The following is a 57671-nucleotide window of genomic DNA, read 5'->3' as shown; positions in this document are numbered from 1 at the left end:
TGCTTGCAGGCGAGGACGTCCCGGTGCGGGTGCTCGGTAATTCTGTCTATGGCACCGGCGCCGCACGCGCTGCCCTTGATAATGCCGGTCACGCTACGATCATCAAGCCGCTGCCGTTGCAGACCCCGGTGCCCGGCGGTTTCACCAGCGATGACACCATCGATTTCGATGCCCGCACCGTGACTTGCCCAGCGGGGCACACCGTCCACATCGCGCCCAGTGGCGGAGCGAAATTCGAAAAACACTGCCGCACATGCCCTTTGCGGGCAAAGTGCACCACCGCAGCGCGGGTGCGCAAACTCACCATCGGTGAACATGAACACCACCTGCGCGCAGCCAGAGCTGCGGCCCGAACACCCCGGTGGCAGGCCGAATGCCGCCGGACCCACTCCGACGGGCTGAACTCATTCAATCGGTAGATCTGTTCAGTCCCACGCACGATCAACGGGGCATTCACGTATCCACTTTCTCTCAGGAACGTGACGGAATCACCAGGTAGCCGTCAGGGATCTCTGGACTGTCGGCGGCGGAAAATTGACCTCCGGCGAACCGCGCCGGCGTCAGAATGCCGTTAGTCGGTGGATTGGTTGCGAGCGGATTCGATGTAGGCAGCGAAGTCCATGGCCGGCACCGTGGCCATCGCTTGGAGACGTTTAAGCAGCCGCAGGGCGAAGAAGATCAGACTGGTCGTGGGGTCACTGCTCGTCCACATGTCGTCGCGGCCACTGGGGTCTGGCACTTCGAAAGTTCCTGCGCGCAAAGCACATCCGAAATCTAGAGCTTGTTCTGAGTTGCGGGACGCTAGCGCCTTGCGCAGGGGCTTTCCCAACGCTGGGGTCCACTCGCTATCGAGCGCTAAGAGACCCCCGAGGATCCGTTTAGGTTCTTGGGCTGGTGCCACACCGGTCGCGGTGGTGAATCCGACACTGGTTCGGTGCAGGCGCCGCACCGAGGCGATCTTGTCTCCGGCGTATTTGATGTGTTTCCTGCTGAGGGACTGTTTGATTTCGAAGACCGCGTACACGCTCTCCGCGGGAATGAAGTGAGCGCCGCCGACTTCGAAGAGCACCGGTGAGTAATGCCGATCGTGGATGACGATGTCGAGTTGGTGGCTCATGGCGCCGCCGATGTCGATCACGAAGGCTTTGGCGACGCCGTATCGGCGCGGCAGGAAGTCAGCGAGCATTCCGCGCCAGTCAAGTTCGGTGGCGTCGCCAAGGGTTCCAGGATGTGCGAGTACGGTGCGGCCAAATCCCAGGTCGGCCTCCAGCTGCTGCTGTCGGGCGCGGAATGCTTCCCTGAGGTCGAAACTGTTCCGCGGTCCGTCGGAGGTCACACGATCGTCGTCAGCGGTCACTGCTGGTGGGATCCTTCTCTGCCTGGGTGATGGTGTGACGGACCCGGACGACAGGTTGGACAGTCTGGTTGCGGTGGTGCGGGGTCGAGCCACTTCGTCTCTCCGCAGCGCCGGACGTCATACGGAGAAGGCCACATCGGAGCTGGACGTAGCGCGATGATCAGGTGCTCACTAGGTAGGCGTTGCTCGTTGAATCCGCTGGCCTGCAACAGTGTTGCGACCGCCATCTTGGCTGCGTGAGCGCCCACGAGGTGCAGATCGGCTCCGACCGCCGTCATCGGACGGTGGTGCGTGCCCTCGCCGTAGGGGCGATTGATGCCGGGTTCGGGATCGAACGCGCCCGCGAGCTGCAGATGCGTTCGGCAGCACGTAATGCAGCCGCGGTCGGGCCAGGGTCTCAGGCGGATGATTTCGCCCAGTGCACCGTCTTCCAAGACGCAAGCGAGGATGGCGTCCTTGCAGGCCCGACGCGCCAGGTGTCCGGCCACGCGACGGGACGCGATTCCGTCGGTCGCGCAGACGACAAGGTCGGCCTCTTCGAACAGCTTGCGAATCGCGTTGGCATCAACCACAACATTTAGCGGATGGGCGTTGACGTGAGTGTCGGGTCGTTGAGCTTCCAGCTCCTCTTTCAACGCGTTCACTTTGAGCTTGCCTACCTGCCGGGCCGAACTGGTGTGCCGGATCAGGTTGTGCCGCAACAGTCGGTCGGGATCGACAAGATCGAGCGTGCCGACGCCGTAGGCTGCCAGAAAATGCGCGGCGGCCGAGCCGATGCTGCCGGCTCCGATGACACACACCCGTTGGCGTTGCAGGTCTTCGATGGGCCATCGATCGGCCAACTGTTTCCCGATGGTGAGGGGCTCATCGAGGTCGACGACAACCGGCTGGACTCCCGAGGCGCTGACAGCCCAGCCGGTGAGTCTGGGGATGCCGGCGGCGACATGCTCCGGCGGCATGTCTGTTGCGTAGGTGAGCACAATGTAAATGTGCTCGCCAGGATCTGGTACTCGCACGGGCATCAAGTCGCGGAATCCCTGGAGGGTGATGCCCGCAGCCCGGTATCGCGTCTGCGCCCAAATCACTTGCGTGTCGGCGTCCACTTTGACCCATCGGCCGATACGTCTGGTGTCGGTCGCGCTCATGAAGTGGGAACGGTTGAGGCCCTCCACTGGCAGTAGGGCGGCGTCGCCCTCCGCGGAAACGGCTGCGACTCTTGCTAGTTGCTCGGGTTCGGATATCTGCGCAGATATCGCGCCCCAAGAGCCGCCCTGCTCGATCGTGGTCAAGACTCCTGGCGATACAAGCACAAAGAATTCGGTCACCGCACCCTGCCTGTCGCCCCGTAAATGGCAATTGTCGCGTCGAGAGTGTCATCGGTGACGATGCCATTGATCGTCATGGTGTCGATCAGGCCGGTTTTCATGAGGGCGTACTCGATGCGCCAGCCGGCCGCCTTGAGCAGGACGTCAACCAACATCGCACGGGGGGTCCAGACTCCTTCGCTCTGGAACAGGCACAATGTTCCGTCGCCGTTGACGTGCCAGCGTTGCTGGGTCCGTTCGGCGATGTTTGGTTGAGGATCGACTGGAACGATGCGCGGCTCCGCAGCCGGGTAGGCCTGCCCACACCACACCAGGACCTGTAGCCCATGACCACCAAGGAGCTCGCCGAGTCCGTCGGGTAGGTCCCGATCGAATGGCCACATTGGGAGTTCACCGGCCCATTGCCCGTTTTCGTGAGCGCTCCAGGTCAAGCCCGGGAAACGCTCGTTCAGTTGACGGCGGTCGGCATCGAGTCGGCCAGGCTCATGATGCCACCACTCGAAACGGTCATCGCCGGATACGGACTGCACGAGCTCACCCCTCAGCCCTGCGGTGAGTCCGTGATCAGAGGAATCGGAGCAAAAGGAACCTTGGGAACTGTCTTCTTCGGCGGAGCTGGGAAGTTGGGACCGAAAAGTTCCTGCCAGGTGCGTTGGGCGCCGTCGACGTCGTTGCGTGCGGCTTGGTCACATGCGCGGTCGGCGAGATCGGCGGCTTCCAGGAGCGCGCCGCGCAACGCAACGATGTCGAGGTCGGGTTGGATCGCACCGCAGCGGCCGGCCGGATCGTCAACGCCCAGATTCACCTGCACTGCGGCGGCAGTGAAGAACTCGCGCAGCGCCTCGGGCCGGTTCCCGGAATGCGGAAGACATTGCAGTGCAAGAACTTCCATGACCAACGACTTAATGCGCGTCTCACCGTTGACGCTCTTGCGCCAATTCTTGAGGACACGCACCATCGGGCGGAAAAATGACCAGTCCTCGTGATGCCGACGAACCTGGTCGATCAGGTACTCCGGGTCTGCGGTTGACCACTCCTGAGCTTTGGTGCTCGGGATGAGCAGCGTGTTGTCCGCTTGGCGGACAACCGGCATGACGTCGACGGTGAAGGGATGTTCATCGTCGGGGGGATCAACAAAGCACTTCACCGCGTGGTCGCGCGTATCGGCGCGGCGGACGAGCTTGCTATCGGTTCCCCGCGACAGCCCCAGCCGCGCCACTACCTCGTCGTGAGCCCGCTCCAGGGCCTCGTTCGAGGATGATCCCGGGCTGCCCCATTCTGGAACTGCGGAGCCGTCGAAGACCATGATCAGGTCGACGTCGTGGATGGGCTCGAGCTGGGTCCGCCTCTCAAGGGAACCGGACTTGACGATCTCCTTGACACCATCGGCCTTCACCAGTGCGCCGACGAAGATGTCGCGGCGTTCCCGCGCGAGCGTCACATGCGCTGGGTCAGCGTCGACCGTCTTCTGATACTCATCGAACGCTTCATAAACTCCCACGTTGCAGACTCCCCTGCCGAACGTCGGGCCCGTGATGATCGGGCGATAGCAGGACGGCTGACACAAAGCGAGTGCGGACCGCAGCCGGGCCGAGCAGACGACCTGCGGATACCCGCCCCTCCTTGCTGGAACCCGTCCGGCGAGCCTCCAGCATCCTGTGGATGACAATGCCGCCACCCTGGACCGACGATACTCTTGTGGTCCGACAAGTGGTCAGAGCGCACGTGCGCGAACTACCAGAATGGGATTCGCAGCGGTCTTCCCAGTGGACGGGTCAGGCGATGCGAATACCCGGGAGTTAGCTGACCAGCGTTCCACTGGAACTCGGAGCACTCCTCAGGCCGCCATCATCTCCACATAAGCGTGTACCAGCGGAGGTAGTCGGAATCGGTGTTGATTCTTCGCGTCGCGTACGACGATGACGACGAGTGCATCCGGGTTGCTGATGGGATCGGCAGTCGCGCCCTGGACGACTTCAGCGTAATCGGCACTTAGCTCCCCGCCGCGGTGGTCGGTGATGTAGCGGCGTTGTTCCTCTGTGAGGCGTTCCCACCAGTCGTCGAGTTGGCTGTTCACCGCGAGCAACCGGCGCGCCGCAATTGCATCGAGCGTCCAATGGGTTGGGTCGCTGCTGCCCACCCAGTAGGTCATCGAGATACCCGGGCGGTGCATTAGCCGCTCAGCTAGAGAGGTCGGCAGAGGTCCACACGGATTGGAAAGGACCGCGGTGCGCTCATCGAGCGTCAGCTGCTGATGAAACCAGCTTAGTGAGCTCTCGTTGAGCGCCTGGTCGATCTCGTTGAGACCGAGGCCGTAACCGCGTCGAGTACCGCACTTCGCGATCGTGTTCGTCTCGACGTCAACGAGCTGATACGTTCCGTAGTCGCTCGCTTGGGGGTCACGCGTGCGGGACTTCTCAAGCCGAAGGCCCTGACGGGCGGCCGCCCGACGGAGCCGATTCTCCATCACTTTGATGCCTTGGTCATCCACGGCTTCCACGGCCTTCCCATTATCAAGATATGCCAGCGATGCTACCAGAAGTGATGCTGGAACCGATTCTGAAAACGATGCTAGGGTGTCTGGGTGCTGCATGCCCTGGCAAACGAGCCGATTTGACGCCGAAGTTCGCCGACCGGCGGATGGTGCTCGACGCCTATGCAAGGACCAAAGGCCCCGTCGCTTTTCTCGACGAGTCCTACCAGGCACCAAAAGACACCGCTCATGGCGAGAAGACTTTCTACATCTTCACCGCAGTCCTGGTGGCCACCAAGGACTTTGATGCACTTCGAGACGGGCTCGTTGAGATCGCTGGGGAGCGCTATTGGCATACGACCGATGCGCTCCGTGATGGCCGGCTCGAAGACATCCGCGACATGCTGGAGTTCTTAGGTGACGGTGGCGAGCCGTGCGTAATTGCCCACAAAGTGGCGGTGGCCAACGAAGACGCTGAAGCTGAGCTGGCACGCAAGATATGTTATCAAGCATTGGCGGTCGAGTTGGCGAGCGGCCGGCCCGGAGCTTGGGATCCTGTTGATCTGCTGTTGATGGAGGAGCGCAATCAAAGCCATCTCAAAAACAACGACGCTGCAACTCACAAAGCACTGGTGACCGATAAGCGGATTCCTCGACAAACCAGGCTCCTGCAGGTTTCGCCAGCCGCTGAGCTGCTGTTGTGGCTTCCAGACGTTGTGTCGTCGGTATTCCGCCGCACTCTGACCCACAGCGACGAGACCAGCCAGCTGTTCGATGTGGTGAAAGACCAAGTCCACTTCGTGCGGCCTGGATAAGAAAACTGGCCCAGAAAAGCAGCAACCCCTGGCTGCTGTCGCTACACCAGGGGCCAGGTTGGCTGTCGAGGTCTTAACAAACCCGGAGGACCAACGCCTTGCTACGAACACTCTAACATCAACTGACCATAGTTTCATCCCGTGCTACCAGGGATACTTCACGATCCCGCGCGGTCGGGACCTTCGCCGAATCCGCCTACCGTCCGCATCATAACGAACAGCCCGTCCAGGTCTCCGTTCCTCGTCCTCGGTCGATGTTGATCGGCCCGATCGGCGCCAATTATCCGTGAGCATCCGTTCGGGGTGACCCCACTCCAGCGCCAAGCCAGCCAGCCAGCCAGCCAGCCAGCCAGGACTAGATTGATGGAATTCTCCCGGCGGCCACCGGCAAGCCGATTGCTCCACGATTCGCTCCTCTCCGTGAACTCACTGTTCAGGAGCTCAGGTGGAAGATCTCAACCCGCGTCGCAGGTGGACAAGTCCCCCCTCGGACACACGACTGAGCCGAACGGAAAGGCGCTTGCGCCTTTCCTGAGGCGACGGAGTGTGGTGAGCGGCGCAGCCGCGATCACACAGGTAACAGAAACCCCGGCCTTTGGGCCGGGGTTTTTTGTTGGGTCAGTAATGGCGGCCGGGTTCGATGGTGGTGCGGCTGTTGAGCCGCTCAGCGACCGCGCGTTGGTTGAGCCGCGGCCGATGCCGACGACGACGGCAGCGTGGACGGACGATCGATGATCGTCGATGACGGCCCACCGACCCGGTATCGCGCGCCGCGGTGCTCCTGCGGTAGCCGGTCGCCATTGCCGAAAAGTTTGTGCCGCAACGACCCTGGCAGGTATTCCGCCTGATAGACACCACGTTCGGTGAGCACCGGAACCACATGCTCGATCACGTCGGCGAACGAACCGGGGGTGATGGCATATGCGAGGTTGAAACCGTCGACATCGGTCTCGGCGACCCACTCCTGCAACGTGTCGGCCACCGTGGTGCCCGACCCGACGATCCGTGGACCCATGCCGCCGATCTCGCCCCACTCGGCGATGTCCCGGACCGTCCACTCCCGGCCATCGGGATCGGCCGACTGAAACGCCTTGACCGCGGACAGGATCGCATTCGAGTCGACGTTGCCAATCGGCTCGTCCAACCCGTAACGGGCCAGGTCCACACCCATCCACCCGGACATGAACACCAGCGCGCCTTCCGGGTCGCCATAGGACTGCAACTCGCGGTGCTTGGCGTGCGCCTCGGCGTCGGTGGCCGCGGTGATCACCGTCAACAGATTGAAGATCTTGGCCGAGTACGGATCCCGGCCGGCCAGTTCCAGCTCCCGGCGAATTGTCGAAACAGTCTCTGCCAGAATGGCTTTGGTCGGCGCCGCCGTGAAGATCGCCTCGGCGTTCTCGGCGGCGAACCGTACCCCGCGCGGGGATGAGCCGGCCTGGTAGATCACCGGGGTTCGCTGCGGCGAGGGCTCGGCGAGGTGTACTCCCGGCACACTGAAATGCGTTCCGGAGTGTCCGATGTGGTGCACCTTGTCCGGGTCGGTGAACACTCCGCGCTCACGGTCGCGGACCACCGCGTCGTCCTCCCAGGAGCCCTCCCACAACTTGTAGAGCACCTCGAGATATTCGTCAGCGTGGTCGTACCGGGCATCGTGGGCCGGCTGGTCGGTCTGCCCCATATTGCGCGCCGCCGCGGGCAGATAACCGGTGACCACATTCCAGCCGATCCGCCCCTTGGTCAGGTGATCCAGGGTCGATATCCGGCGAGCGAACGGATACGGGTGCTCGAACCCGGTGCCGGTGGTGATGCCGAAGCCCAGATGCTCGGTCACCAGCGCCATCGCCGATACCAACAACAGCGGGTCACCCACCGGGATCTGCGCAGCCTGCCGGATGGCGGCCTCGTCGCTGGCTCCGTAGACGTCGTAGGTACCGAGCACATCGGCAATGAAGAGGCCGTCGAACCTGCCACGTTCCAGCAGCTTCGCCAATTCGGTCCAGTACGCCAGGTCCTTGTAACGCCATGACTGATCCTCTGGATGCCGCCACAATCCGGGCGACTGATGAGCGACACAGTTCATGTCGAAGGCATTGAGGCGAATCTGTCGGGTCACTCCTCCATCGTGTTCACATCTAACCCATCAGACACCGATTGCACTCAGCACGAACATTTTTCACGCCCTCAGGGCTCGATCACCGGCTCCGGATGACTCAGGTCCGATTGGCCGAACCGCCCAGCCGGTTCACCACATAGTCGGCGGCCTGGTCGGTCAACCCGCGCGCCGGGTACGCGCCGTGGGCACCCTGATCGTTGCCGGTCGGTGAGCACACCGGGTCCTCGGCGATGCACACATCATCGGTCTTGCCGACGTAGCGCGGGCCGACGGTGATGGGTGGCGCGCCCGTGAAGATCATCTGCAGGAATCCGCTGGACGGTTTTCCGAACAGTACGACCGCGGCCACGTGATCGGCCGCCGACGTCGGCATCGGGCCCGTCAGCCCTGGCGGCAGAGCGAAGCCTTGCGGCACGTGGTCCTCGGTGATGTACGCGGCCACTGCCGCCCCCTGCGAGTAGCCGCCGAGCACCACCTTGGTGTTCGGGCAGGAGTTCACTGTCGCCATCACCTTGTTCCTCGCGTCGATCACGCCGTCGGCCGCGGTCGCGAAATCAAGGGACGCAGGGTAATTGACGGCGTAGACATCCACCGACTTGCCCGGTGTCTTGGCACGGAGCGAGTCCGCGAACGCCTGCCCGACGCCGCCGACGCCTGCGGGCTCAAAGGTGCCTCGGGCGAACACCAATTGCACGTCTGGGCACGCCTCCGCTGCCGCGTGCCCGGCAGCGGCGACGCCCGCTGCCGTAAGGAACACCGCCGCAGCGGCAGCACCCAACCATCGATCATTTCGCTTCATCTGGACCGCCCCAACTCGGTAGAAACTCGCAGCGACCATTCCCACCGCCGCCGCCTCTTAGCCTGTCTACCCAATCTGCGTCCGATAAACCACCCAACCTCGGTGATTCGCATCACGCCAGTGGACCCGCAACGAAAGTCATTGTTTGCTAACGGTTCTCCTCGGACATCCGGATCAACGCGCGTCACCGCAAGCTGTACCCGCCGTCGGGATAGAGCGTAGAACCCGTGGTCGCGCCGTTGAGGAAGAGATGAATGACGGCAGCCGCGATTTCGTCCTCCCGCACCAGTCTCCCGCTGGTCGAGGCTTCGACAAAGTGGTCGAATGCCGCCTGCCGGACGGCTTGGGGCCGTTGATGCCAAAGGTTGCCGTCGACGGTTCCAGGCGAGATCGCGTTCACCCGTACCGGCGCGAGTTCAACAGCCAACCCGCGTGCCAGGCCCTCGATCGCGGCATTGGCAGCGACGTAGGCGGGCGCGGCGCCGGCCGGCCGGACACTGGCCGCCCCGGCCATCAGTACGACTGACGCGTCAGCCGCCAGCACCGGCAACGCGGCCTTGACGACGCGGTACTGACCCCAGAACTTCGAGTCGAACGGCGACGCCGCGTCGCTGATCGAGAGTTCGCGCAGTGATCCGGTGATGTAGGTGGCCGCCGTGGTGAAGACCGCATCGACCGAGTCGAGCCGGGCAAACACGGCCTCGACGGCGCGCTCGTCCGCGGTATCGACAACCTGCCATGTCGCCGACGGGCCCAGCTCGGCGGCGGCCGTTTCGAGCGCACCGGCGCGGCGCCCGCCCAGTACCACCGCACCCCCACCGGACACCACCAATTTGGCGACCGCGAATCCGATTCCGGACCCGCCGCCGATGAGGACGACAGTCCGATCAGCGAATGCGTCGTCGGCAAGGAAACTCTTCATGCCTTCGACACAATCGTCACCGCCCTGATGCCGCAATCCATTTGATCAGCTTGAATCACCCGGAATGGTTGCGTGAAGCAGCGGAACCTGTTGCCGCTCAGGGCTATACAGCGCTCTGATCAGATACCGTTGACGTAATCGCCCGTACAAATGTTGTAGTGCCCGGCTGGGTTGAACGTCTCTCCGTTGCCGGGGAAATACCATTTCGCCGCTTGATACATCAGCTGGCCATTGCAGGTGCCGAGGTTGTAGGCCACGATCGTCGCCGGTTCCTTGATCGACTGAGCGACGCTGACGGCGCCCGGCGGTATCGCGTAGGAAAGGCCCCTCCCGATGGCCTGCTCTCCGCCCCAGGAGGACCAGGTGATGTCCCAGATGTCGCCCGTCGGGTCGCCAGCGTTGAACACTCTCGTCGGCTGCACCGTTCCGTAGCCCAGCACGCTCGGGTTCCAGGCACCACCGAGCGTCGGTTGCGGGTCGGCCGACGCCGAGGGCGCGCCGGTCGTCGAGCAGGCGGCCAGGGCGACGGTGGTCGTGATGGCCGCTGCAATCCGTGTGGCGACCTTCTTCGTTTTCATTTGCTTCATTGCGGTCAGCCCAACTGGTAGGAATCGCGTGACACCCGGAAGAAGTGTCCGGTGCTGGAGTCGGTGCACGTCATGCCCACGAATTCGCTGTCGCAGGTGATGGAGCCCACCGTCCGCGTTTGTCCGTAGGCGAGAGTCGGTGCGCCGTCGGGAAATTCGTGATCCGAGTGCCAGTCACCCCCGATGGGTGCGCCGCCCTGGCCGAGCAGGAATCTGTTGCCTTTCCCGCCCATGGTGTAGTCCGCCGGGCGCGGGATGAACCACGTGTAGTCCTTGATCTCGCACATGGCACCGCCCGTGCCCATCTTGCAGCCGACGTTCCCCGATGGGGACCGAAAGGCGTAGGCATCATCGGCGTGCGCGGTTGCGGCCAGGCCAATCGTTGCCGCGACCGCCGTCGTCGCGATCAGCGCCAGCTTCATCATCTTCGTGGACTGCCTCTTCTCGAAATGGTGCTTCACGGTGGGTGCCGCTCGTTGACGGCCGTCGTGGCCGGTCACCCACAAGGCTTCGGCAGGAGCCTTGGCGGTTTCTTGCGACGCAGGTCAACGTGGGTAAAACCGGGCGCACTGCGCGACTACGCGGGGCCTGCCGAACTGGCGCTGTGATCAGCATCTCCATCTCGGACGTAGGCCTTGCGGTACCTGCGTACCAATTTAGGCTTGCCTTACCTAATCTAGTGGAGGTGTTGAATGCGCGACATCCGTGTGGCGGTGATCGGGGCAGGGCCGGCCGGAATCTATGCGTCCGACATCCTGACCGAGGAATACCCGCAGGCCAGGGTCGATCTGTTCGATCGACTGCCGGCCCCCTACGGGCTGGTTCGGTACGGGGTGGCACCCGATCACCCGCGGATCAAGGAGATCATCAAGGCACTACGCCGTGTGCTGTCGCGCGATGAGATCCGCTTCATCGGCAACGTGCACTACGGCACCGACCTGAAGCTGTCCGATCTGCGGCGCTACTACGACGCGGTCATCTTCTCGACCGGTGCGCGCGCCGACCGCCCGCTGGACATCCCCGGCATCGATCTGCCCGGCAGCTACGGCGCCGCCGACTTCGTGTCCTGGTATGACGGCCATCCCGACGCGCCACGAACCTGGCCGCTGGAGGCCAAGAGCGTCGCGGTCCTGGGTGCCGGCAATGTGGCCCTCGACGTCGCCAGGATGCTGGCCAAGCCGGCCGATGAGCAACTGAGCACCGAGATCGCCGGCAATGTCTACCAAGGGCTTTCGCTGAATCAGGCCACCGACGTACATGTGTTCGCCCGACGGGGCCCCGCGCAGATCAAGTTCTCGCCGATGGAATTCCGCGAGTTGTCCCACTCCCCCAGCGTCGACGTGATCGTGCACCCAGACGGGTTCGAGATCGACGAGGCCAGCCAGCAAGCCATCAACTCAAGCAAATCCACCAAGCTCGTCGTCAACACCATGATGCGGTACCTGGACGTCGAGCCCACCGGCGCCCCGCACCGCATCCACCTCCATCTGTGCCAATCACCGGTCGCCGTGCTCGGCGCGGAACGGGTCGAAGGGCTGCGGACCGAGCGCACCGAACTGATCGGGAACGGAACCGCCCGGGGCACCGGCGAATTCACCGATTGGCCGGTGCAGGCCGTCTACCGCGCCGTCGGCTACCTGTCCTCACACCTGGCCGATCTGCCGTTCGACCACCACGCCGGCGTGGTCCCGCACGACGCCGGCCGGGTACTGGACCTCGACGGCGAGCTGATCGAAGGAACCTACGTCACCGGCTGGATCAAACGCGGGCCGATCGGACTCATCGGGCACACCAAATCCGATGCGTCCGAGACGATCACCAGCCTGCTGGCCGATCTACCCGGACTTCGCGCACCCGAGATAGCCGGCCCTGACGCCATCCTGGAGCACCTGTCCGGCAGCGGCATCGACTACACCACGTGGGAGGAATGGGAACGCCTCGACGCCCATGAGACGGCCCTCGGCGCGCAGCAGGGCCGAGAGCGGGTCAAGGTGGTGCCCCGCACCGACATGATCAGAGCCGGCCGGAGCTAGAGAGTCGCAGCTGTAGTTATCGACGACTCCCGGCCCTGGTTGTCGCTAGCCTCACGTCATGCCAACTGTGGGGCGGTACGCCAAAGGTGAGGCCAAGCGCGCGCAGATCAAGGACGTCGCGCTCGCGGTCCTGGAACGCGACGGCGAGGCCGGCGCGTCGATGCGGGTGATCGCCAATGAGGCCGGCATCAGCCTCGCGGGCCTGATGCACTACTTCCCCACGCGCGATGTCCTGCTGACCGAGTTGCATCGCGACGCCGATGCGAAATTCGAAGAGTGGTATCGCAATTCGGAAGTCGACATCGATCCGGGCGAGGTCATGGCGCGAGCGATGGTGGACAAGGCCGCGAAGCCGGGATCGGGCACGGTCTATCTGTCGCTGGCGGCTGCCGCCGCGGTCGATCCGTCGCATCCGGCCGCGGAATACCTGCGCCGGCGATACGAGAGAATGCGCGCGACCATCGCCGAGTATGTCGGCCGCCAACAGGCGGCCGGTGCGCTCCCCGCACACGTCGACGCCGAGTTCGCCGCCACCGCACTGATCGCCGCGGCCGACGGAATTCAGATCCAATGGATGTCCGATCGGTCGATCGACATGGGCGCTCATGTGCGCGCCGTGTGGCACCGCATCCTCGCCTGACCAAAACAGTGCACTGTATGGTTTTGGGTATGAAGTGGAACCGGGTTTTCCTGGCATCAGCCGTGGCCCTCGCCTTCGGACTCTCCGCGTGCGGCGCGAAGCAGGAGCGGACGGACAACAGCTCGTCCTGGAGCCGCAACTTCTACTGGGGTACCGCGACGGCGGGGTACCAGGTGGAAGGCGACGCCCCCGACAGCAATTGGCGCCGATACGTCGACCGGACAGCCGGCAAGCCCATATCACCCGGAGCGGGCCTGCTGGAGGCGAGTCCGGTGGAGCCCTACAAACAGGCCGATGACTTCCGGCACCGCTACAAGGAAGACATCGCCAACGCGCATGCCATGGGCGTCAACACTTTTCGCTTCGGCCTCGAATGGTCGCGGGTGATGCCGCAGCCCGGCAAGTGGGACGAGAAGGAGCTGGCCTACTACGACGACGTGGTCGCGACACTGCTCGCCAACGGCATGACGCCGATGATCACGCTGATGCACTGGGTCTACCCCGGCTGGATCGCCGACCGCGGCGGCTTCCTCAACAATGTCCCCGCGTTCGAAGACTTCGCCAAGGCGATCACCAAACGCTACGCGGGACAGGGCGTGCTGTGGGTGAGCGTCAACGAGCCACTGGCCTTCGGCGCGATGGAAGTGCGCACCGGCGCCATCAAGCCCGACCAGTTCGGCACCTTCCTCGACCGGGTCGCCGACGCCCACCGCGCGGTGTATCGCGCCGCCCATGACGCCGATCCCAAGGCCAAGGTCACCACGAACGAGGCCTACATTCCGCCAGAAGTCTTGGCGCAGTTCGCCGGATTCGGCGTCAAGGGAATCGAAGGCTCGTTCTTCGACAGGGTCAGGGACAGCCTCGACTACCTCGGGTTCGACTACTACACGGGTACGGCGCAGGACAATCCGGCTTCGGCGCAGAGCATGACCGCCCGGTGGAACACCAAGCTGCAGGCCGAGGACATCTACTACGTGGCACGCCACTACGCCCAGCGGTACCCCGGCTTGCCCATCTATATCGTCGAGAACGGCATGGTGACCGACAATGCCAAACCGCGGACCGACGGCGTGACGCGGTCGCAGTACCTCAGCGACACCGTCTTCTGGCTGCAGCGAGCCAAGGCTGACGGCATCCCGATCATCGGCTACAACTACTGGTCCCTGGTCGACAACTACGAGTGGGGCAGCTACCGACCTCGCTTCGGCCTGTATTCAGTTGACGCCGTGGGTGATCCAGCGTTGCGGCGAGTGCCGACCGACGCCGTCCAGACCTACACCCAGATCACCCGCGACGGCGGGACCCCGCCGGGGTACCGCCCCGTGCTCCCGGCGGCGCATTGCTCGACGACTGTCGGCCAGGACAGCTGCGCGCCGCTGGATGCGAACGGGCCGACGGTCGTGCTGCACTGACCAGTCCTGTCACCGACACGAGCACCAATTCCACGCAACGCGCCCGAGATCGCCGGGTTTCCAGCAGGATCACCGGTATGAAGCTGACTGCCATGCTCGCGCTCGCCGGGTTCGCCTCACTTACGATCGCCATCCCGAACGCCACCGCCGCTCCGTGTTCCGCGAGCGGACTGGCCAGCACCGCGGGCGGAGTCCTGGCCCAGGCCGGCGCCTACCTCGATGCGCACCCGGGTGCCAACGACGCCCTGACCAACGCGGGCTCGTCGGGCGACGCGGAAGGCGCCGTCCGTGCATACTTCACCGCGCACCCCGGCGAGTTCTTCGACCTGAAGAACATCGCGCGGCCCCTGACCACGCTGCGGGGTCAGTGCGGTGGCATGTCGGTCTCGCCCGCGCAGATGTCTGCGCTGTTCGACGCGCTGTCGTCCTGAGCGGACGGTGCTGACATGTTTCGCGACGACTACTTGGTTCCGAAGATCCGGTCGCCGGCGTCACCCAGGCCGGGCACGATGTAACCGTGCTCGTCGAGCTGGCGGTCCAGCGCCGCGGCGTAGATCGGTACCTCGGGGTGGGCCGCCTGCATCGCGGCGACTCCTTCCGGACAGGTCAGCAGACAGACGAACTTGATGGAGCGCGGCCGGTACTCCTTGAGGCGGTCGATCGCGGCCACCGCCGAGTTGCCGGTGGCGAGCAGTGGATCGCACACCACCACGTCGCGCTCGTGCAACTCGCTGGGCATCTTGAAGTAATACTCCACGGCGACATGGGTTTTCGGGTCGCGGTACAGACCGATATGGCCGATGCGCGCGCCGGGAACGACGCTGAGCATGCCGTCCAGAATGCCGCTGCCCGCCCGCAGGATGGACGCGAAGACGAGCTTCTTGCCGTCGATGACCATGCCGGTGGTGGATTCCAGCGGAGTATCGATCTCGATCTCGTGCACGGGGATGTCGCGCAGCACCTCGTAGGTCATCAGCATGGAAATCTCGTTGAGCAGCTGACGAAAACCCTTGGTGGATACGTCCTTCTGCCGCATCAGCGTGAGCTTGTGCTGGACCAGCGGGTGGTCGACGAGATGCAGGTTACCCATGGCGCCTCCTAGAAAACCGTGCCGTCACTGCTGATGGACAGCGGCGGGCTGCCGGCCCGCAGCTGCTGCGCCAGGGTGCGCCCGGCGGCCCAGGTGCCGCCCTCGAGGACACACGCCAGCGGCAGGGCCGCAGCGTCGAGCCCGAGCCGGGTACGCACGAGCGGCGCGAGCGCGTCGAGCAGCGCGACGGTCAAGGCTCGCCATTCGACCACCAATTCGTCGGCCACCGACCAGGTTCGGGCCGCGGCCGACGGATCCCGCAAGCGCAGAACCCCGGTATCGAGCAGCAGACCACCGTTGCGGTACTCGGGCAGGCCGGTCAGGGCGTCCAAGCCGGTGACCGCAACACCGGCCCACTCGAACGGCTCCAGCAGCGAATAGGTCAGCCACTGCGACAGCTTGTGGAACGGCATCCACCCGTGCGACAACCCCACCCCCGGCACCGCCGGGTGGGGCCAGCAGTCGCCGAGCGGGATACCGCCAATGTCGTTGTCGGCCAACCACACCCCGGACAGCGTGTCCAGCAGCTGCGCCAGGATGTCGTGGGCCCCGACGGTCGGGCCGGTCAGCACGTCGAACAAGCCGCCGGGACGCCCCTGCGGCCCGAAGACCTCGGGTTGGGCGGCCAGGGCGGCACCAAGGCGCCGCAGCAGCTGCACCCGCCCGGAGAGCCCCACCAACGGATTGTCCGGCCGCACCTGAAATGCCCGGCCGAGGGCGGCGGCGTCGACGCCGCGTAGTCCCGCGGCGTCGACCTGCCACGGCCGGCTCGGGTCGCTGGAGAACGCCCCGTCGACAAAGGCGTGCCAGCTGGCCACCCCGAGGCCCTCCGACCGGGTAAAGCGTTGTCCGGTAACGGGTTCCACGTAGCCCCAGTCCGGCCCGGCACCGGCGTCGAGCAGCACACTGACCACAGCCAGGTCGATCATCGCGCGGGCCTGCGAGCGCGTGTCCAGCGCGGCCAGCCGGGCGCGCAGGTCGGCGTTGCGGTCGATGCCGCCGGCCTCGAAATGGCGCCAACGGCTGTGATACGGGATCGCCAGGTCCGGGTAGCGCGTCCGGGTGACGGCGGCGACGAGGTCAGCGGCCTGCGGCATCAAGTCGTCGTCGACCACGAACCAGCGGGACTCCCCCGCACGTGCCCGGCGCAGCAGGAAATCGGCACGTTCGCGGATGGTGTCGGTGCGGCGCAGGATGCCGACGGCGACGGCGCTGTCGGCATCCGTGTCGGGGCCGGCGCTGGTTGTCATGGCGTGAGTCCGCGGCCCTTGGCGACCTTGAGTTCGTCGGCGCCGGGCACCGGGCCGGGGGTGAAATAGCCGGCGGCCGTCTTGGCGTCGATCTCGACGCGGGCATCGGCCGGGATCAGATCGTCGGGGATGTTCACGCGCTCGACGACCTCGATACCCGAGCCGGTGATGGCGTCGTACTTCATGTTGCTCATCGACACCAGGCGGTGAATCCTGCGGACACCCAGCCAGTGCAACACATCGGGCATGAGTTCCTGGAACCGCATATCCTGCACTCCGGCAACGCATTCCGTGCGAGCGAAGTACTGGTCGGCGGTGTCGCCACCAACCTGACGCTTACGCGCGTTGTACACCAGGAATTTGGTGACCTCGCCCAGCGCGCGGCCCTCCTTGCGGGAGTAGGCCACCAGCCCGACGCCGCCGCGCTGCGCACCCAGGATGCACTCCTCGATGGCATGGGTGAGATACGGCCGGCAGGTACAGATGTCGGAGCCGAACACGTCGGATCCGTTGCATTCGTCGTGCACCCGTGCGGTCAACTCCACGTCGGGGTCGGCAAGATCGCGCGGCTGGCCGAAGATGTAGACGGTCTGCCCGCCGATCGGTGGCAGAAAGACCTCGAGATCACCGCGCGTGACGAGTTCGGGGTACATGCCGCCGGTCTCCTCGAACAGCACGCGGCGCAGTTCGTTTTCGCTGCAACCGAATCGCGCGGCGACGCCGGGGAGAAACCAGACGGGCTCGATGGCCGCCTTGGTCACCAGCGCGGCGCCGTTGTCCAGCAGCACCCGACCGTCCGGGCGGAGCCGGCCCTTGCCGATCGCTTCGGCAACCTCGGGCAGGATCACATGGGCTTTGGTGATGGCGATGGTCGGCCGGATGTCGTGGCCGGCCGCCAATTCGGCACTGAACGCATCCGCGACCATGGCACCCCACGGGTCCAGACTCACGATCGCCCCGGGTTCGGCCCACTGCGGGTACGGGCCGATCACGTCGGTGGGCGCGGTGTTGGTCAGGTCGGCGCGGTGCGCGGGCGAGAGCGCCCCAGCCGCGACCGCCAGTGCCCGGTAGACGCTGTAGGAGCCGCTGTGCGTGCCGATCACATTGCGGTGCGCTCGCGTGGTCGTGGTCCCGAGCACCGGGCCGCGCTCGGCGGCCGTCGCCGCGCCCCAGCGGATCGGCAGGGCATCGGCGGCGCCGCTGTGCGACGTCAACCTGATGTGGCGGCCAGAGCCGCGCGGCGGGACCGCGGACGCGGCGGGACCGGATGCAGCATCAGAACCCAAGACCATCGGCAGCGCTCCTTCCCGGCAAGCTCCAGTCAACCCTGAAATTGCCGGGCGTGCAGCGGTACGGGTCAGTAGACGTCGCGGACGTAGCGCTTGTCGGCGATCAGCTCGCGCTTGTAGTCATGCGCCGCCGCTTCGGACATGCCGCCGTGCGTCTTGAAGATGTTGGTGAGCGCCACGTCGACGTCCTTGGCCATCCGGGCTGCGTCGCCGCACACGTAGAAGTGCGCCCCGTCTTCGAACCAGCGCCACAGAATCTCGCCGTGCTCCCGCATCCGGTGCTGCACATACACCCGCCTCGCCTGGTCGCGAGAGAACGCGGTGTCCAGCCGGGTCAGCAGGCCGTCGGCGGCGAAGGCCTCCAATTCCTCTTGGTAGTAATAGTTTTCGGCCCGGTGCTGGTCACCGAAGAACAGCCAGTTACGCCCGGTGTGCCCCAGTGCCCGACGTTCGTGCAGGAAGCCGCGGAACGGTGCGACACCCGTGCCGGGGCCGACCATGATCATCGGGGTCAGCGCATCCTCGGGCGGCCGGAAATGCGGCGCCGACTGCAAGAACACCGGCACCGTCTCGGCCCGGTCGGCCAGATAGGTGGACGCGACGCCGTGCCGGATACCGCCGCGGGCACCTTCGTACCGCACGACCGACACCGTCAGTTGCACCTCGTCGGGGCTCACCAGGGGGCTCGACGAGATCGAGTACGAGCGCGGCGCCAGGCGCACCAGGGCATCTCGCCATTCTTCGGGTTCCGCCCGAATCTGGAACTCTTCGACGAGATCCAGACCGGTGCGGCCGTCGAGCCAGCGGTCGCGCTCTTGGCGGGGCGCCCGGAGAATCTTGGCGCTGCTGCGTTCGGCCAGGAAGTTGAGCAGGGTCGGCGACACCTTGCAGATGTCGTACGCCGTGGTGAGCGCAGCACGCAACGGGGCTTCGCCGCCATCCATTTCGATGACCTCGTCGCCGGAGAGCCCGGTGGCCGCCAGCCACGTCGATACGGCCTCTGGGGAGTTGGCCACCACCACGCCGAGCGCATCGCCGACGCCGTAGCTGACGTCGTGGCCGGACAGGTCGAAGCCGATCTGGCGTACTTCCTTCGCGCCGCCGGTGGTCAGCAGAGTGTTGCGGCACAACGGGACCGGCAGCGGGTTGTTGCGGGTGAAGGGCTTGGCGGGCTTGGGAGCCGGCTCGCCGGGCGTGGCCGGGCCCGCGGGCGCGACGACGGGCGCTTCAGCAGCAGCGACGACGACCAAGTCGGCTGCGGCAGCAGCCCATTGGGCGAGTGGTTCGTCGTCGTAGGCCTCGCAGTCCGCGCGGTCCAGCAGCGCGGTGGCTCCGAGTTCGGCGAACCGGCCGTCCAGTGATTTGGCGTAGCCACAGAAGTTCTCGTACGCGCGGTCACCGATGCCGAGCACGGAGTACCGCACCCCGCTCAGGTCGGGCGCATCGGCAGCGCTCAAGCGAGCCCAGAAGTCCGCGCCGTTGTCGGGTGGTCCGCCGTCGCCGAAAGTGCTTGTCACAACCAGCACTTCGCCCGCTTCGGCGATCTCGTCCAGTGCGGTGTCGTCCAGCACCTGCAACCGGGCCCCGACGATCCTCGCGGCAAGTCCGGCGGCGAATTCTTCGGCGGTACCGGTCTGCGATGCCCACAGCACCAACGGACCCGGCTGCGGGGACTGCAGCGGTGCGGACGCGGACACCGCGTCGATCGCCGCGGCAGCCGCGGTCGAACTGTGCGCGCCGGCCAGCGCCCCGTTGACCCACAGCCGGACGATGCCGCTGACCGGAGCCGACTCCGGCAACACGGGCACCCCGCTGGCATGCTGGATACCGGCGAAAAAGCCGGCCAGGTAGACCTTTTCGGTCTCATCGAGCGCGGGCGGGCCACTCAGGCCCAGGGCCGCGGCCAGTGGATGGGACGCGGCGACCGAGGGTGCCGCGGCAGGCGCGGCCGTCGTCCCCGCCAAGGGCTCGATAGCGACCGGCGCCAACCGCACGGCGCACACCTTGAATTCGGGCTGCAACGAGTCCGGATCCACCGCGTCGTTGGTCACCGCATTGATGGTCAGCCGCTCACCCTGCGCGTCGTTCCAGTGGAACGGCGCAAAGCAATTGCCCCGACGTACCCGGTCGGTCAACACTGCGGGCAGGACCGCGGTGCCGCGCCGGGACGAGATCTCGACTGACCCACCCTCGGTGATACCGAGGTCGGCCGCGTCGACCGGATGAATCTCCACGAACGGCGACCGGTTGAGCTTGTTGAGCTTGGCGACCTTCCCGGTCTTGGTCATGGTGTGCCATTGGTGTTGCAGCCGACCGGTATTGAGCACCAACGGGAACTCGTCGTCGGGCAATTCCGCCGCGTCCAGGTGCGGCCTGGCGTGGAACACCGCCCGCCGCGACGGCGTCGGGAACGCCAGCCGCGGCCGGTTGCCGTCGGCGTCGACGAACAGGTCCTGACTGACCCCGTCGTTGAGATAGCGGATCGGGTTCCGGTCGCTGCCGCCACCGGGCACGCCCTCGGGCGGGCAGGGCCACTGCAGCGGAGTCTCCCGCAGCCGCTCGTAGGTCACGCCACCCAGGTCGTAGCCGGTACGGCGATTGGCGAACTGGCGAATCTCGGCGAACACGTGCTCGCTGGATTTGTAGTCGAACTCATCACCAAAGCCCATGTGCCGGGCCACATTGCAGATCAGTTCCCAGTCGGGCCGGGCGTCGCCGGCTGCGGGGATGCTCTGCTGCAACAGGGTCAGGTTGCGTTCGGAGTTGACCATGACGCCGTCCGCCTCGGCCCACAGGGTGGCGGGCAGCACGATGTCGGCGTAGGCGTTGGTCGCGGTGTCCCCGTAGGTGTCCTGGGTGATGACCAGTTCGGCGGCCCGCAGGCCGTCGATTACGGTCTGCCGATTGGCCACGGTGGCAACAGGATTGGTGCAGATGATCCACACGGCCTTGATGTCACCGGTGCCCAGCCGGCGGAACATCTCGATGGTGCCGGGGCCGACGTCGGTGCGGATGGTGCCTGGTTCCAGTTCCCACTGTTCTTCGACGAAGGCCCGGTCCTCGGCCGACGTCACGGCGCGTTGCCCGGGGAGACCCGGTCCCATGTAACCCATTTCGCGGCCGCCCATGGCGTTGGGCTGGCCGGTCAGCGACATCGGGCCACTGCCCGTCCGGCAGATGGCGCCGGTGGCCAGGTGCAGGTTGCAGATGGCGTTGGTGTTCCAGGTGCCGTGGGTGCTCTGGTTCAGCCCCATGGTCCAGCACGACATCCACTCCCCTGCCTCCGCGATCATCTCGGCGGCGCGGCGGATGTCGGCTTCGGGAATTCCGGTGATCTCGGCGACCTTCGCCGGCGGATAGTCGGCCAGGAACGCGGGCATGGTCTCCCAGCCCTCGGTGTGCTCGGCGATGAATTCGGTGTCTATCGCACCGCTTTCGACCAGCAGGTGCAGCAGGCCGTTGAGCAGCGCCAGGTCGGTGCCCGGTTTGATCTGCAGGAACAGATCGGCCTTCTCGGCGGTCGCGTTGCGGCGCGGGTCGACGACGATCAGCTTGGCGCCCTTGGCCATCCGGTCGGCCATGCGCAGGAACAGGATCGGGTGGCAGTCGGCCATGTTCGCGCCGCTGACGAAAAACAGGTCGGCGGAATCGAAATCGGTGTAGGACCCGGGCGGGCCGTCGGCGCCCAGCGACTGCTTGAAGCCGGTGCCCGCGCTGGCCATGCACAGCCGGGAATTCGATTCGATGTGCACGGTGCGGATGAAGCCCTTGGCCAGCTTGTTGGCCAGGTACTGGGCCTCGATGGTCATCTGGCCCGAAACATAGAGCGCCACAGCGTCGGGGCCGTGTTCGTCGATGATGGCCCGCAGCCGGCGGCCGGCTTCGGCGGTGGCGTCGTCGACCGCGACGCTGACCGCTTCGGCGCCCCGGCCGTGCCGGACCAATGCCGTGGTGAGCCGGCCGTCGTCGGCACCCATCATCTCCGCGTGGGTGGCGCCCTTGGTGCACAGCCGACCGAAGTTGGTGGGGTGCAGCCGGTCCCCGGATACGCGCGCGATGACGGGCAGCCCGGTGCCCGCGTCGGTGCGGGTCTCGACCGAAATCCCGCAACCGACACCGCAGTAGGAGCACGCCGTGCGCGTGCTGTGCGGTCCTGCGGCGGTCATGCTTCAGTTCTACGGGCCGTCAATTCCGCAACCGTTGCGCGACCATGTACTGCGCGTCAACCCAAGCTCACATGCCCGTCAGGCCGTGGTGCGCAACATGTTTCATGCCGGAATCATGATGGAAATGTGCCGGAAATCTGTGACCTGGGTTACGCGCTGTCGGGCGACCAGCCCGGTCCGCGGAACGTGTGTCCGAAGCGGTGCTTCCAGGTCTTTGCCGCGCGCAAATCCTGCCAGATGGCGGTGTACTCGTGCGTGGCAACCCGCACCGGGTTGAACGTCTTGATGTTCTTGGTCAAACCGTAGACCACGCGCTCGCCCTCGGGTTCGAAACTGCCGAACAGCCGGTCCCAGATGATCAGGATGCCGCCGTAGTTCGTGTCCAGGTACTGGTCGTTGGAGCCGTGGTGCACCCGGTGGTGCGACGGTGTGTTCATCACGAACTCGATTGGCCGCCAGAGCTTTCCGACGCGCTCAGTGTGGATGAAGAACTGGTACAGCAGGCTCACCGACTGCTGCAGCAGGATCATCCACGGCGAGAATCCGAGGAATGCCAACGGCAACCAGAACGGCAGCGCGGTGAACGGCGTCCACGTCTGCCGCAGTGCGGTCGACAGGTTGTAGTGCTCGCTGGAGTGGTGCACGACGTGGCTGGCCCAGAACACCCGGATCGTGTGATGCGTGCGGTGATACCAGTAGTAGAGGAAGTCGTCGGCGACGAAGAGCGCGATCCAGGTCAGCGGATTGTCGGCCGGCAGATGCACCGGCGCCACCAGGTACGCCGCGCTGTAGGCCGCCAGCACCACCAATTTCCAGCCGACGTTGATGATGACGTTGCCGATCCCCATGGTGAGACTGGTTCGGGAGTCGCGGAATTCGTAACCGACTTCGTCGTCGTCCGGCAGGAACCGGAAGGACAGCGCCTCGAGCACCAGACAGATCACGAACACCGGCACGGCGTGCAGGATCAGATCGAACATGGGGAATGACTCCTACTGCTGAGCGGAAAGGGTGTCGACAACCCGGCCCAGCAGGTCGTCGGCCACGCGGTGGGCGGCGTCGGCATCGCGCGCGACGAGGTGTTCGGCCAGCGTGAGGTGGGCGTCGCGGTCGGCCAGTTCGGCCGCCATTCCGAGGTCGGCTATCGAACCGAAGCCGATGTCGGCGAATGCCGCGACCAGCGTGTTCAGCGCCAGCCGGTAGGCCAGGTTGCCGCTGCCGTCGATGATCGCGGTCCAGAACGTCAGGTCCACGGCGAAGGATTCCTCGGTCCGCTGTGCCGGGTACGCCGCGGCCGCGCCGGCGATCGTCGCCAGCTGGTCGGCGGTGGCATTCCGGGCGCACAGCCGGGCCGCGTCGGCGGCCACGGACCGGCGCATCACCATGATGTCGCGGGCGATCTGCACGGCCGGCACCGCGCCGGTCGCGGCGAGCGTGCTGAGCACGTCCAGACCGGCCGTCAGGCGCCAATCCTGGACCCGCGTCTTGCCGCCGTGGCTGATCCGTACCAGCCGGGCCTGCTGCAGCCGCTTGAGCGCTTCCCTGATGGCGTGCCGGTTCACCGCGAAGGCCAGAGCCAGCTCGCGCTCGGACGGCAGCGCCTCGTCGACCGCGACGCGGCCGGACAGGATCTCGTCGACGAGGTGCGCGAACACCGTGTCACTGACCGCCGCGCGGGAGACGGGTGCGATGTCCATGCATCGATGATCAGGGCTACGCGCCAACTGGTCAACTGGTTGGACCAGTTACCTGGATCACAAACACGGAAATGCCCCGCGGGATACTCCCGCGGGGCATTCCGGCGTACTTCCGGCTACGTTGCCGGCACGAAATCCCGGCCGATGTGCTCGCCGGTCGCCGCACGCAGGTGCGGCTGCCGCAGGAACACGAACCAGGTGACGAAGCCGCACACCACGTAGAAGGCGAGGAACACCCAGAACGCGGTGGTCGCCGAGTGGGACGGTCCGGCGTAGGACGTCCGGAGCACGATGTTGACGAGCACACCACCGAACGCGCCGACCGCACCGGCGAAGCCGATCAGGGCACCGGACATGCTGCGTGACCACAGGGTCTTCTCCGCGGCACCCAGCTCGTCCTTGCTCTGGGCCTTGGCCTCGAAGATCGACGGGATCATCTTGTAGGTCGAGCCGTTGCCGAGGCCGGTCAGGATGAACAGCACCATGAACGCCACGATGTAGACGACCATCTGGCTACCGGTCGCCGGGCCCTTGGTGGCGTCGTCCCACATACCGCCGCCGACCAGGACGGCAGTGATGGCCGTCATCGCCGTGAAGACGTACAGCGTGATCTTGCCGCCACCGATCTTGTCGGCCAGCTTGCCGCCGAACGGCCGCGAGATCGAACCGAGCAGCGGACCCAGGAAGGCGATCCACGCGGTGTGGACAGAGGCGTCGAAGTTGGCCTTGGCCAGCTCCTTGGCCGCTTCCTTGGGCAGCTTGGCCGCTGACGCGACGTGGTACTTCTCCAGCAGCGGCGCGACGTCCTGCGCGGTGAAGTTGATGTTCAGAATCTGCGTGAACGCGAAGCTGAACCCGATGAACGAGCCGAACGTGCCGATGTAGAGGAAGCACATCACCCACGAGTTGCGGAACTTCATGGCCTCGACCATCGCCGAGAGGTTCGACTTCTGCCCCTGGATGTTGTCCATGAACAGCGCGGCGCCGAGGGCCGCGGCGGCCAGCAGCACCAGGTAGATGGCGCAGACGACCTCAGGACGACGGTTACCGACGCTGGCGATGGTCACCAGACCGATGATCTGGATCACCGGGACACCGATGTTGCCGCCGCCGGCATTCAGGCCCAGCGCCCAGCCCTTCAGCCGCTGCGGGTAGAAGGCGTTGATGTTGGTCATCGACGACGCGAAGTTACCGCCACCGAAACCGGCGACCGCCGCGACGATCAGGAACGTCGTGTACGACGTGCCCGGATGCATCATGAAATACATGGTCAGCGCACACGGGATGGCCAGCATCAACGCGCTGAAGATGGTGAAGTTGCGACCACCGAACTTCGCCGGTCCGATGGTGTAGGGAATGCGCATGAAGGCGCCCACCGCGATCGGGACAGCGCCCAGGACGAACTTGCCCAGCGCGTCGATGCCGTAAACGGCCTGCGGCATGAACAGCACCATCACCGACCAGATGGACCACACCGAGAAGCCGACATGCTCGGCGAAGATCGACCAAATCAGGTTCCGCTTGGCGATGTCCTTATTGCCGGCATCCCACGCAGCAACGTCCTCTGCATCCCAGTCCTCGATGTCGCGGTTGCGTTTTAACACACTCACAGTGCCTCCCAGCTGATGAACAGTTGAGATATATGTACGGGCCTCCCATGCCGCAGCTGTTGCCCGGCGATGTCAGCAAAGTCAATACCGACTCACTTGGAGGTCCCTGTGGTTCGTGACCGGTGTGATTCACGGCCGTCTCATCGACGCAACAAGGGGGAAATGTGGGCGCGAGTGCTCGCGTTGACCCTCAGTACGCAATCAACGCCCCAGTGGTGTGCCGGAGGCCCGTGAACAGGGTGGAAAAGTACGTGAGCGCAACGGTGGGGCGGTCTGCCGCCGGTTATTGCAGTCAGGGACGTCTGGCGGCCCGAATCGATACCTGAGTTCAATCGCGGTGGCGTCGAGAGCCTCGCGATTGAAGCCAGGCATCCCTGGCCGAGCGTTACTGAGTTCTGCTGACCCGCCGGCGCCGAAACCAGCCCACCCAGGCGACGAGCACCACTACAACGGCGAGCACGCGCACCACATTCGTCGCCGAGGCCGGATAGAGCACGCCGGTGATGTAGTGCGCGATGAATCCGTCGGACGGCAACTGCTCCATGCCGGCGCGCGGACGGGCCCACCGTTCGACGTCGGTCAGTGGGCAGTCGACGCCCCAGGCGGTGCTGCCGATGCCCCACAGCACCGCGGGTACGTGCAACCAGATGACCCACGGCCGGCGCCAGGTCAGGAAACCGCCGAACACCATGAAGGCGATGAAAGAAAAATGCACCGCCACGACGGCCACCACAACCAGCAGTGGGAATCCCGTCGTGACGGTGACATCGGTTGAAACTGGGAGCGCCAGGGCTCAGGCCTTCTTGGCTTCGTCCTCGTCCGCTGTGGCGTCTTCGGTGGCATCGGTGGCCTCAGACTCGTCGGTTTCGCCGGCATCTTCAGCCGCGACGTCCTCGGACTCTTCGGATTCGTCGGCCGCCTCGGGTTTCGCCGACTCTTCCGGGGCCTCGTCGACGGCTGCTTCGGCCTCGGGCTCATCGCCTTCGGACTCGTCAGACTCTTCGGCCTCAGCCTCGTCAGCTGCGGCCTCTTCGGCGTCGTCTTCCGAAACCGCTTCGGCGACAACCGTTTCCGGTTCGGCCTCGGGCTCATCCTCGGGGTAGTCCTCGGTGGCCACCACGGCGGTATCAGCGGTGGCATCGTCACCGGCGGCGTCGGACTCGGCCGCCGCCTCACCGCCGCGCGAGCGTTCCCGCAGCGCGTCGACGATGAGCAGCAACACTCCGATGACGCTGGCGCCGATGCACACCCAGGCGATCAGCTCATTGCTGGTGACGATTGCGGTCACCAGCGCCGTCAGGCCGATGAGGGCAAGGACCAGGGCAATGATCAGCATTTGTCAGCCGTCAGCTGTTGCCTCGGTTGAACTGGCCGAAGCCAGCACCCTCGCCGCCGGCCGCCGAGTCGGCAGGTGCGGCAGAACCGCGCTGGCCGAGCTCTTCGAGCTGGGACTCCAGGTAGGTCTTGAGGCGGGTGCGGTACTCGCGCTCGAACGTGCGCAGCTGCTCGAGGCGGCCTTCCAGCACCGTGCGCTGCTGGTTGATGTTGCCCATGATCTCGGTGTGCTTGCGCTCGGCGTCGGCCTGCAGGGCGTCGGCCTTGTCCTGGGCCTGACGCAGCTGGGTGTCCGAACGGGTCTGCGCGTCGGCCAGCATGGCCTCGGCGCGTGCCTTGGCGTCGGCGACCGTGGTCTCGGCGGTGTGCTTGGCATCGCTGACCAGAGCATCGGCCTGGGCGCGGGCGTCGGCGAGGGTCTTGTCGGCCTCGGCCTTGGCCGAACCGGTGAGGCGGTCGGCGGTGTCCTGGGCCAGGCTCAGCACCTTGGCCGCGCGGACGTGGTGGTCCTCGCCAACCGGCGCGGCCACAGGCGCGGCGACCGGGACGGGCGCTGCGACGGGCTCGGGCTCCGGCTTGGGCTCGGGCTTGGTGAACACAGGTGCCGCGACCGGCTGTCCGGTACGGGCGGACTGGAGCTCGGCGTCGAGCTCGGCGACCCGCTGCCGCAGATCGCTGTTCTCTTCGATCAGCCGGGTCAGCTCGGTTTCGACGAGATCGAGGAATGCATCGACCTCGTCCTCGTTATAACCGCGCTTGCCAATCGGCGGCTTGCTGAATGCGACGTTGTGGACGTCAGCCGGAGTTAGCGGCATCTTCTGCCCCCTTGCAGTCTGGACCGTCAATCGGTGTCAAAGTGTAGAGCGATCAAAGTGTAGAGCGATCGTGGAGTAACTGGCGTCCATCCTGTCACAGCAGACCCGTCGGTTGCAGGCGAGGGCCGGAATTAAGAACGAATTTCAATGTTTCATTGGAATTCGCGGGCGCGACCCGGCGCTCGGCGCCAATAGACCTAAACAGAGAAAGCGCATTAATTACATAAATGTAATTAATGCGCTTTCGCAGGTCAGAGGAACGTCGCGCTCAGGCACCGACCTGATCGAAAGACAGCCGCATACCGATGAACACCACCATGAGCAGCACCACGATGGACAGATCGACCCGGACCGGCCCGATGGTCAGCGGAGGGATCAAGCGCCGCAACAGCTTCACCGGAGGATCGGTCATCGTCATGATCGCTTCGAGGATCACCACCGTCAGCCCTCTCGGCTGCCAGTCCCGGCTGAATCCGCGAATGAACTCCACCACCACACGGGCGATCAACAGGAGCCAGAAGACGAACAGCGCAAAACCCAGAATGTCGAAGAACAGGGTCAATGCAACAGACCTCACTAGCGCGGGAAAAGCGCCGACCGGTGTCGGCGCTTGAGCACGAGCCTACCTAACGCAGACCCCTCCGGCCGGGGGCCGAAGGGGTCTTGCGTAGAGCTGCGTAGGGATTACTGGTAGCTGTAGAAGCCCGCCTCGGCGATCCGGCGACGCTCTTCGGCGCTGACGTCGACGTCGGCCGGCGACAGCAGGAACACCTTGGTGGCAACCTTGTCGAACGACCCGCGCAGCGCGAAAGCCAGGCCGGCGGCGAAGTCGACCAGGCGCTTGGCGTCGGCGTTGTCCATCGACACCAGATCCATGATCACCGGGGTGCCGTCGCGGAAACGCTCACCGATGGTGCGGGCCTCGCTGTAGTCCTTCGGCCGCAGCGTGGTGATCTTGGCCAGGGCACTGCCGGCCTCGAACAGCTCGGCCATGCGGCGGGGCTCCATGGCGACGGCGCCACGAGTGGCGCCACGCAGGGTGTTGAAGCGCGGGCGCTCGAACTCACGCGGCCCGCGAGCCGGCATCTCTTCGTAGCCACCGCGGTAACCCATTGGGGCGCTTTCGTATTCGCGGCCCATGCGGTCGTCGTAGCCGCGCGCCTCGCCACGGCCGTAGTCGTCGTCCTCGAAGCGCTCCTCGCGCGGGCGACGCGGGGCCGCGTAGGCGCGCGCGGGACGGTCTTCGTCGTCGTAGTACTCGTCGTCATAGTCGTCCATCGGCGCCATACCGAAGTAGGCCTTTACCTTGTGCAGTGTGCTCATCGGATGCCCCTAGCTAAGAATGTGGTGTCTGGTGACTGTGATGTAAGTGTGACTGGAGTGACTACTCATGGTGACGTTAGAGGACGCGGTCCCATTAGCGCGGTACCGACACGCACACACGTTGACCCGTGTCGCACCGCGATTTCCAGGTCGTTCGACATGCCCGCGGACAACCCCAGCCGCTGCGGGTATTGCGTTTGGACTCTGAGCAATTCAGCCTCCAGCCGCGCAAACTCCTCGTCGGCCGCACTGGCCAGCGGCGGGATCGCCATCAGACCCGCCAAACCCAGGCCCGGGGCGGCCTGCGCGGCGGCACACAATTCGTCGACCAGGTCGGGCCGGTCCACCGGCACGCCGCCGCGGGCCGGATCCCCGTCGAGACTGACCTGGATGTAGACCTGCAATGGCTCGGACCTGCGGCCTTGGTCCAGCGCCTCGACCGCGCCACGGGACAGCGCCGCGATCAACGGCGCGGTGTCCACCGAATGCGCCACCGACGCCCAGCCGGCGACAGCCCGCGCTTTGTTGCGTTGAATTCGGCCGATCATGTGCCACCGAATTGCCGAATTCGACCCTATGTTCGATGACGCATCCAACAATTCCCCAGACGCTGTGATCAATTTCCTGTTCGACAAAGCGTTCGACACCTCAGCGACTTTGCTCGCGGCTTCCTGCTCCCGCGATTCGCCGAATGCCCGGCACCCCAATCCGAACAGCGCGACAACATCAGTCGCCGGAAAGAATTTGGTCACCGGAAGAAATTCGATGTCGGCCCGATCCCGGCCGGCAGCCGCCGCGGCAGCGTCGATCCGCGCCTGAATCCGGGCCAGCGACGCGGCCAGTTCGGCCTCGCGCGGCGCGCCGCTCATTCCATCCACACCACCGACGCCAGCCGCCCGGTCGGGGCGCCACGTCGGTGACTGAACAGATTCGGATCGTCGACCGTGCAGCGCGGGTCGATGTCGATGGCCTTGATGCCCAACCCCGCCAACTGCTTGGCGATGCCGGCCCGCAGGTCGAGACCCACGGTGCCGCGGGCGGTGGTGGTGATGCTGCCGGGCAGCACGGCCTCCACGTCGTCGGCCATCTCGTAGGGCACCTCGTAGTTGCGTCCGCTGACCGCCGGGCCGAGCAGGACAGTGATGTCCTCGAGCTGAGCGCCGAGCTTCTGCATGGTCTCGACCGTCCGCAGCACCACGCCACCCGCCGCACCGACGCGTCCGGCGTGCACGGCGGCCACCACACCCGCGCGCGCATCACCCAACAGCACCGGCACGCAATCGGCCGTGATCACCGCGAGCGGCAGCCGCGGTGTCGCGGTGACCAGAGCGTCGGTGTTGTCGTAGGCTCCCCCGGCTCCAGTTCCAGGGCCCTCGACAACTTCGACATGGTCACCGTGCACCTGGTTCATCCACACCAGCGGGCCATGCCCGATGGCGTCGGCCAGCCGAGTCCTGTTGGCCGACACGGCCTTTGGATCATCGCCGACGTGGTCACCCAGGTTGAACGTGTCGAACGGGGCCTTGGAGACCCCGCCCGCACGCGTCGTAGTCACTCTGCGGATACGGAACGTCACGATTCCAAGTATCCGCGTCGCGCAGTCACAATCAGTGCTTCATGAAGGGCGGCACATCGACGTCATCGTCGTCGTCGCCGCGACCACCAACACTCACCGTCACACCGTTGGTCGCCGCAGGCACGCTGCCCGGATCGGTCCCGAAGGCACCGAGCTTGCCCGCGCTGGCGGCCGAGAACGTCTGGGCCCGATGGGCGCCACCGGCAGCCGACGCGGCGGCCGCGGCACCGGGCACCGCCGAGGTGACCGGCTTGCGGCTCTGACCGGCGGTGTCGAAACCGGCCGCGATGACCGTGACCCGGACCTCGTCGCCCAGCGAATCGTCGATGACGGTTCCGAAGATGATGTTGGCCTCGGGGTGTGCGGCGTCCTGCACCAGCGACGCGGCCTCGTTGATCTCGAACAGGCCCAGGTCGCTGCCACCGGCCACCGACATCAGCACGCCCTGGGCGCCGTCCATCGAGGCTTCCAGCAGCGGCGAGTTGATGGCGATCTCGGCGGCCTTGAGGGCACGACCGTCGCCGCGGGCCGAACCGATGCCCATCAACGCGGTACCCGCGCTGCTCATGACGCCCTTGACGTCGGCGAAGTCGACGTTGATCAGACCGGGGGTCGTGATCAGGTCGGTGATGCCCTGAACACCGTTGAGCAGCACCTCGTCGGCGCTGCGGAACGCGTCCATCAGCGAAACGGCGGCGTCGCCCATCTGCAGCAGGCGGTCGTTCGGGATGACGATCAGGGTGTCGCAGCTCTCGCGCAGCGCCTGGATACCCGTTTCGGCCTGGTTCGAGCGGCGCTTGCCCTCGAAGGAGAACGGACGGGTCACCACACCGACGGTCAGCGCGCCGAGCTTGCGGGCGATGCCGGCGACGACGGGAGCGCCACCGGTGCCGGTGCCACCACCCTCACCAGCGGTGACGAACACCATGTCGGCGCCGCGCAGCAGCTCCTCGATCTCGTCCTTGGCGTCCTCGGCAGCCTTGCGCCCCACCTCGGGGTCAGCGCCGGCACCCAGGCCACGCGTCGAGTCGCGGCCGACGTCGAGCTTGACGTCCGCCTCACTGAGCAGCAGCGCCTGTGCATCGGTGTTGATCGCGATGAACTCGACGCCGCGAAGGCCCTGTTCGATCATGCGGTTGACGGCGTTGACGCCGCCGCCGCCGACACCGATCACCTTGATGACGGCGAGGTAGTTATGCGGGGGTGTCATGTGTCGTCTTCCTCCCTGGCTCGATTTGTCCGGAGCAAAACTTCTCGAATTAAAACCCTAAACCTCAACCATAGGGTTAGAGTTATGTCAAGTTGTTCCGCGCAAACAGAACGGTAGGGTGCCGCCGCGCCGCTGCCGCGCAGGCGCGCCGAGAGTTCACGCGTTTTTTCTCGTGCCCAGAGCGAGCGAAGCGACGGGAAATGGCCCCAGTCGTGCGAAACGACTGAAAACGGATGAGCTACTTCACAGTCGGCAGGTCAGGACTGGACACGTCATAGGTGTGTCCCGGCTGAGTCAGCAGCGCCCCGAGCTTGAGGGCCTTCTCCTCGGTGCGGTCGGTGGTCCCCCAGATGACCTCGCGACCGTCGTTCAGGGTCAGGGTGACGCCGGCGACCGACGGCGCCCCGACGCGGGCGACCTGGCCGAACACCTCGGGGCGCAGTGACAACAGCACCTCGAGGGCGGCGAGGGTCGCGGGATCCTTCGGTCCGGGGTTGTCGGCGTCCAGGAACGGCACCCCCTGCGGCGGCGGCTCGGTCGCGAAATCCACGCCGTCCCGGTCGAACAGGTGCGGACCGTCCGGATACTCCTTGGCCGCCACCGGAACCCGCTCCACCACCGTGATCCGCAGAGTGGACGGGTACTCCCGCTGCACCCGGGCACTGGCCACCCGCCGGATGGTGGCCACGCGTTCGGCCACCGCGTCGGTGTTGACCTGCAACAGCGGCGTGTCCGGTTTGACCGCGGCCGCCAGCGTCACCTCGTCCTCGGTCAGCGTCGCCACGCCGGTGACCACCGTGTGGCGGACCGCCATGATCGGCGTGAAGTACAGCACCAGGCCCAACGTGACCGCGACGACGGCCGTCACCGCCGACCACAGCAACAACTTCAGCCCGCGGATGACGCCCCGGGTGGGCGCCTTGGGTTGCTCCGAGAGGCCGGCCGCCCGGCGCCGCGCCTCCTGGCGCGCCTGTTCCAGGGCCCTGGCCCGGTCCAGCGCGATCCGGCGTTCCTCCCGCTCGCGCCGGGCGCGGCGGCGCGGACCCTCATAGTCGGGTGACGCGGGATCGACCGCCGCGGCGTCGGCGGCCTCGGCCGCGGGCTCGTCAACCGCGGCGTCCGGCTCGGTGGCCTCAGCTGCGACGTCCTCCGCCGCGTTTTCTTGCACCAGGTCGTCCTGCGCCGCAACAGGTTCCGGAACCGGCTCCCCCGAGCCGTCCTCCACTGTCACGGCGTGGGCCGTCCCGGAGCTGCGCGGTCGGCCTTGGCCTCCAGCGCGGTCAGGATCTCGCGACCCAGCAGGGTGACGTCGCCGGCGCCCATGGTGACGATGACGTCACCGGGTCCGGCCTTGGCTGCCACCTGCTCGGCGACCGCGGAGAAGTCCGGCACGTAATGCACCGGGGCGGAGACGTGTTCGACGATGCTCGCGCCGCTGACGCCGGCCATCGGGGCTTCCCGCGCGGCGTACACGTCGAGGACGAACACCTCGTCGGCACGATCCAGCGCCTGGCCGAATTCCTTCGCGAAAGTCTTTGTCCGCGAATACAAGTGGGGTTGGAAGACCACGATGGAGCGCGATGTGCCGGCCACTGCCCGCAACGCGTCGAGCGTCGCCCGGACCTCGGTGGGATGGTGCGCGTAGTCGTCGAAAACCCTGACGCCGTAAGCGGTTCCGACCGACTCGAAGCGCCGCCGCACGCCTTCGAAGCCGGTCAGGCCGTCGAGCACGGCCTCCGGATCGGCGCCGGCTTCCCGTGCCGCCAGCAGCGCGGCCAGGGCGTTGAGCGCCATGTGCTTGCCCGGCACCGACAGCCGCATGCCGCGCCGGTGTGGCTCGCCCGCCAGCTGAACGGCCGCCACCCCACCGGTGCCCTGCTGCTGCCAGGTCAGCAGCGTCGCTTCCAGATCCGTGCGCTGCCCATTGCCCATGCCGTACCGCAGCACCCGGACGCCACGTGCCGCCGACCGCTGGGCCAGGGCTTCGGCACCCGGATCGTCGGCGCACACCACGAGCGCACCGCCGGGACGCAGCCGGGCCACGAAGTCGTCGAACACCGCGGTGTAGGCCTCGACACTGCCGAAGTGATCCAGGTGATCGGCCTCGATGTTGGTCACCACCGCCACGTCGGGGGTGTATTCGAGCAGCGAGCCGTCGCTCTCGTCGGCCTCGGCGACGAAGCAGTCACCGCTGCCGTGGTGCGCGTTGGTACCGGCCTCACCCAGGTCGCCGCCGACGGCGAACGACGGGTCAAAACCGCTGTGCTGCAACGCCACAATGACCATCGAGGTGGTCGTGGTCTTGCCGTGGGTGCCGGTCACCAGCACCGAGCGGTAGCCGTCCATCAGCTTGGCGAGCACGACCGGACGCATGATCACCGGAATGCCGCGCCGCTGGGCCTCCACCAGCTCCGGATTGTCCTTGGGGATGGCGGCGTGCGTGCTGACCAGAACGGTCGGGCCGCCGGGCAGCATGTCCAGCGACGACGCGTCGTGCCCGATCCGGATTTCGGCGCCGCGCGCCCGCAGCGCCGCCACACCCCGGGATTCCTTGGCGTCCGAGCCGGACACCAGGCCGCCGCGGTCCAGCAGGATCCGGGCGATACCGGACATGCCGGCACCGCCGATACCGACCATGTGCACCCGAGCCAGCTCGGGCGGCAGCTCGCGCGCCGTCACCGGATACCCGCAGCCACGTCCAGCGCGATCTGCGCCACCCGCCGCGCCGCGTCGCGGTGGCCGGCCAGCGAGGCCGCCGTCGTCATCTGATCCAGTGCGGCGGTGTCGCCCATCAAAGTTCCGATCCGTTCGGTGACGAAGTCCGGGGTCAGCTCGGCGTCCTCGACCAAAAGGCCGCCGCCGGCATTGACCACCGGGAGTGCGTTGAGTCGTTGTTCGCCGTTGCCGATCGGCAGCGGGACATAGACCGCGGGCAGACCGACCGCGCTGACCTCGGCGACGGTCATGGCCCCGGACCGGCAGATCGCCAGATCCGCTGCCGCATAAGCCAAATCCATGCGATCGAGGTAGGGCACGCCGACATACGGCGCGGCCCCCGGTACCGGCTCCGGCAGCTCAAGGGTGTTCTTGCGCCCATAGGCGTGCAGGACCGAAACACCTTGCGCGGCGAGGTTTTCGGCCGCGCCGGAGACGGCACGGTTCAGCGACTGCGCACCCTGGGAACCGCCGAACACCAGAAGCACACGGGCGTCGTCGGGGAAACCGAAGAACTCCCGGGCCTGCGCACGCAGCGCGGCCCGATCGAGCGAGGTGATCGATTCCCGCACCGGGATGCCGACGACCTCGCTGCCCTTGAGACCGGAATCCGGCACGGCGGCCAGCACCCGCCGCGCCAAGCGGGCGCCGACCCGGTTGGCCCAGCCCGCGCTGGCGTTGGCCTCGTGCACCACGACCGGAATGCGGCGGCGCCGGCGCAGCCCACCGCCACGGGCGGCCAGGTAGGCGGGCAGCGAGACGTAGCCGCCGAAGCCCACGACGACGTCGGCCTGGACCGAGTCGAGGATCTCACGTGTCTCACGGACAGCGGCACGAATCCGCAGCGGCAGCCGGGCCAGGTCGGCAGAAGGCTTGCGCGGCAACGGAACCGGGGTGATCAGCTGCAGGTCGTAGCCGCGCTCGGGGACCAGCCGGGTTTCCAGCCCGCGGGCCGTGCCGAGAGCGGTGATCCGGACGCCAGGCCGCAGCGCCACCAGTGCATCGGCGACCGCCATCGCGGGTTCGATGTGACCTGCGGTACCGCCGCCGGCCAGAACCACCGAGATGCCGTGAGTTCCCCCGTCGCTGCGCTCGCCTCGACCCGAACTCACACCAACTCCTGACTCACCCGTACCGCTGACCTTCCAATGTCCGGACTCTCGGGTCCGACCGGCGCGGATCACGTCGCCCGTGACCCTTCGGGTCATCATTTTGCCTTGTCCGCCGTCCGGCGCCGTCGGCCGGTACGGGGTTTCGGCGGCTGTGGCCCGATCGCCGGTCGGGTTCTTCGGTGCGTCGTGTCCGCCTCGGTGCGTCGGCGCGGCGCTGCCGGGCCGGCGGTTCCTGCCGGGCGGCCTGCCGGGTGGGCCGTGCCGACTTCGTGGGCCTGGCCGGCCTGGTGGGTTGGGCCTGCCGGGCGGCCGGCTTGCGGGCGGGCTTGTCGCCGCGGCCACGCATCCGGTCCCGGGCCGAGTCCAAGGTGGTCGGCGAGTACGGCACCGGCGGCGGCAGCCGCAGGATCCGGTTCATCCGATCGTCGCGGCCGGCCCGCAGGGCGGCCACCGCCTCGGGTTCGTGGCGCGCCGCATTGGCGATCAGGCCTATCAGCAGAAGTGTTGTGGCCGTTGCTGTTCCACCTGCGGAGATGAGCGGCAGCTGGATGCCGGTGACCGGCAGCAGGCCGAGCACATAGCCGACGTTGATGAACACCTGGCCGACCACCCACAGCGTCGTGGTGGCGGTCAGCAGCCGCAGGAACGGGTCGACCGACCGGCGGGCGATCCGCATGCCCGTATAGGCGAACAGGCCGAACAGCGCGAGCAGGCCCGCCGCACCGATGAAACCCAGCTCCTCGCCGATGATCGCGAAGATGAAGTCGTTGTGCGCGTTGGGCAGGTAGTTGAACTTCGCGGTGCCCTGTCCCAGCCCGTCGCCGAACATACCGCCGTTTGCCAGCGCGTACTTGGCCTGCCGCGACTGGTAACCGATGCCCTGCAGATCGGAGTCGGGGTCCAGCCAGGCCCGCACGCGGTCGGAGCGGTAGCCGGCCGAGACCGCCATGATGGCCGCCGCACCGATGCACAGGACCAGGGAACTGAGGAAGACCCGCAGCGACAGACCGGCGTACCAGAGCAGGCCGAGCAGCACGATGCTCACGGACACCGTCTGGCCGAGGTCGGGCTCGGCGACGATCAGCGCGAGTGCCAGCACCGCCGCGGGCAGCAGCGGGAACAGCAGTTCCTTGAGCCCGGCGTGCTCCATGCGGCGGGTCGCGAGCAGGTGGGAACCCCAGATCGCGAAGGCGATCTTGGTCAGCTCGGACGGCTGCATGGAGAAGCCGGCGACGACGAACCAGCCGCGGGCACCGTTGGACAGGTGGCCGACGCCCGGGATCAGCACCAGGGCAATCAGCACGAGGCTGACGATGAACGCCGGCAGCGCCATCCGGCGCATGAACGCGATGGGCAGCCGGAGCGCGATGTAGAACGCGACGAGGCCGATGATCGTCCACAGCACCTGCTTGGCGAAGATCGTCCAGGGCGAGCCGTCCTCGTCGTACGAGTGCACGCCCGAGGCCGAGAGCACCATGGTCAGGCCCAGCGTGATCAGCAGTGCCGCGCAGGCGATGACCAGGTGGAACGATGTCATCGGCCGGCTCAGCCAGGCCCCGACCCGGGCCCGGGGACCCTGCCGCTTGGGCTCGGCGGGCTTGGCGGCCGAGGTCTTGCCCGCGTCAGGCGACGCGCTCTCGTTCGTCTCGCCCGGAGCCTGTGGCTCGTCCGGGCCGGCTTTGCTCCGGCGCAGCTTTGCAAGGATGTCCGGCATGTGACTACCCGACCTCGTCATTCACATTGGTCACAAAAACCACAACTGTCCCTTGCATCCCAAAATCCTCCCCTGTCACCGCCGTCGGGGGCGGCACATCCGGCGCGTGTCGCCGGAATGGGGTGATTTGCCACAGCTGGTGCGCTGCTGCGACGCGTTTCCGTCGCGAACGCAATTGCACGGCGAATTTCGGGGCCGTTTTTCCGCCACCCAGTTGCACTCGTGACGAGCCGGCGAGCGGAGCGCGAAGAATCGTGTGCGCTACCCCTTGAGCGCGGCGACCACCTTGACGAGCAGGTCCTTCGCCACCTGCGGGTCGATGTCGGCCTGGACGACGGCCACGGTCTTGTCGCCCATGACCGCGGTGTAGGTGGCTTCCTCGATGGACTTTCCGTTGGCGGTGATGTGCGCCTGCACGCCCATGGTCTTCGCCCCGGCGATGTCGGGGCCGGGGACGCGGTCGACCGTCGCGGTGACACCGTCGGTCGTGTCGACGGTGATGTGATCGCAGCCGGCGTGGCCGAGTTCGCCGGCGTTCTTGGCCGCCTCCGCCGCCACCACGATGATGGTGTGGCCCTCCTGGTTGCTGCCGACGAATCCCTCGGCCTTGGCTCCGACGCCGGCCGGCGCGAGCGGCTTGAGCAGCGACGCGCACTCGGCGGGTGTGACAACCGACGGCGGCGTGGTGGTGAGCGCACCGACACCGGGAGCGTCCAGCTTCTCCTGGGTGACGGTGTCCTGCTCCAGATCCATGGGGTCATAGCCCGCGGGCAAGCTGCTCTTGACGCCGCCGACCTTCGAGATGTCGTACTTCGCCGCGGCCTGGCTGGTCCCGGACTTGCCGTCCGAACCGCCGCAGCCCGCGATCAACGCCACACCCGACAGCACGACAACGGGCCCGACCAGGTATTTCTCGACATTCATGGCGCGAACCCTAACAGCGGGTTCCGGTGCCGCCGCGCACATACTGGATGTTGGCTGGGAGCCGCGTGTCTAGCGGCCACCCGCCGACAGCCACTCGCTGTAGAACAGCGCCACGCCGAGCCCGCAGGCGATCGCGGTGAGCAACCAGAACCTGATGATCACTGTGGTCTCGGCCCAGCCGGCCAGCTCGAAGTGATGATGGAACGGCGCCATTCGGAAGACCCGGCGACCGGTGGTCCGGAACGCCAGGATCTGGACCACCACCGAGGTGACCTCGGCGACGAACAGGGCGCCGAGCACGATGGCCAGCGTCTCGGTCCGGCTGGTCACCGACAGACCGGCGATGATGCCGCCGAGCGCCAGCGAACCGGTGTCGCCCATGAAGATCTTGGCCGGCGCGGCGTTCCACCAGAGGAATCCGATGCAGGCGCCCGCGGTCGCGGCCGCGACCAGTGCCAGGTCCAGCGGATCGCGGACGTTGTAGCAGCCCGGTCCCGGGCTGGTGGCGCACGCGTTGCGGTACTGCCAGAACGTGATCAGCACGTACGCCGCGCTGACCATCGCCATGGCACCGGCCGCCAGGCCGTCCAGGCCGTCGGTGAAGTTGACCGCGTTGGACCAGGCACTGACCAGCACCACGATGAACAACACGAACAGCAGCGGCCCGAGGGTGACGGTCGCGATCTCGCGCACGTAGGACAGGCCGGCACTCGCCGGCGTCAGCCCGTTGGCGTTGCGGAACTGCAGCACCAGCACACCGAACAGGACGGCGGACACCAGCTGACCGACCGTCTTGGCGGTCTTGTTCAAACCCAGGTTGCGGGCCCGACGAAGCTTGATCAGATCGTCGAGGAAGCCGACGGCACCCAGCGACGTGGCCAGCCCGAGCACCAGCAGACCCGAGGCCGACGGCCCTTCGCCGTCGACCAACAGCCCGACGACGTGGGTGCCGAGATAGCCGCACCAGATGCCGGTCACGATCGCGACGCCACCCATCGACGGCGTGCCGCGCTTCTTCTGGTGGCTGGCCGGACCGTCTTCGCGGATCTCGTGGCCGAAACCCCGGCGGGTGAACAGCCGGATCAGCACCGGCGTGAGCACGATCGACACCGCGAGCGCGATGCCGACGGCGAACAGGATCTGAATCACGCTTGCCCCTCCCGCGCCAGTTCCTCAGCCAGCGTGCCCAGCCCGGCCGAGTTCGAGGCCTTGACCAGCACGACATCGCCGGGCTCCAGCTCGGCACGCAGCAAATCGAGTGCGGCAGCGGCATCGGGGACGGGCGATACTTCGCTGCCCCACGAACCTTCCATCACCGCGCCGTGTTGCATGGCGCCCATAGCCCTCCCGGTTCCGACGACAACCAGTCGTGACACATCTAAACGCACGGCCAGTCGACCGATGCTGTCATGCTCGGCAATGGCGTCGTCACCCAGTTCGGCCATCTCGCCGAGCACGGCCCAGCTACGCACCTGCGCGCCGGACTCGGCACGCGCCGACTTGGCCATCCAGGCCAGCGCCTTGAGGCCCGCCCGCATCGAGTCGGGGTTGGCGTTGTAGGCGTCGTTCACCACGACCACACCGTCGGCGCGGGCACTGACCTGCATGCGGTGCTTGGAGACGGGGCCGGCACCGGCGAGCGCGTCGGCCACCTGCTGCAGGCTCGCGCCGCATTCCAGCGCGACCGCGGCGGCACTGAGCGCGTTGGCCACCTGATGATCGCCGTGCACCGCCAGCGCGACGTCGACGTGCTGCTCCCCCGCATGCAGGGTGAAGCGCGGGCGGGCCAGCTCGTCGAGCGTGACGTCACCGGCCCAGACATCGGCTCCGGGAGACCGCGATACCCGCACCACGCGGGCTTCGGTGCGCTCCGCCATGGCGGCCACCGCTGGGTCGTCGGCATTGAGGATGACGACACCGGTCGCCGGGACAGCTTGTGGCAGTTCGGATTTCGTCGCAGCGATGACGTCGCGCGAGCCGAACTCACCGAGGTGCGCGGTGCCGACATTGAGCACCACACCGATCGACGGCGGTGCGATCGCGGCGAGGGCGGCGATGTTGCCGGGGTGCCGCGCCGACATCTCCAGCACCAGGAAGTCGGTCTCCGGGGTGGCCCGCAGCACCGTCCACGGATGGCCGAGCTCGTTGTTGAACGATCCCGGCGGCGCGATCACTTCACCCAGCGGCGCCAGCACCGCGGCCAGCAGATCCTTTGTCGACGTCTTGCCCGACGAGCCGGTGACGCCGATGATCCGCAATCCCCCGGCGGCCAACCGGTCGGCGACCGCGCGGGCGAGTCTGCCCAATGCCGCCAGCACCGCGGCACCCGAGCCGTCGGTGTCGTACTCCAGCGCGCCCGAGGACGAATCAACCTGTCCGGCAACCGGCTTCACGACGATGGCCGGCACCCCGACCGGCCGGGCCGCCAGCACCGCGACGGCGCCCGCCGCCACCGCGCCCGCGGCGAAGTCATGCCCATCCGACCGGGCACCCGGCAGCGCCAGGAACAAACCGCCCGCCGTGACGGCCCGCGAATCGAACTCGACGGTCCCGGTCACGTGCGTCGCGGCGGCAGCCTCAGCTGTGACGTCGGACAGCTCGCCGCCGACGATGTCGGCGATCTCCGCCAGGGTCAGGTCGATCATGCGGGTGACTCTCCAGTCTTCAAGGTCGCAGCATGCAGGGCCTTATCCAGAGCGGCAGCCAACTCATCACGATCATCGAACGGCCGGGTCTGACCGGCTCGGGTCTGGCCCGACTCGTGTCCCTTGCCCGCGATCAGGACCGTGTCCCCCGCACGGGCCCAGCCGACGACATGGTCGATGGCCGCCCGCCGGTCGCCGATCACCACCACCTCGGCCGATCCGTCCGCGGCGCCCGCCGCGATGGTCGCCCGGATGAGGTCGGGATCTTCGTCGCGCGGATTGTCGTCCGTGATGACCACCAGATCCGCCAGCTCCGCGGCGATACGCCCCATCGGTTCGCGCTTCCCGGCGTCCCGGTTGCCGCCGGCCCCGAACACCACCGCCAGCCGGCCCTGGGTCTGCGGGCGCAGCGTCTGCAGCACCGCCTCCAGAGCACCCGGCTTGTGCGCGTAGTCGACGAGGGCCAGGAAGTCCTGTCCGCGGTCGATGGGCTGTAGGCGGCCGGGCACGCTGGCGGTGGCCAGTCCCGGCGCGGCCTGCTCCGGGGTGACGCCGACGGCGTCGAGCAGCGCCACGGCCAGTAGCGCGTTGGCGACGTTGTAGCCGCCGGGCAGGCCGATCCGCAGCCCGTGCCGGGCGCCGKCGGGCCCGACGGCCGTGAACCGCTGGCCCTCGCGGTCCGCTTCGATAGCGGCGACGGTCCAGTTGGCGTCACCGGTGGTGCTGACGGTCACCGGGTCGGCGGCGCGGGCGGCCATCCGGCGGCCCCAGTCGTCGTCCACGCAGACGACCGACACTGCCGCATGGTTGGGCGAATCCGGTTGGAACAGGCGGGCTTTGGCGTCCAGGTAGTCGTCCATCGTCGGATGGAAGTCCAGATGGTCCCGCGACAGGTTGGTGAAACCGCCGGCGGCGAAGCGCAGGGCGTCCACCCGGCCCAGCGACAACGCGTGGCTGGACACCTCCATGACGACGGTGTCCACTCCGCGTTCGACCATCGCGGCCAGCAGCGCCTGCAGCGCAGGCGCCTCGGGCGTGGTCAGGGAACTCGGCAGGTCGCGGCCGTCGATCCGGATACCGACGGTGCCGATCAGTCCGGCCACCCGCCCCGCGGCGCGCAACCCCGCCTCCACCAGATAGGTGGTCGTGGTCTTGCCGGAGGTCCCGGTGATGCCGATGACACGCAGCCGCTCGGATGGCCGGCCGTAGATTTCGGCGGCGACCTCACCCAGCACCGCCCGCGGGTCGGCGTGCACCAGCACTGGGACACCTATGTCGAGCAGCTCCAGACCCTCCGGGTCGGTCAGTACCGCGGCGGCCCCGGCAGCGACGGCGTCGGCGGCGAACCGCGCGCCATGTGCGGCCGAACCTGGCAGCGCCGCGAACAGATCACCGGCGACGACGTCCCGGCTGCTCAGCGTGACGCCGGTGACCCGCAGCTCCCGGGCCTGGGCACCGGCTGGCAGCGCTGCGCCAACGTGGTCGGCCAACGAGCCCAGCGCGGCTCCGGCGGGATCAGCGGGGCGCAAGGTAGGCAAAGACATGGCCATGACACAGTACCGGGCCGGTGACGGGCAACCGGCCCGTCAGGTGGCCTGCAGGACCAGCGGCGGACCAGGGTCCGGCGACAGCGGCACGTTCTCCCGCTGCATCAGCCACGCCGCGATGTTGTGGAACAGCTGTGCCATCGAGTGTCCGGGCGTGCCGTCGGCATTGCGTAGCGGGTTGTTGGCCATGATGCCGACGACGTAGCGTGGATCGTCCGCCGGTGCCATGCCGGCGAAGGTGATCCAGTAGTGATCGTCGTCGTAGTAGCAGCCGCAGGCCGGGTTGATCTGCTGCGCGGTACCGGTCTTGCCGGCCATCTGGTACCCCTCGACGGCGCCCGGCCAGCCGGTGCCCTGCTGGGTGCCACGCGGGTCACGCTGGAGGGTCGCGCGGAACATGTTGCGCAGCGTCGCCGCCGTCTGCGGGGAGACGACCTGGACACTCTCGGGTGCCGGCTGATCCTGGTGGGTGCCGTCGGCCGAGACGACCGACTTGACGATGCGGGGCGGGATGCGCAGACCGTCGTTGGCGATGGCCTGGTACATGCCCGTCATCTGCAGCAGGGTCATCGAAAGGCCCTGTCCGATGGGCAGGTTCGCGAACGAGCTGCCCGACCACTGATCGATCGGCGGAACCAGCCCCGCGCTCTCACCCGGCAGACCCGAGCCCGTGCGCTGGCCGAGGCCGAACTTCGTGAGCATGTCCGCGAAGCGCTCCGGGCCGACCCGCTGGGCCAGCATCAGGGTGCCGATGTTCGAGGACTTCCCGAAGACACCGGTGGTGGTGTACGGGTCGACGCCGTGGCCCCAGGCGTCGCGGATGGTGACGCCGCCCATGTTGTAACTGCCCGGAACCTGCAGCACCTCATCGGGATTCGACAGGCCGAACTCGATGACCGACGCCGCGGTGACGATCTTGTTGACCGAACCCGGCTCGAACGGTGACGTCGCGGGCAGATTGCCCATCTGCTTGTCGTCCTGCCGGTTCAGTTCCTGCGCCGGATCGAACGTGTTGTCGTTCGTCATGGCCAGAATCTCGCCGGTCTTCGAATCCAGGACCACCGCGGACACGTCGCGCGCGCCGGACATGTCCTTGGCCTGCTGCACCTGCTGCTGGACGTAGTACTGGATGTCGTTGTCGAGGGTGAGCTGCACGGTGGCGCCGTTGATGGCGTCATGCCGGTCCCGGTAGCTGCCGGGGATCACCACACCGTCCGAGCCGCGGTCGTAGGTGACCGAGCCGTCGGTGCCGGAAAGCTTTGCGTCGAAGGAATCTTCGAGGCCGAGCAGGCCGTGGCCGTCCCAGCCGATGTCGCCGACGATGTTCGCGGCCAGCGAGCCACCGGGGTACTGCCGGATGTCCTGACGCTCCGCGCCGACCTCGGGGTACTTCTTGGTGATGGCGTCGGAAATAGCGGGATCGACCGCGCGGGCCAGGTAGACGAACGAGTCCCGGCCGGTGATCTTCTTGGCCAGGGTCGCGGCGTCGGGCTTGTTGTTCAGCAGACCGGCCACGCCGACGGCGATCTCGTTGAGTCGCTTGTCCGGGTCGGGTGCCGCCGGGGTCTTGGCCTTCGCCTCGGTGAGCTGCTGGCGAATCCGGTTCGGCTGGAAGGTCAGCGCGCGGGCTTCGATGGTGAAGGCCAGCTTGGCGCTGTTGCGGTCGACGATGCTGCCCCGCACCGCCTTCTCCACGTCGGTGACCTTGAGCTGGCTGGCCGCTTCGGCGCGCAGACCGGCAGCCCGCGGGCCCTGGAGGAAGAACAGCTGCACTGCCGAGGCCAGCAGCACCAGCGCGATGACGATGTTGCCGGTCTTGTGCCGGAACCCGAACGAGCCCGTGCGGCCCTCGGGTACGACGGCCTCGCGGGTGCGCCGTTCGTGAGCCGAATGCGGTTGCGCGGTACGCGGTTTGGCGGTGGGCTGCCGCTTGCGAGGCGCGGCCGTCCGCTGCGCGCCGGTCCTGCGCGGGCTCTTGCCGCTCATGCGGGGGCGCCGGGGGCCGACGGCACCGGAAGCGGGGCCGGCACCGGGGCCGGAATCTGTGCCGGGACCTGGACCGGCAGCGGCGCCTGAACCTGCGCGGCCTGAGCCGGGAGCACGCTCTCCGGCTGCAGAGCCGGGCCGGGCAGCGTGCCCAGTCCGGGCACCGGGAGGGCCGGTGCCGCCGGGACGGGCGCCGCAAGGGCGGGAGCCGGGACCGGAAGCACCGGTGCCACGGGCGCCGGCGCATGTACGACCTGTTCCCGCGGGTCGATCACGAGTGGCGCCGGAGCGGCGGCCGGGGCCGGAACAGCGCCGGGGACCGGAACTGCACCCGGGACCGGAGCCGCGGCAGGTGCCGGGACCGGGGCGGGAGCCGCGGCAGGCGCCGGGGCCGGACGTGGGGCGGCCGGGGCGGGCGGGGCCACCTCGGGCAGCGGTGTGTTCAGCGGTGGCGGCGGAACCCCCTGCGCCGGTTTGGGACTGCCGACCAGCAGCCAGTTGCCGGTCGGGTCCTGCACCAGGTGCGCGGTGTCGCGGGACGGGATCATGCCGAGGTTGCGGGCCGCATCGGCGAGCGCCGGCGCGGCCTGCGCCACCAGCACGTCACGCTCGAGCGCCTCTTTCTGTTGCTGCAGCGCCTGATTGATCTCCTTGGCGCGGCCCAACTCGTAGGACCGTTCGGCAGCGGAAGTCGACAGCCACAGCGTGACGCCAAGGCCCATGCCCAGCGCCCCGATGATCAGCACGACGAACGGCACCCGCGCGATCAGGTGCCGCGGGTCGAGGTCCATCTCGGCGATACGCATGAGCATCCGCTCCCGCAGCGGGGTGCGAACAACCTTGGGCGCCTTGGCCTTACGAGCCTTGGCCCGGGCCTTGGCCTGCGACGCGCTCTTGGGGCGTGACGGCGCCGCGGTCGGCCGTGCGAACGGCGTGGTCTGCGGACCGGCACCGGTGGGCTTGGACCGCTGCGGCCGGACGTCGCGCTTGCCGCGCTTGACGCGGGCTTCGCCCTTGCTACCGGACTTGTTGTCCCGCTTGACATCCCGCTTGTCCACGGGGTCCTGCCGTACCGCTGTGCGCCGGCGCGGCTCTGCCTCGCCGGACCGGGTCCCCCGTCGAGCGTTGCCGCCGCGTACCGGCGCTGGCCGCTTTGCCATCACAGACCTCCCCTTGTGACAACTTTTTCCAATGCACGCAGGCGAACCGACGCGCTACGCGGATTCAATTCGAGTTCGTGGTCGTCGGCCCGTTCGGCACCCCGGGTCAACGAGGTGAAGAGCGGCTCGTAGCCGGGCAGCTCCATCGGCAGGCCCTCCGGGGTACGCGATGCGATGGCATCGGTGAAGTACCCCTTGACAATTCGGTCTTCCAGCGACTGATAGGCCTCGACGGCGATCCGGCCGCCGGGCCGCAGCGCGTCCAGCGCGGCGGGTATCGCCGCGCGCAGGCAGTCCAGCTCCCCGTTGACCTCGGTGCGCAGCGCCTGGAACGTCCGCTTGGCCGGATGCCCACCGGTGCGACGGGCCGGGGCCGGGATCACCGCGTAGAGCAGCTCGACCAGCTGGGTCGTCGTGGTGAACGGGCGCTGGGCCCGTTCGCGGACGATCGCGCCGGCGATGCGGGACGCGAACTTCTCCTCGCCGTACTCGCGCAGCACGCGAGTGAGCGTCCGGGCGTCATAGGTATTCAAGATGTCTGCCGCCGTCAGGCCAGACGTCTGGTCCATCCGCATGTCCAGCGGCGCGTCCTTCGCGTAGGCGAAGCCACGCTCGGCCTGGTCGAGCTGCATCGAGGACACCCCGAGGTCGAACAGGATGCCGTCCAATTCACCTGGGCGGTAACCGGATTGGGTCAGTGCATCGTCGATGCCGTCATACGCGGTGTGCACCAGGTGCACCCGGTCAGCGAACGGTGCGAGGCGCTCGGACGCCAGCCGCAGCGCGGTCTGGTCCCGGTCCAGGCCGATCAGCGTCAGACCGGGAAAGCGAGTCAGGAAGGCTTCGGAGTGGCCACCGGCGCCCAGCGTCGCGTCGATCATGACGGCGCCGTCGGCGCTGTGCCTGGTGAGTGCTGGGGCCAGCAGCTCGACGCAGCGGTCCAGCAGCACCGGAATGTGCGGCCGACGATCGGTCAACGCAACACCCCCAAAAGGCTTCAGCTGGTGGATTTGTGCGGCCCCCGCAGCGAGGTCTCTGTCCGAGTTCGCGGACCTGACGTTGGGGAAGTACGCCAGGGCCGGTTCGGACAGAGGCCACGCTGCACGGGCCTGCAGGTCAAAGGGTGCTGCCGAGCGCTTCATCGCTTGCCGCGGAGAAGTTCTCTTCGTGAGTGTCTTGGTAGGTCTGCCAGGCCGCGGCATCCCAGATTTCGAGGTAGTCCACCGCACCGATCACGACGCATTCCTTGGTCAGGCTCGCGTAGCGACGGTGATCGGCGGACAGGGTGACACGGCCCTGAGCGTCGGGGTGCTGCTCGTCGGCGCCCGCGGCGAAAACGCGCAGGTCGGCACGAGCGGCGGGATCGTTTCGAGGAGTGCTCGCCACGCGGCGGGCAATCTCGGCTTCGAACTCAACCCTCGGATACACGGCGAGGCTGTGATCTGGACTTTTGGCGACCATCAACCCTCCTGCCAGTGCATCGCGGAACTTGGCGGGCAACGTCAGTCGCCCCTTGTCATCGAGCTTCGGCGTGTAGGTACCCAAAAACACCAGGCACCTCCCGCCACTCCGGAGTCCGGTCTCTCCGATGTCCGCCACATTACCCCACAATCCCCCACTTCACTCCATTCCAAGTCTAAAAATGGCCTTATCTGCCCCACTCGGCGCAGCAACCACCGAAACTCAGGGGTGGAGGACGGCATCAAACGGCCTGGCTGTGCACCAAAATCCCAGCTGGAAGGGCATGCGGGAGTGCGGTGGGGCGTTGTGGGGGGCCGCGGAGCGCAAGCCCTGAAAAAACGGGGCGGACGCCGCCTCCGGCAAATTTCGCTACCGACCCGGCGTGTCGCACGTCACACCGTCACTGGACCGGCGAAAAACAAAACAAGGGCAGCCGAATCGGCTACCCCTGTGTCACGCGTGAACGGTTAGTCGTCGAACCTGCGACGGAACCGGTCTTCCATGCGGTTGGTGAACGAGTTACCAGCGCGAGCGCGCTTGGACTTGCCGGCAGACGGCGCCGACTTCTCCTTGGAGAGCTTCCGGGGACCGGTCACCGCGAACACCGCACCGGCAAACATCACCACGAAGCCGATGACGCTCAGGATCGGGAGTTGGTCGATCCACAGGATTCGAAACGCCACACCCAGCACCAGCAACGCCAGACCGAGGACAAACAGCCCCGCGCCTTGCAGCCGCCGCCGTGCCGACGGCGCTTGCAGCGTGCCGCCCCGGACGCTCGAAGCGAACTTCGGGTCCTCGGCGTACAACGCACTCTCGATCTGGTCGAGCATGCGCTGCTCATGATCGGAGAGTGGCATCCGCGCCTCCCAACTCACACCGCTGCCCGCAGCGGCTCCTGACGTCTGCACCCGTGGTCACGGATCCCTAACAGTCATGATACGAGGTCACACAGACACGTACCACATACTTCAGACTCCCGAATTGTAAGACTGGGACGTCGGCCGGGCGACAGCGCCTGCTGCGCAACCCGACTTCGACGTTCCCACCCACCTCCTTCAACGTTCCCGCCCACCTCCTTCAACGTTCCCACCCACCTCCCAAGACCTCCCTGATGCACCGAAAGGCTCACACCGTGGCGACGCTCCTGACCGATCTGTCGCCGGCTGACATGCAGCACCGACTCGACGACGCGCTGTCCGTCTACGTCGACGCCATGCGCTACCCGCGGGGCACCGAACGTCAGCGCGCGTCGATGTGGCTGGACCACACCCGACGCGACGGCTGGACCGGCGTCGCCGCGTTCGACGTCCCCAGCCAGGACGAGACCCCCGACGCGGCACTTCGATCCGCTCCCATGCTCGGCGTCGCCTACGGGTACCGCGGCGCACCCGATCAGTGGTGGTACCAACAGGTCGCCGCCGGCCTGCGCCAGGTCGGCACGCCCAGCGAACGCATCGACCAGTTACTGAACGGGTACTTCGAACTCACCGAACTGCACATCCACCCACGGGCCCAGGGCCTGGGACTCGGCGAGGCACTGACCCGTCGACTGCTCGCCGGCTGCGCGGAATCCCATGTCCTGCTGTCCACCCCGGAAATCCTCGGCGAAGGCAACCGGGCCTGGCGGCTGTACCGCCGGCTGGGATTCCACGACGTCATGCGCAGCTACTTCTTCCCCGGTGATCCACGGCCGTTCGCCATTTTGGGCCGAGCCCTGCCACTGTGATCCATCCGGTGTGCCGCTGACCCTGCCCCGATCTGGCACGATAACGGCGTGAACCGCCGCCGCCACCTGCGTGCCTTGCTGCTGTTTCTGATGCTGCTCCCCCTCGCGGTCGGCTGCGTGCGCGTCCACACCTCGCTCACCGTCTCGCCCGACGACCGGGTGTCCGGCCAGATCGTCGCCTCCGCGAAGGCCAAGGACGCCGACGACAAGGGCCCGCAGCTGACCAACAACCTGCCGTTCGCGCAGAAGGTCGCGGTCTCGGACTACCGCAAGGACGACTACGTCGGCTCCGAGGCCGTGTTCTCGGACCTGAGCTTCTCCGAGGTGCCCCAGCTGGCCAACCTGAGCCGGGACTCGGCCGGCGCCGACATCTCGCTGCGCCGTGCCGGTGACCTGGTGATCCTCGAAGGCCGCGTCGACCTGACCACGGTGACCGACCCGGATTCCGATGTCACGTTGTCGGTGGCGTTCCCCGGCGACGTCACGTCGACCAACGGCGAGCGCGTGGCCAGCGACATCGTCCAGTGGAAGCTCAAACCCGGCGTCGTGAGCACCATGAAAGCCCAGGCCCGCTACACCGACCCGAGCGCGCGTTCGTTCACCACGGCCGCGATCTGGATGGCCGTCCTGGCCTTCGCGATCGCCGGCATCATCGGCGGCCTCGCCTACTGGAGCCGCGACCGCTCCCCCAAGCTCGCCGCAGTGTCCGATGAGTGACTTTGTCACTGTGTCCGACCGGCGACCCGGCACCCTCTAATCTGGATGCACAATTCCGGGGTCAGGAGAGGGGACGCGCGCTGAGCGTCGATGCCGCAGGTCCGTCGGCTGGCGAGCTGGCGAATGCCATCACAGATCAACTGCGCGACTATCTCGCCGAACGCCGGCGAGACAGCGCCTACATCGGCGACGCCTACGCCGAGGTCACCGGAGCACTCGAAGAGTTCGTGCTGCGCGGCGGCAAGCGGGTCCGCCCGGCGTTCGCCTACTGGGGCTGGCGCGCGGTCGCGCCCGATCCCGGCCACCCGGCCGACCCGGCGGTGTTGCGCCTGTTCTCCGCGTTGGAACTGCTGCAGGCCTGCGCCCTGGTCCACGACGACGTCATCGACTGTTCGGCGACCCGGCGCGGCCTGCCGACGGTGCACCGGCTGTTCGCCGAGCGGCACCGCCAGCAGGGCTGGCGTGGCTCGTCCGAGCAGTTCGGGCTGTCCGCAGCCATCCTGCTCGGCGACCTCGCACTGTCCTGGGCGGACGACGTGGTCTCGAACGCCGACCTGTCGGCCGATGCGCGGCGGCGGGTCAACGAGGTGTGGGCACACATCCGCACCGAGGTCCTCGGCGGGCAGTACCTCGACATCGTCGCCGAATCCAGCGGCGCCGACACCGTCGCCTCGGCCATGAACGTGAACCTGTACAAAACCGCGTCGTACACCGTCACCCGGCCGCTGCAGCTGGGCGCCGCGGCAGCCGCCGACCGGCCCGACGTGCAGAAGATTTTCCATGCTGTCGGCACCGATCTGGGCATTGCGTTCCAGTTGCGCGACGACGTGCTCGGAGTGTTCGGCGACCCGGCCGTCACCGGCAAGCCGTCGGGTGACGATCTGCGCTCGGGCAAGCGCACCGTGCTGCTGGCCGAGGCCGTGGAACTCGCCGAAAACTCCGACCCGACCGCGGCGGACCTGCTGCGCAACGCGATCGGCACCGACTTGACGGACGGCCAGGTCAGCGAGCTCTGCGGCGTCATCGAGTCCGTGGGTGCGCTGGCCGCCGTGGAGCAGCGCATCTCTCTGCTCACCGAACGTGGACTGGACGCGCTGGCCGCGGCCCCCATCGACGAGGGCGCCAAGACCGGGCTCACCGAGCTCGCCCGGCGCGCGTCGAACCGGTCCGCGTAGGCGCCGACCATGACCACCTCGACTACCGCGCCCGGGGCGCTGGCCCGGCTGATCGCGTTCGGGCGATCCGACGAGGGCCGCCCCGCGCTGCTCGGCTTCACCGGCGCCATCCTGATCGCGCTGGGCGGCTTGGGCGCCGGGAGCACCCGGCAGCACGATCCGCTGCTGGAGTCGATGCACCTGTCATGGTTCCGGTTCGGCCATGGGCTGGTGGTGTCGTCGATCCTGCTGTGGACCGGCGTCGCATTGATGCTGATCGCCTGGCTGGCGCTGGGCCGGCGCGTGGTGGACCGGACCGCGACCGACTACACGATGATCGCGACGACCGGCTTCTGGCTGGCACCGCTGCTGCTGAGCGTCCCGGTGTTCAGCCGCGACACGTACTCGTACCTGGCGCAGGGCGCGCTGCTGCGCGACGGCCTCGACCCCTACCTGGTCGGGCCGGTGGACAACCCGAACTCGTTGTTGGACAACGTGAGTCCCATCTGGACCACCACCACCGCGCCCTATGGACCGGCCTTCATCCTGGTCGCCAAGTTCGTCACCATGATCGTCGGCGACCATGTCGTGCAGGGCACCATGCTGCTACGGCTGTGCATGCTGCCCGGTCTGATCATGTTGATCTGGGCCGCGCCCCGGGTGGCCCGGCACGTCGGCGCCAACAGCGCTGCCGCCCTGTGGATTTGCGTGCTCAACCCGCTGGTGATCATCCATCTGATGGGCGGCGTCCACAACGAGATGCTGATGGTGGGGCTGATGATGGCCGCCATCGCGCTCACCTTCGAACGCCATCCCATCGCCGGCGTCAGCCTGATCGCCCTCGCGGTGGCGGTGAAAGCCACCGCGGGACTGGCACTTCCGTTCATGGTGTGGGTCTGGATGCGCCAGTTGCGCGAACGACACCCGTGGGGCGCGGTGCGCACCTGGCTCGCGGCCACCGCCGCGTCCGGGGCGATCTTCACCGTGGTGTTCGCCGTGGTGACGGTCGCGGCGGGCGTCGGGCTCGGCTGGCTGACGGCGTTGGCGGGCTCGGTCAAGATCGTCAACTGGCTGACCATCCCGACCGCCATAGCCAACCTGATCCACGCCATCGGCGGGCTGTTCACCACCGTCAGTTTCTACGCGGTACTGGACGTCACCCGGATCATCGGCATCGCGATCATCGCGATCTCACTCCCGTTGCTGTGGTGGCGATTCCGCCACACCGACCGGGAAGCGCTGATCGGCATCGCGCTGGTGATGGCCGTCGTCGTGCTGTTCGTGCCCGCCGCGCTGCCCTGGTACTACACCTGGCCACTGGCAATCGTCTCGGCACTGGCGCAGAGCCGGTCGGCGATCGCGCTGATCGCCGGGTTCTCGACCTGGATCATGGTGATCTTCAAACCCGACGGATCGCACGGCATGTACTCGTGGCTACACGTCATCCTGGCCACGGGATGCGCCGTGGCGGCGTGGTATTCACTGGCGCACGCACCGGAGCCGGCCGTCGAGACCGAGCCCGCCGAACCCGCCCGCTAGGCGTTCCGGGCCCGCGTGCCCTCGCCGTCGATGCCCCAGCTGATGATCCGGGTGGGCGTCAGCCGGATGATGTCTCCGCTGAGCCCGCCGTCGGTGCTCCCCGCGCCGGGCAGCGCCCGCGCGGTGCCCCTGACCTCGATCCCCTGCGCCCGCGGCGGCGCCACCGAGGTGACCTCGTCGACGATGAACGCCACCTTCGGATCGGCGATGACGTTGCGCCACTTCTGCGTTGAGGCGAGGGCGTGGCCGACGATGTCGACGGTCCCGTCCGGCCCCAGGTGCACTCCCACCGGCCGGATCTGCGGCTGTCCCCCAGGCCCGATGGTGCTGAGGCGCCCGATGGGCTGGGCGCCCAGGAAGTCCCGCTCAGCCGGGGTGAATGACATGATCACGCCTTCCTGGCGACGACGAGGTGTCCGGGCAGCCGCACCTGTTCAGCACCGGCGCCGGCCTGCAGCTGCGCCGGCCGGAGGCTGTCCACCTGCCAGCGCTTCGAGACGATCTGGCGCAGTTCGTCTGCCGTGAACTGAGTGGGGCCCGGACCGTCGTGGTCGGGGAACGCTCCGGTGCCGAAGGCCAGGATGTAGAACGTGGCGCCGGGTGCCGCCGCTCGGTAGGCGGACTGCAGGTAGCCGTCCCGCAGTTCCGCCGGCAGGGCGTGCAGCAGGCCGCTGTCGAAGATGGTGCCGAATCGCCCGTCGTGCCCGGTGAACGCGCTGATGTCCGCCTGCTCGAAAGTGGCTGTGTGCAAACCCCGTTCGGCCGCGGCAGCGGTGGCCGCCACGACGGCCGTCGGCGTCAGGTCGATCCCGTGCACGGTGTGGCCCCGCGCCGCGAGGGCCAGGGCGAGTTCGGCGTAACCGCAGCCGGCGTCGAGCACCTCGCCCTGAACGACTCCGTCCTGGTCGATCAGTGCGGCGTACTCAGGTTGCGGCTCGCCGATGTTCCATGCGGGCGCATCCTCGTTGCGGTAAGCGCCATCCCAATCCATCACATTTCCTCCTCGTCGAATGTCTGCCAGAATAACGCACCGCATGTTTACTTTTGTTCCCTGAGAGGATGTGACCGTGACTGCACCGACCCCAGAGCGCAAGGGCCAGCGCACGCGGCAGCGGATTCTGCTGGCCGCGCGAAAGGTGTTCGCCGAGGCCGGCTACGAGAAAGCCACCATCCGGGGCATCGCCGAATTGTCCGGCGTCGACAAGGCGTCGGTGATCAAGCACTTCGGCAGCAAGCAGGAGCTGTTCCACGAGGCGGTGCAGTGGACGATTCCCGTCGGGGAGATGACGACGGCCGATCCCGCCGAGACCGCACAGAACTTCCTGCAGGGCCTGCTGACCGCCTGGGCCGCGGACCCCGACGGCCCCATGGCGGTGCTGCTCCGCACCGCGATGACCAGCCCGGACGCGCTGGAGTTGCTGCGGGCCAAGGTGACCGACCAGGTCGTCACGTCAGTCGCGGCAGACATCGACGGGCCCGACGCGCGGTTGCGGGCGGCCCTGCTGAGCGCGGCGCTGATGGGTATCGCGAGCCAGCGCTACCTGCTGCAGTTCCCCGACCTGGCCGCCGCCTCCGACGAGGACATCGTGCGGATCATGGCGCCGGTGCTGGCTGGGTTACTCGGTAACCCGTAGACGGCGGTGCCGTCAGTGGCGCATAGACGGCGGTGCCGTCACTGGTCGACGGCCGGCGGTGCCGTCAGTAACCCATGGCCTGGGCGCGGCGCAGCACTTCCCTGGCCTGGTGCGAATGCAGCGCGTCGACCGGACGCGCGTTGGCGGTGCGTTCGGTGCTGCCGTCGCGGGTCAGCGTGAGCGATTCGTCGGCGGTGAACAACCACCGCACGATGTGGGTGTCGTCGTAACCACCGTCGCGCAACAGCACCAGCAGGCCCGGCAGCTGCTTGACGACATGGCCCTTGGCGTCGAAGAAGATCTTCGGCACCACGATGGCACCGTTGCGGCGCACCCCGATCAGGTGACCGTCCCGCAGCTGCTGGTGCACCTTGGTCACCGGAATACCCAGCATGGCTGACACTGCGGGAAGATCGTAGACCGCTTCATCGGGATCGATAACGTCCTCGGCGGCCGGAATGCTGCTCACGCAGGAGATTCTAGAGCCGTACCATTGCCGGGTGCAGCCATCCCACCAACTGGACCCACTGATCGGTGCGGTACTGGACGGGCGCTACCGGGTCGATGCCCCGATCGCCAGCGGCGGCATGTCGACGGTGTACCGCGGCCTCGACACCCGGCTCGACCGCCTGGTGGCGCTGAAGGTGATGGATTCGCGGTATTCCGGCGACGAGCAGTTCCTGACCCGGTTCCAGCGCGAGGCCCGCGCGGCCGCCGGCCTGAAAAGCGCTGGCCTGGTTGCGGTTTACGACCAGGGATTCGACGGCCGCCATCCGTTCCTGGTGATGGAACTGGTCGAGGGCGGCACGCTGCGGGAGTTGCTGCGCGAGCGCGGCCCCATGCCGCCGCACGCGGTCGCGGCCGTACTGGCCCCGATGCTCGACGGCCTGGCGGTGGCCCACCAAGCAGGCCTGGTGCACCGTGACATCAAGCCCGAGAACGTCCTGATCTCCGACACCGGCGAGGTCAAGATCGCCGATTTCGGGCTGGTGCGGGCCGTCGCTGAGGCCAAGATCACGTCGACGAGCGTCATCCTCGGCACCGCGGCGTACCTCTCCCCCGAACAGGTCAGCACCGGCGACGCCGACCCGCGCAGCGACGTCTACTCCGTCGGCATCCTGGCGTACGAACTCCTGACGGGCACCACACCGTTCACCGGCGACACCCCGCTGAGCGTGGCGTATCAGCGGCTGGATCAGGACGTGCCGCCGCCGAGCGCGGCAATCGCGGGTGTGCCAAAGCAATTCGACGATCTGGTGGCCTGCGCGACGGCCCGCACACCCGACGACCGCTACCTCGACGCCGGCGACATGGCCGCCGAGCTGGCTGCCATCGTCACCGATCTGGGCCTGCCCGAATTTCAGGTGCCCGCGCCGCAGAACTCCGCACAGCACACCGCGGCAGCCGCCCAGCGCGGCCGCGCGGAGCGCACCACGGTCGCGACGGGTCGGGCAGCGGCGCCGAAACCGGCGCCCCAGCACACCCTGCAGTTCACGATGGATCCGGCGATGGACCCCGCGCTGCTCGAATCACCCGTGGCGGCAAAGCAATTCGCCGGGATCGCCCTCGACGATTTCGCCTGGGCCAGGCAGCGATCGCGGCGCGCCGTGCTGTTCTGGCTCATCGCGATCCTGACCCTGACAGCGCTCACCGCCGCGGGCGCCTGGACGCTCGGCACCAATCTCAACGGGTTGCTCTAAAACGCCGAAAGGCCACCTACCGCAGGGATTTCTCACGAAATCGTGCGACAGGTGGCCACTCGGCGGGGTGGTCTAGTCGCGGAGCATCTCCGCGACCAGGAACGCCAACTCCAGGCTCTGCTGCGTGTTCAGGCGCGGGTCGCACGCCGTCTCGTAGCGGCCGGCCAGGTCGTCGTCGGAGATATCCTGCGCCCCACCAAGACATTCGGTGACGTTCTCGCCGGTGATCTCGACGTGGATGCCGCCCGGGTGCGTGCCGAGTGCGCGGTGCACCTCGAAGAAGCCCTGCACCTCGTCGACGATGCGGTCGAAGTGCCGGGTCTTGTAGCCCGTCGAGCTCTCGTGGGTGTTGCCGTGCATGGGGTCGCACTGCCAGATCACCTGGTGACCAGAGGCTTCCACCTTCTGGATGATGCCCGGCAGCACGTCGCGCACCTTGCCGTTACCCATCCGGCTGACCAGCGTGAGCCGGCCCGGGATGTTGTGCGGGTCAAGACGTTCCACGTACTCGACGGCCATTTCCGGCGTCGTCGTCGGGCCGATCTTGATGCCGATGGGGTTGGCGATGGTCTCCACGAACGCGATGTGCGCATGGTCGAGCTGACGGGTGCGCTCGCCGATCCAGACGTAGTGCGCCGACAGGTCGTACAGGCGGGGCTCGGGGGCCTCGAGCGGGAACTCGGTGGACAGCCGGAGCATCGCGCGCTCGTAGTCGAGCACCAGGGCCTCGTGGCTGGCGTAGATCTCGGCGGTCTGCAGGTTGCGGTCGTTGACGCCGCAGGCCGTCATGAAGTTCAGGCCACGGTCGATCTCGCCCGCCAGCGCCTCGTACCGGGCACCCGCCGGCGACGTGCGGACGAACTCGCGGTTCCATTCGTGCACCTGCTGCAGCGACGCCAGACCCGACGAGGTCAGCGCCCGCACCAGGTTCATCGCGGCGCTCGCGTTGGCGTAGGCCCGCACCAGACGCGACGCGTCGTGCACGCGAACGGCCTGGTCCGGGTCGAAACCGTTGACCATGTCACCGCGGTAGGACGTCAGGCCCAGCGAGTCGATGTCCGACGAGCGCGGCTTGGCGTACTGCCCGGCGATGCGGGCCACCTTGACCACCGGCATGCTGGCGCCGTAGGTCAGCACGACGGCCATCTGCAGCAGGGTCCGGATGTTGGCCCGGATGTGCGGCTCGGTGTTGTCGACGAAGGTCTCGGCGCAGTCGCCGCCCTGCAGCAGGAACGCCTTGCCCTGCGCCACATCGGCCAGCTGGAGCTTGAGCTTCTCGATCTCGGACGGCACCGTGATGGGCGGCACGCTTTCGAGCACCTTGCGCATCGCAGCGGCCTGGTCCGCGGGCCAACTGGGCTGCTGCGCCGCCGGACGGGACAGTGCGTCGGCAAGACGGGCGCGCAGGTCCTCTGGCAGCGGGGGCAGCTCGGGCAGCTGGTCGATGGGTACGTCGACGGTCCAGTTCACGTGTCTATGGTACCGGCGCCGACCAGCGGGTATTTACCCGCCAATACGGCCCTGAAAGACGGATTTGGGACCACCGGGAGAAAACCGGGCCCGGTGCGCGACTATTGACGATGTGGAGTGCGAGATTGCTCGGGAGGCGCTGTCCGCGCGCATGGACGGCGAGCACGAACCCGTCCCCGCGCGCCGCGTCGACGAGCACCTGACGTCCTGCCCCGAGTGCCGGCAGTGGCAGGACGAGATGAACAGCCAGATGCAGCTGCTGCGCGGGCTGATCGCCTCGGACCGCACCAGGATCACCGCAGTGGCCGACACGGTCTCTCAACCTGCCCTTCCCGACAGCCCCGCCGGCATCGACTGGCTGCGCATCAGCCTGGCGGCGGTGGGGTCCATCCAGATCGTGCTGGCCGTGCTCCAGGCGGCAGGCGTCAGCATCGGGGTGCACGTCGGGCATGCGATGGGCGGGCACGTGGTCAACGAGTCGACGGCGTGGTCCGTCGCGCTCGGCGTCGCCATGCTGGTGGCCGCCGCCCGGCCCGCCGCGGCCCTGGGCCTGGCCGTGGTCGGCGGGGTGTTCACGCTGGTACTCACCGGATATGTCGTCGTCGACGGACTGACCGGCGCGGT

General features: G+C 67.2%; 53 protein-coding genes and 2 pseudogenes (2 of these 55 only partly in view). 13 read left to right on the top strand and 42 right to left on the bottom strand.

The features are described from left to right. Positions 1 to 383, top strand: a pseudogene (locus tag AC1U2B_RS00565) (transposase); its annotated part reaches 235 nt to the left of the window's first position; the annotation flags it as partial. 188 nt (positions 384 to 571) lie between these two features. On the opposite strand, the gene AC1U2B_RS00560 reads toward AC1U2B_RS00565, so the two are convergent. The 5 genes from AC1U2B_RS00560 to AC1U2B_RS00540 form a co-directional block, all read right to left on the bottom strand. Beyond that, a complete protein-coding gene (locus tag AC1U2B_RS00560; protein ID WP_480215276.1) occupies positions 572 to 1357 on the bottom strand; it encodes a DUF6602 domain-containing protein in 786 nt (261 codons plus the stop codon). Beyond that, a complete protein-coding gene (locus AC1U2B_RS00555) occupies positions 1354 to 2682 on the bottom strand; it encodes a ThiF family adenylyltransferase (protein WP_480215275.1) in 1329 nt (442 codons plus the stop codon). Before AC1U2B_RS00555 ends, AC1U2B_RS00560 begins: the two co-directional genes overlap by 4 nt. Further along, positions 2679 to 3212 (bottom strand): hypothetical protein, encoded by a 534-nt coding sequence (locus AC1U2B_RS00550; protein WP_480215274.1) that lies wholly within the window; start codon positions 3210 to 3212, stop codon positions 2679 to 2681. The genes AC1U2B_RS00555 and AC1U2B_RS00550 overlap by 4 nt, the downstream gene beginning before the upstream one ends. An 11-nt stretch (positions 3213 to 3223) precedes the next feature. After that, on the bottom strand, positions 3224 to 4123 hold the full coding sequence (locus AC1U2B_RS00545) for an SMODS domain-containing nucleotidyltransferase (protein ID WP_480215273.1): 900 nt from the start codon (positions 4121 to 4123) through the stop codon (positions 3224 to 3226). 396 nt (positions 4124 to 4519) lie between these two features. After that, a complete protein-coding gene (locus AC1U2B_RS00540; protein WP_480215272.1) occupies positions 4520 to 5182 on the bottom strand; it encodes a hypothetical protein in 663 nt (220 codons plus the stop codon). A gap of 113 nt (positions 5183 to 5295) precedes the next feature. On the opposite strand from AC1U2B_RS00540, the gene AC1U2B_RS00535 reads away from it, so the two are divergent. Then, positions 5296 to 5970, top strand: coding sequence for a hypothetical protein (locus AC1U2B_RS00535; RefSeq protein WP_480215271.1), 675 nt, complete (start codon positions 5296 to 5298; stop codon positions 5968 to 5970). A 664-nt stretch (positions 5971 to 6634) separates the two neighbouring features. Here AC1U2B_RS00535 and AC1U2B_RS00530 read toward each other — a convergent pair. The 5 genes from AC1U2B_RS00530 to AC1U2B_RS00510 form a co-directional block, all read right to left on the bottom strand. Continuing rightward, positions 6635 to 8086, bottom strand: coding sequence for an LLM class flavin-dependent oxidoreductase (locus AC1U2B_RS00530; protein WP_480215270.1), 1452 nt, complete (start codon positions 8084 to 8086; stop codon positions 6635 to 6637). Positions 8087 to 8183: 97 nt separating this feature from the next. Then, on the bottom strand, positions 8184 to 8885 hold the full coding sequence (locus AC1U2B_RS00525) for a cutinase family protein (protein WP_043397981.1): 702 nt from the start codon (positions 8883 to 8885) through the stop codon (positions 8184 to 8186). A 184-nt stretch (positions 8886 to 9069) separates the two neighbouring features. Next, complete coding sequence (locus AC1U2B_RS00520; protein ID WP_480215269.1) at positions 9070 to 9807, bottom strand: SDR family oxidoreductase; 738 nt, start codon at positions 9805 to 9807, stop codon at positions 9070 to 9072. Between the two features lie 119 nt (positions 9808 to 9926). Continuing rightward, a complete protein-coding gene (locus tag AC1U2B_RS00515) occupies positions 9927 to 10385 on the bottom strand; it encodes a hypothetical protein (RefSeq protein ID WP_480215268.1) in 459 nt (152 codons plus the stop codon). Positions 10386 to 10399: 14 nt separating this feature from the next. Continuing rightward, positions 10400 to 10855: a DUF6636 domain-containing protein gene (locus tag AC1U2B_RS00510; RefSeq protein WP_480215267.1), complete on the bottom strand. Its 456-nt coding sequence runs from the start codon at positions 10853 to 10855 to the stop codon at positions 10400 to 10402. Between the two features lie 231 nt (positions 10856 to 11086). Between AC1U2B_RS00510 and AC1U2B_RS00505 the strand changes: the two genes are divergently transcribed. From AC1U2B_RS00505 to AC1U2B_RS00490, 4 genes are all read left to right on the top strand, one after another. Further along, positions 11087 to 12427 (top strand): FAD-dependent oxidoreductase, encoded by a 1341-nt coding sequence (locus AC1U2B_RS00505; protein WP_480215266.1) that lies wholly within the window; start codon positions 11087 to 11089, stop codon positions 12425 to 12427. 58 nt (positions 12428 to 12485) lie between these two features. Continuing rightward, complete coding sequence (locus AC1U2B_RS00500) at positions 12486 to 13067, top strand: TetR/AcrR family transcriptional regulator (protein WP_480215265.1); 582 nt, start codon at positions 12486 to 12488, stop codon at positions 13065 to 13067. A 17-nt stretch (positions 13068 to 13084) separates the two neighbouring features. Then, complete coding sequence (locus AC1U2B_RS00495; protein WP_480215264.1) at positions 13085 to 14479, top strand: family 1 glycosylhydrolase; 1395 nt, start codon at positions 13085 to 13087, stop codon at positions 14477 to 14479. 77 nt (positions 14480 to 14556) lie between these two features. Beyond that, complete coding sequence (locus AC1U2B_RS00490) at positions 14557 to 14910, top strand: heme-binding protein (protein WP_260941273.1); 354 nt, start codon at positions 14557 to 14559, stop codon at positions 14908 to 14910. Positions 14911 to 14939: 29 nt separating this feature from the next. Here AC1U2B_RS00490 and upp read toward each other — a convergent pair whose 3' ends face one another. The 28 genes and pseudogenes from upp to AC1U2B_RS00350 form a co-directional block, all read right to left on the bottom strand. Next, complete coding sequence (gene upp, locus AC1U2B_RS00485) at positions 14940 to 15569, bottom strand: uracil phosphoribosyltransferase (RefSeq protein ID WP_043403134.1); 630 nt, start codon at positions 15567 to 15569, stop codon at positions 14940 to 14942. Between the two features lie 8 nt (positions 15570 to 15577). Next, the gene (locus tag AC1U2B_RS00480; protein ID WP_480215263.1) at positions 15578 to 16819 is read right to left on the bottom strand and encodes a URC4/urg3 family protein; all 1242 of its coding nucleotides are present in this window, start codon (positions 16817 to 16819) and stop codon (positions 15578 to 15580) included. Then, complete coding sequence (locus AC1U2B_RS00475; protein ID WP_480215262.1) at positions 16816 to 18111, bottom strand: GTP cyclohydrolase II; 1296 nt, start codon at positions 18109 to 18111, stop codon at positions 16816 to 16818. Before AC1U2B_RS00475 ends, AC1U2B_RS00480 begins: the two co-directional genes overlap by 4 nt. Before the next feature lie 65 nt (positions 18112 to 18176). Further along, positions 18177 to 22274 carry a bifunctional nitrate reductase/sulfite reductase flavoprotein subunit alpha gene (locus AC1U2B_RS00470; RefSeq protein ID WP_480215261.1) on the bottom strand — a complete coding sequence of 1366 codons (4098 nt, stop codon included), beginning with the start codon at positions 22272 to 22274 and terminating at the stop codon, positions 18177 to 18179. Positions 22275 to 22423: 149 nt separating this feature from the next. After that, entirely contained in the window at positions 22424 to 23254 is an 831-nt protein-coding gene (locus AC1U2B_RS00465; protein WP_480215260.1) for a sterol desaturase family protein, read from the bottom strand. Between the two features lie 12 nt (positions 23255 to 23266). Beyond that, entirely contained in the window at positions 23267 to 23971 is a 705-nt protein-coding gene (locus AC1U2B_RS00460) for a FadR/GntR family transcriptional regulator (RefSeq protein WP_480215259.1), read from the bottom strand. 116 nt (positions 23972 to 24087) lie between these two features. Next, positions 24088 to 25581 (bottom strand): nitrate/nitrite transporter, encoded by a 1494-nt coding sequence (locus AC1U2B_RS00455; RefSeq protein WP_480215258.1) that lies wholly within the window; start codon positions 25579 to 25581, stop codon positions 24088 to 24090. A gap of 385 nt (positions 25582 to 25966) precedes the next feature. Beyond that, positions 25967 to 26302: a DUF2784 domain-containing protein gene (locus tag AC1U2B_RS00450; RefSeq protein ID WP_480215257.1), complete on the bottom strand. Its 336-nt coding sequence runs from the start codon at positions 26300 to 26302 to the stop codon at positions 25967 to 25969. 264 nt (positions 26303 to 26566) lie between these two features. Then, positions 26567 to 26917, bottom strand: a pseudogene (locus AC1U2B_RS00445) (hypothetical protein); the annotation flags it as partial. Positions 26918 to 26927: 10 nt separating this feature from the next. After that, positions 26928 to 27731 (bottom strand): DivIVA-like cell division protein Wag31, encoded by an 804-nt coding sequence (gene wag31, locus AC1U2B_RS00440; RefSeq protein WP_133763079.1) that lies wholly within the window; start codon positions 27729 to 27731, stop codon positions 26928 to 26930. 268 nt (positions 27732 to 27999) lie between these two features. Beyond that, positions 28000 to 28293 (bottom strand): YggT family protein, encoded by a 294-nt coding sequence (locus AC1U2B_RS00435; RefSeq protein ID WP_043403156.1) that lies wholly within the window; start codon positions 28291 to 28293, stop codon positions 28000 to 28002. Positions 28294 to 28415: 122 nt separating this feature from the next. Beyond that, the gene (locus AC1U2B_RS00430) at positions 28416 to 29054 is read right to left on the bottom strand and encodes a cell division protein SepF (RefSeq protein WP_043987135.1); all 639 of its coding nucleotides are present in this window, start codon (positions 29052 to 29054) and stop codon (positions 28416 to 28418) included. Between the two features lie 65 nt (positions 29055 to 29119). Then, positions 29120 to 29923: a YggS family pyridoxal phosphate enzyme gene (locus tag AC1U2B_RS00425; RefSeq protein WP_480215256.1), complete on the bottom strand. Its 804-nt coding sequence runs from the start codon at positions 29921 to 29923 to the stop codon at positions 29120 to 29122. Then, positions 29920 to 30630 (bottom strand): peptidoglycan editing factor PgeF, encoded by a 711-nt coding sequence (gene pgeF, locus AC1U2B_RS00420; RefSeq protein ID WP_043403165.1) that lies wholly within the window; start codon positions 30628 to 30630, stop codon positions 29920 to 29922. Before pgeF ends, AC1U2B_RS00425 begins: the two co-directional genes overlap by 4 nt. Before the next feature lie 31 nt (positions 30631 to 30661). Continuing rightward, entirely contained in the window at positions 30662 to 31840 is a 1179-nt protein-coding gene (ftsZ, locus tag AC1U2B_RS00415; protein WP_043403167.1) for a cell division protein FtsZ, read from the bottom strand. A 238-nt stretch (positions 31841 to 32078) separates the two neighbouring features. Beyond that, positions 32079 to 33071, bottom strand: coding sequence for a cell division protein FtsQ/DivIB (locus tag AC1U2B_RS00410; protein ID WP_480215255.1), 993 nt, complete (start codon positions 33069 to 33071; stop codon positions 32079 to 32081). Beyond that, entirely contained in the window at positions 33068 to 34519 is a 1452-nt protein-coding gene (gene murC / locus AC1U2B_RS00405) for a UDP-N-acetylmuramate--L-alanine ligase (RefSeq protein WP_480215254.1), read from the bottom strand. The genes AC1U2B_RS00410 and murC overlap by 4 nt, the downstream gene beginning before the upstream one ends. Beyond that, complete coding sequence (gene murG / locus AC1U2B_RS00400; protein WP_480215253.1) at positions 34516 to 35667, bottom strand: undecaprenyldiphospho-muramoylpentapeptide beta-N-acetylglucosaminyltransferase; 1152 nt, start codon at positions 35665 to 35667, stop codon at positions 34516 to 34518. The genes murC and murG overlap by 4 nt, the downstream gene beginning before the upstream one ends. Before the next feature lie 13 nt (positions 35668 to 35680). After that, entirely contained in the window at positions 35681 to 37381 is a 1701-nt protein-coding gene (gene ftsW, locus AC1U2B_RS00395; protein WP_480215252.1) for a putative lipid II flippase FtsW, read from the bottom strand. Positions 37382 to 37642: 261 nt separating this feature from the next. Next, positions 37643 to 38305: a DUF5642 family protein gene (locus AC1U2B_RS00390; protein WP_260941246.1), complete on the bottom strand. Its 663-nt coding sequence runs from the start codon at positions 38303 to 38305 to the stop codon at positions 37643 to 37645. Positions 38306 to 38374: 69 nt separating this feature from the next. After that, entirely contained in the window at positions 38375 to 39454 is a 1080-nt protein-coding gene (gene mraY, locus AC1U2B_RS00385) for a phospho-N-acetylmuramoyl-pentapeptide-transferase (protein WP_043403184.1), read from the bottom strand. Further along, complete coding sequence (locus tag AC1U2B_RS00380; RefSeq protein WP_480215251.1) at positions 39451 to 40950, bottom strand: UDP-N-acetylmuramoyl-tripeptide--D-alanyl-D-alanine ligase; 1500 nt, start codon at positions 40948 to 40950, stop codon at positions 39451 to 39453. The genes mraY and AC1U2B_RS00380 overlap by 4 nt, the downstream gene beginning before the upstream one ends. Further along, positions 40947 to 42494: a UDP-N-acetylmuramoyl-L-alanyl-D-glutamate--2,6-diaminopimelate ligase gene (locus tag AC1U2B_RS00375; RefSeq protein ID WP_480215250.1), complete on the bottom strand. Its 1548-nt coding sequence runs from the start codon at positions 42492 to 42494 to the stop codon at positions 40947 to 40949. Before AC1U2B_RS00375 ends, AC1U2B_RS00380 begins: the two co-directional genes overlap by 4 nt. 42 nt (positions 42495 to 42536) lie before the next feature. After that, a complete protein-coding gene (locus AC1U2B_RS00370; protein WP_480215249.1) occupies positions 42537 to 44483 on the bottom strand; it encodes a peptidoglycan D,D-transpeptidase FtsI family protein in 1947 nt (648 codons plus the stop codon). After that, positions 44480 to 45643: a cell division protein FtsL gene (gene ftsL / locus AC1U2B_RS00365; RefSeq protein WP_480215248.1), complete on the bottom strand. Its 1164-nt coding sequence runs from the start codon at positions 45641 to 45643 to the stop codon at positions 44480 to 44482. The genes AC1U2B_RS00370 and ftsL overlap by 4 nt, the downstream gene beginning before the upstream one ends. Next, on the bottom strand, positions 45643 to 46785 hold the full coding sequence (rsmH, locus tag AC1U2B_RS00360; RefSeq protein WP_480215247.1) for a 16S rRNA (cytosine(1402)-N(4))-methyltransferase RsmH: 1143 nt from the start codon (positions 46783 to 46785) through the stop codon (positions 45643 to 45645). Before rsmH ends, ftsL begins: the two co-directional genes overlap by 1 nt. Continuing rightward, positions 46760 to 47194 (bottom strand): division/cell wall cluster transcriptional repressor MraZ, encoded by a 435-nt coding sequence (gene mraZ / locus AC1U2B_RS00355; protein ID WP_043403199.1) that lies wholly within the window; start codon positions 47192 to 47194, stop codon positions 46760 to 46762. Before mraZ ends, rsmH begins: the two co-directional genes overlap by 26 nt. Before the next feature lie 377 nt (positions 47195 to 47571). Then, entirely contained in the window at positions 47572 to 47964 is a 393-nt protein-coding gene (locus AC1U2B_RS00350; RefSeq protein ID WP_260941234.1) for an SCO2097 family morphological protein, read from the bottom strand. Positions 47965 to 48239: 275 nt separating this feature from the next. Between AC1U2B_RS00350 and AC1U2B_RS00345 the strand changes: the two genes are divergently transcribed. The 4 genes from AC1U2B_RS00345 (at position 48240) to AC1U2B_RS00330 (ending at position 52243) form a co-directional block, all read left to right on the top strand. Then, the gene (locus tag AC1U2B_RS00345; RefSeq protein WP_480215246.1) at positions 48240 to 48833 is read left to right on the top strand and encodes a GNAT family N-acetyltransferase; all 594 of its coding nucleotides are present in this window, start codon (positions 48240 to 48242) and stop codon (positions 48831 to 48833) included. A gap of 90 nt (positions 48834 to 48923) precedes the next feature. Continuing rightward, positions 48924 to 49550, top strand: coding sequence for an LppM family (lipo)protein (locus AC1U2B_RS00340; protein ID WP_480215726.1), 627 nt, complete (start codon positions 48924 to 48926; stop codon positions 49548 to 49550). Between the two features lie 116 nt (positions 49551 to 49666). Beyond that, complete coding sequence (gene idsA2 / locus AC1U2B_RS00335; protein ID WP_480215725.1) at positions 49667 to 50725, top strand: bifunctional (2E,6E)-farnesyl/geranyl diphosphate synthase; 1059 nt, start codon at positions 49667 to 49669, stop codon at positions 50723 to 50725. Between the two features lie 9 nt (positions 50726 to 50734). After that, the gene (locus tag AC1U2B_RS00330) at positions 50735 to 52243 is read left to right on the top strand and encodes an alpha-(1->6)-mannopyranosyltransferase A (RefSeq protein ID WP_480215245.1); all 1509 of its coding nucleotides are present in this window, start codon (positions 50735 to 50737) and stop codon (positions 52241 to 52243) included. Here AC1U2B_RS00330 and AC1U2B_RS00325 read toward each other — a convergent pair. After that, a complete protein-coding gene (locus AC1U2B_RS00325) occupies positions 52240 to 52629 on the bottom strand; it encodes a PPOX class F420-dependent oxidoreductase (RefSeq protein WP_480215244.1) in 390 nt (129 codons plus the stop codon). The genes AC1U2B_RS00330 and AC1U2B_RS00325 overlap by 4 nt on opposite strands. A 2-nt stretch (positions 52630 to 52631) precedes the next feature. Then, complete coding sequence (locus tag AC1U2B_RS00320) at positions 52632 to 53234, bottom strand: class I SAM-dependent methyltransferase (RefSeq protein ID WP_480215724.1); 603 nt, start codon at positions 53232 to 53234, stop codon at positions 52632 to 52634. 76 nt (positions 53235 to 53310) lie between these two features. On the opposite strand from AC1U2B_RS00320, the gene AC1U2B_RS00315 reads away from it, so the two are divergent. Next, on the top strand, positions 53311 to 53877 hold the full coding sequence (locus tag AC1U2B_RS00315) for a TetR/AcrR family transcriptional regulator (protein ID WP_480215243.1): 567 nt from the start codon (positions 53311 to 53313) through the stop codon (positions 53875 to 53877). Positions 53878 to 53941: 64 nt separating this feature from the next. Here the strand turns inward: AC1U2B_RS00315 and AC1U2B_RS00310 are convergent, their stop codons facing one another. Beyond that, positions 53942 to 54346, bottom strand: a complete 405-nt coding sequence (locus AC1U2B_RS00310) for an Rv2175c family DNA-binding protein (RefSeq protein WP_480215242.1) — start codon at positions 54344 to 54346, stop codon at positions 53942 to 53944. Between AC1U2B_RS00310 and AC1U2B_RS00305 the strand changes: the two genes are divergently transcribed. Next, positions 54336 to 55577 (top strand): protein kinase domain-containing protein, encoded by a 1242-nt coding sequence (locus tag AC1U2B_RS00305; RefSeq protein WP_480215241.1) that lies wholly within the window; start codon positions 54336 to 54338, stop codon positions 55575 to 55577. The genes AC1U2B_RS00310 and AC1U2B_RS00305 overlap by 11 nt on opposite strands. Before the next feature lie 72 nt (positions 55578 to 55649). Here the strand turns inward: AC1U2B_RS00305 and AC1U2B_RS00300 are convergent, their stop codons facing one another. Beyond that, positions 55650 to 57047 carry a class II 3-deoxy-7-phosphoheptulonate synthase gene (locus AC1U2B_RS00300; protein ID WP_260941226.1) on the bottom strand — a complete coding sequence of 466 codons (1398 nt, stop codon included), beginning with the start codon at positions 57045 to 57047 and terminating at the stop codon, positions 55650 to 55652. Positions 57048 to 57159: 112 nt separating this feature from the next. Between AC1U2B_RS00300 and AC1U2B_RS00295 the strand changes: the two genes are divergently transcribed. After that, a protein-coding gene (locus tag AC1U2B_RS00295; RefSeq protein WP_480215240.1) for a zf-HC2 domain-containing protein crosses the window boundary here: on the top strand, positions 57160 to 57671 show its 5' portion. Its footprint extends 202 nt past the window's final position; 512 of the gene's 714 nt are visible here — the first part of the coding sequence; the start codon lies at positions 57160 to 57162; its stop codon lies beyond the right edge, outside the window.

The organism is Mycolicibacterium sp. P4_G11 (assembly GCF_056555145.1).
This window is presented reverse-complemented; position numbering and strand designations above follow the sequence as displayed.

Excerpts from the sequence above, each read along its gene's own strand:
- AC1U2B_RS00320 (WP_480215724.1), bottom strand. The coding sequence starts at position 53,234 with ATGGATTGGGATGGCGCTTACCGCAACGAGGATGCGCCCGCATGGAAC.
- AC1U2B_RS00390 (WP_260941246.1), bottom strand. The coding sequence starts at position 38,305 with ATGAATGTCGAGAAATACCTGGTCGGGCCCGTTGTCGTGCTGTCGGGT.
- AC1U2B_RS00500 (WP_480215265.1), top strand. The coding sequence starts at position 12,486 with ATGCCAACTGTGGGGCGGTACGCCAAAGGTGAGGCCAAGCGCGCGCAG.
- AC1U2B_RS00350 (WP_260941234.1), bottom strand. The coding sequence starts at position 47,964 with ATGCCACTCTCCGATCATGAGCAGCGCATGCTCGACCAGATCGAGAGT.
- upp (WP_043403134.1), bottom strand. The coding sequence starts at position 15,569 with ATGGGTAACCTGCATCTCGTCGACCACCCGCTGGTCCAGCACAAGCTC.
- AC1U2B_RS00305 (WP_480215241.1), top strand. The coding sequence starts at position 54,336 with ATGCTGCTCACGCAGGAGATTCTAGAGCCGTACCATTGCCGGGTGCAG.
- AC1U2B_RS00495 (WP_480215264.1), top strand. The coding sequence starts at position 13,085 with ATGGTTTTGGGTATGAAGTGGAACCGGGTTTTCCTGGCATCAGCCGTG.
- AC1U2B_RS00340 (WP_480215726.1), top strand. The coding sequence starts at position 48,924 with ATGCTGCTCCCCCTCGCGGTCGGCTGCGTGCGCGTCCACACCTCGCTC.
- AC1U2B_RS00505 (WP_480215266.1), top strand. The coding sequence starts at position 11,087 with ATGCGCGACATCCGTGTGGCGGTGATCGGGGCAGGGCCGGCCGGAATC.
- AC1U2B_RS00460 (WP_480215259.1), bottom strand. The coding sequence starts at position 23,971 with ATGGACATCGCACCCGTCTCCCGCGCGGCGGTCAGTGACACGGTGTTC.
- ftsW (WP_480215252.1), bottom strand. The coding sequence starts at position 37,381 with ATGCCGGACATCCTTGCAAAGCTGCGCCGGAGCAAAGCCGGCCCGGAC.
- AC1U2B_RS00430 (WP_043987135.1), bottom strand. The coding sequence starts at position 29,054 with ATGAGCACACTGCACAAGGTAAAGGCCTACTTCGGTATGGCGCCGATG.
- wag31 (WP_133763079.1), bottom strand. The coding sequence starts at position 27,731 with ATGCCGCTAACTCCGGCTGACGTCCACAACGTCGCATTCAGCAAGCCG.
- ftsL (WP_480215248.1), bottom strand. The coding sequence starts at position 45,643 with ATGGCAAAGCGGCCAGCGCCGGTACGCGGCGGCAACGCTCGACGGGGG.
- AC1U2B_RS00490 (WP_260941273.1), top strand. The coding sequence starts at position 14,557 with ATGAAGCTGACTGCCATGCTCGCGCTCGCCGGGTTCGCCTCACTTACG.
- AC1U2B_RS00370 (WP_480215249.1), bottom strand. The coding sequence starts at position 44,483 with ATGAGCGGCAAGAGCCCGCGCAGGACCGGCGCGCAGCGGACGGCCGCG.
- AC1U2B_RS00520 (WP_480215269.1), bottom strand. The coding sequence starts at position 9,807 with ATGAAGAGTTTCCTTGCCGACGACGCATTCGCTGATCGGACTGTCGTC.
- AC1U2B_RS00330 (WP_480215245.1), top strand. The coding sequence starts at position 50,735 with ATGACCACCTCGACTACCGCGCCCGGGGCGCTGGCCCGGCTGATCGCG.
- AC1U2B_RS00525 (WP_043397981.1), bottom strand. The coding sequence starts at position 8,885 with ATGAAGCGAAATGATCGATGGTTGGGTGCTGCCGCTGCGGCGGTGTTC.
- AC1U2B_RS00380 (WP_480215251.1), bottom strand. The coding sequence starts at position 40,950 with ATGATCGACCTGACCCTGGCGGAGATCGCCGACATCGTCGGCGGCGAG.
- AC1U2B_RS00425 (WP_480215256.1), bottom strand. The coding sequence starts at position 29,923 with ATGAGCGGCGCGCCGCGCGAGGCCGAACTGGCCGCGTCGCTGGCCCGG.
- AC1U2B_RS00470 (WP_480215261.1), bottom strand. The coding sequence starts at position 22,274 with ATGACCGCCGCAGGACCGCACAGCACGCGCACGGCGTGCTCCTACTGC.
- ftsZ (WP_043403167.1), bottom strand. The coding sequence starts at position 31,840 with ATGACACCCCCGCATAACTACCTCGCCGTCATCAAGGTGATCGGTGTC.
- AC1U2B_RS00325 (WP_480215244.1), bottom strand. The coding sequence starts at position 52,629 with ATGTCATTCACCCCGGCTGAGCGGGACTTCCTGGGCGCCCAGCCCATC.
- AC1U2B_RS00515 (WP_480215268.1), bottom strand. The coding sequence starts at position 10,385 with ATGAAAACGAAGAAGGTCGCCACACGGATTGCAGCGGCCATCACGACC.
- AC1U2B_RS00475 (WP_480215262.1), bottom strand. The coding sequence starts at position 18,111 with ATGGTCTTGGGTTCTGATGCTGCATCCGGTCCCGCCGCGTCCGCGGTC.
- rsmH (WP_480215247.1), bottom strand. The coding sequence starts at position 46,785 with ATGAAGCGCTCGGCAGCACCCTTTGACCTGCAGGCCCGTGCAGCGTGG.
- AC1U2B_RS00480 (WP_480215263.1), bottom strand. The coding sequence starts at position 16,819 with ATGACAACCAGCGCCGGCCCCGACACGGATGCCGACAGCGCCGTCGCC.
- AC1U2B_RS00465 (WP_480215260.1), bottom strand. The coding sequence starts at position 23,254 with ATGTTCGATCTGATCCTGCACGCCGTGCCGGTGTTCGTGATCTGTCTG.